This is a genomic window from Amycolatopsis sp. M39 (assembly GCF_001651785.1).
In the GTDB taxonomy this organism is placed as follows: domain Bacteria; phylum Actinomycetota; class Actinomycetes; order Mycobacteriales; family Pseudonocardiaceae; genus Amycolatopsis; species Amycolatopsis rubida.
Map to the genome: position 1 here is coordinate 9973 of NZ_LWSF01000031.1, position 56460 is coordinate 66432.

Annotated in this window: 55 protein-coding genes, 2 tRNA genes and 1 other RNA gene (1 of these 58 only partly in view); 24 read left to right on the forward strand and 34 right to left on the reverse strand. The window is 68.6% G+C overall.

Annotated features, from left to right (window positions below):
- The first annotated feature begins 36 nt into the window (after nt 1-36).
- Entirely contained in the window at nt 37-1176 is a 1140-nt protein-coding gene (locus tag A4R44_RS39380; RefSeq protein ID WP_095213897.1) for an FAD-dependent monooxygenase, read from the forward strand.
- Here A4R44_RS39380 and A4R44_RS39385 read toward each other — a convergent pair.
- Both A4R44_RS39385 and A4R44_RS39390 read right to left on the reverse strand, forming a co-directional pair.
- A complete protein-coding gene (locus A4R44_RS39385; protein WP_067592861.1) occupies nt 1148-1795 on the reverse strand; it encodes a response regulator transcription factor in 648 nt (215 codons plus the stop codon). The two genes, A4R44_RS39380 and A4R44_RS39385, sit on opposite strands and share 29 nt — an antisense overlap.
- A complete protein-coding gene (locus A4R44_RS39390) occupies nt 1792-3336 on the reverse strand; it encodes a sensor histidine kinase (protein WP_067592864.1) in 1545 nt (514 codons plus the stop codon). Before A4R44_RS39390 ends, A4R44_RS39385 begins: the two co-directional genes overlap by 4 nt.
- A gap of 81 nt (nt 3337-3417) precedes the next feature.
- On the opposite strand from A4R44_RS39390, the gene A4R44_RS39395 reads away from it, so the two are divergent.
- Entirely contained in the window at nt 3418-3627 is a 210-nt protein-coding gene (locus A4R44_RS39395; protein WP_067592866.1) for a hypothetical protein, read from the forward strand.
- Nucleotides 3624-4352 (forward strand): hypothetical protein, encoded by a 729-nt coding sequence (locus tag A4R44_RS39400; protein WP_067592868.1) that lies wholly within the window; start codon nt 3624-3626, stop codon nt 4350-4352. Before A4R44_RS39395 ends, A4R44_RS39400 begins: the two co-directional genes overlap by 4 nt.
- On the opposite strand, the gene A4R44_RS39405 is transcribed toward A4R44_RS39400, so the two are convergent.
- The 8 genes from A4R44_RS39405 to hutH form a co-directional block, all read right to left on the reverse strand.
- Nucleotides 4349-4570, reverse strand: coding sequence for a hypothetical protein (locus A4R44_RS39405; protein WP_067592871.1), 222 nt, complete (start codon nt 4568-4570; stop codon nt 4349-4351). The genes A4R44_RS39400 and A4R44_RS39405 overlap by 4 nt on opposite strands.
- Before the next feature lie 11 nt (nt 4571-4581).
- On the reverse strand, nt 4582-5712 hold the full coding sequence (locus A4R44_RS39410; protein ID WP_067592878.1) for an inorganic phosphate transporter: 1131 nt from the start codon (nt 5710-5712) through the stop codon (nt 4582-4584).
- 239 nt (nt 5713-5951) lie between these two features.
- Nucleotides 5952-7157, reverse strand: a complete 1206-nt coding sequence (locus tag A4R44_RS39415) for an NAD(P)/FAD-dependent oxidoreductase (RefSeq protein WP_095213898.1) — start codon at nt 7155-7157, stop codon at nt 5952-5954.
- Between the two features lie 184 nt (nt 7158-7341).
- A complete protein-coding gene (gene hutI / locus A4R44_RS39420; protein ID WP_067592881.1) occupies nt 7342-8487 on the reverse strand; it encodes an imidazolonepropionase in 1146 nt (381 codons plus the stop codon).
- Nucleotides 8475-9779 carry a formimidoylglutamate deiminase gene (locus tag A4R44_RS39425; RefSeq protein ID WP_067592884.1) on the reverse strand — a complete coding sequence of 435 codons (1305 nt, stop codon included), beginning with the start codon at nt 9777-9779 and terminating at the stop codon, nt 8475-8477. The genes hutI and A4R44_RS39425 overlap by 13 nt, the downstream gene beginning before the upstream one ends.
- Complete coding sequence (locus A4R44_RS39430; protein WP_067592887.1) at nt 9776-10972, reverse strand: allantoate amidohydrolase; 1197 nt, start codon at nt 10970-10972, stop codon at nt 9776-9778. The genes A4R44_RS39425 and A4R44_RS39430 overlap by 4 nt, the downstream gene beginning before the upstream one ends.
- Nucleotides 10969-12630, reverse strand: a complete 1662-nt coding sequence (gene hutU / locus A4R44_RS39435) for a urocanate hydratase (protein WP_067592890.1) — start codon at nt 12628-12630, stop codon at nt 10969-10971. Before hutU ends, A4R44_RS39430 begins: the two co-directional genes overlap by 4 nt.
- A gap of 2 nt (nt 12631-12632) precedes the next feature.
- Complete coding sequence (hutH, locus tag A4R44_RS39440; protein WP_067592893.1) at nt 12633-14159, reverse strand: histidine ammonia-lyase; 1527 nt, start codon at nt 14157-14159, stop codon at nt 12633-12635.
- Nucleotides 14160-14339: 180 nt separating this feature from the next.
- On the opposite strand from hutH, the gene A4R44_RS39445 reads away from it, so the two are divergent.
- The 8 genes from A4R44_RS39445 to A4R44_RS39480 all read left to right on the forward strand — a co-directional run bounded on the left by A4R44_RS39445 (nt 14340) and on the right by A4R44_RS39480 (nt 21527).
- Complete coding sequence (locus A4R44_RS39445; RefSeq protein ID WP_067592896.1) at nt 14340-15125, forward strand: IclR family transcriptional regulator; 786 nt, start codon at nt 14340-14342, stop codon at nt 15123-15125.
- A gap of 460 nt (nt 15126-15585) precedes the next feature.
- The gene (locus tag A4R44_RS39450) at nt 15586-17193 is read left to right on the forward strand and encodes a class I adenylate-forming enzyme family protein (protein WP_198545632.1); all 1608 of its coding nucleotides are present in this window, start codon (nt 15586-15588) and stop codon (nt 17191-17193) included.
- Nucleotides 17190-17867, forward strand: a complete 678-nt coding sequence (locus tag A4R44_RS39455; protein ID WP_067592899.1) for a tRNA-dependent cyclodipeptide synthase — start codon at nt 17190-17192, stop codon at nt 17865-17867. The genes A4R44_RS39450 and A4R44_RS39455 overlap by 4 nt, the downstream gene beginning before the upstream one ends.
- A gap of 14 nt (nt 17868-17881) precedes the next feature.
- Entirely contained in the window at nt 17882-18622 is a 741-nt protein-coding gene (locus A4R44_RS39460; RefSeq protein ID WP_067592902.1) for a class I SAM-dependent methyltransferase, read from the forward strand.
- A gap of 270 nt (nt 18623-18892) precedes the next feature.
- On the forward strand, nt 18893-19264 hold the full coding sequence (locus A4R44_RS39465) for a hypothetical protein (protein ID WP_067592905.1): 372 nt from the start codon (nt 18893-18895) through the stop codon (nt 19262-19264).
- Nucleotides 19261-20184: a hypothetical protein gene (locus tag A4R44_RS39470; RefSeq protein ID WP_067592908.1), complete on the forward strand. Its 924-nt coding sequence runs from the start codon at nt 19261-19263 to the stop codon at nt 20182-20184. Before A4R44_RS39465 ends, A4R44_RS39470 begins: the two co-directional genes overlap by 4 nt.
- A gap of 15 nt (nt 20185-20199) precedes the next feature.
- On the forward strand, nt 20200-20688 hold the full coding sequence (locus A4R44_RS39475) for a hypothetical protein (protein ID WP_067592911.1): 489 nt from the start codon (nt 20200-20202) through the stop codon (nt 20686-20688).
- Between the two features lie 11 nt (nt 20689-20699).
- The gene (locus tag A4R44_RS39480) at nt 20700-21527 is read left to right on the forward strand and encodes a hypothetical protein (RefSeq protein ID WP_157905121.1); all 828 of its coding nucleotides are present in this window, start codon (nt 20700-20702) and stop codon (nt 21525-21527) included.
- A gap of 180 nt (nt 21528-21707) precedes the next feature.
- Here A4R44_RS39480 and ssrA read toward each other — a convergent pair.
- Nucleotides 21708-22082: a transfer-messenger RNA gene (gene ssrA, locus A4R44_RS39485) on the reverse strand.
- A gap of 165 nt (nt 22083-22247) precedes the next feature.
- On the opposite strand from ssrA, the gene A4R44_RS39490 reads away from it, so the two are divergent.
- Nucleotides 22248-22940 (forward strand): sensor domain-containing protein, encoded by a 693-nt coding sequence (locus tag A4R44_RS39490; protein WP_067592917.1) that lies wholly within the window; start codon nt 22248-22250, stop codon nt 22938-22940.
- Complete coding sequence (locus A4R44_RS39495) at nt 22937-24070, forward strand: sensor histidine kinase (RefSeq protein WP_067592920.1); 1134 nt, start codon at nt 22937-22939, stop codon at nt 24068-24070. Before A4R44_RS39490 ends, A4R44_RS39495 begins: the two co-directional genes overlap by 4 nt.
- A 1-nt stretch (nt 24071) precedes the next feature.
- Here the strand turns inward: A4R44_RS39495 and A4R44_RS39500 are convergent, their stop codons facing one another.
- The 4 genes from A4R44_RS39500 to A4R44_RS39515 are packed head-to-tail and all read right to left on the reverse strand — an operon-like array spanning nt 24072 to nt 27030.
- Complete coding sequence (locus tag A4R44_RS39500) at nt 24072-24815, reverse strand: ESX secretion-associated protein EspG (RefSeq protein ID WP_067592923.1); 744 nt, start codon at nt 24813-24815, stop codon at nt 24072-24074.
- 27 nt (nt 24816-24842) lie between these two features.
- Nucleotides 24843-26051, reverse strand: coding sequence for a hypothetical protein (locus A4R44_RS39505; RefSeq protein ID WP_067592926.1), 1209 nt, complete (start codon nt 26049-26051; stop codon nt 24843-24845).
- 17 nt (nt 26052-26068) lie between these two features.
- On the reverse strand, nt 26069-26692 hold the full coding sequence (locus tag A4R44_RS39510) for a DUF3558 domain-containing protein (RefSeq protein ID WP_198545633.1): 624 nt from the start codon (nt 26690-26692) through the stop codon (nt 26069-26071).
- Complete coding sequence (locus tag A4R44_RS39515; RefSeq protein WP_095213899.1) at nt 26689-27030, reverse strand: hypothetical protein; 342 nt, start codon at nt 27028-27030, stop codon at nt 26689-26691. Before A4R44_RS39515 ends, A4R44_RS39510 begins: the two co-directional genes overlap by 4 nt.
- Before the next feature lie 237 nt (nt 27031-27267).
- On the opposite strand from A4R44_RS39515, the gene A4R44_RS39520 reads away from it, so the two are divergent.
- The 4 genes from A4R44_RS39520 to A4R44_RS39535 all read left to right on the forward strand — a co-directional run bounded on the left by A4R44_RS39520 (nt 27268) and on the right by A4R44_RS39535 (nt 30013).
- Complete coding sequence (locus A4R44_RS39520; RefSeq protein ID WP_067592929.1) at nt 27268-27525, forward strand: helix-turn-helix domain-containing protein; 258 nt, start codon at nt 27268-27270, stop codon at nt 27523-27525.
- A gap of 96 nt (nt 27526-27621) precedes the next feature.
- The gene (locus A4R44_RS39525) at nt 27622-28263 is read left to right on the forward strand and encodes a response regulator transcription factor (RefSeq protein ID WP_067592932.1); all 642 of its coding nucleotides are present in this window, start codon (nt 27622-27624) and stop codon (nt 28261-28263) included.
- 85 nt (nt 28264-28348) lie between these two features.
- The gene (locus A4R44_RS39530) at nt 28349-28567 is read left to right on the forward strand and encodes a hypothetical protein (RefSeq protein ID WP_067592935.1); all 219 of its coding nucleotides are present in this window, start codon (nt 28349-28351) and stop codon (nt 28565-28567) included.
- A 144-nt stretch (nt 28568-28711) separates the two neighbouring features.
- Nucleotides 28712-30013: an acyltransferase gene (locus tag A4R44_RS39535; RefSeq protein WP_067592937.1), complete on the forward strand. Its 1302-nt coding sequence runs from the start codon at nt 28712-28714 to the stop codon at nt 30011-30013.
- Here A4R44_RS39535 and A4R44_RS39540 read toward each other — a convergent pair.
- The 9 genes from A4R44_RS39540 to A4R44_RS39580 form a co-directional block, all read right to left on the reverse strand.
- Nucleotides 30003-30899: an amidohydrolase family protein gene (locus A4R44_RS39540; RefSeq protein WP_067592940.1), complete on the reverse strand. Its 897-nt coding sequence runs from the start codon at nt 30897-30899 to the stop codon at nt 30003-30005. The two genes, A4R44_RS39535 and A4R44_RS39540, sit on opposite strands and share 11 nt — an antisense overlap.
- Nucleotides 30896-31378 carry an SsrA-binding protein SmpB gene (smpB, locus tag A4R44_RS39545; protein ID WP_067593092.1) on the reverse strand — a complete coding sequence of 161 codons (483 nt, stop codon included), beginning with the start codon at nt 31376-31378 and terminating at the stop codon, nt 30896-30898. Before smpB ends, A4R44_RS39540 begins: the two co-directional genes overlap by 4 nt.
- A gap of 52 nt (nt 31379-31430) precedes the next feature.
- Complete coding sequence (ftsX, locus tag A4R44_RS39550) at nt 31431-32324, reverse strand: permease-like cell division protein FtsX (protein WP_009073294.1); 894 nt, start codon at nt 32322-32324, stop codon at nt 31431-31433.
- Between the two features lie 51 nt (nt 32325-32375).
- The gene (gene ftsE, locus A4R44_RS39555; protein ID WP_009073292.1) at nt 32376-33065 is read right to left on the reverse strand and encodes a cell division ATP-binding protein FtsE; all 690 of its coding nucleotides are present in this window, start codon (nt 33063-33065) and stop codon (nt 32376-32378) included.
- Nucleotides 33066-33163: 98 nt separating this feature from the next.
- The gene (gene prfB, locus A4R44_RS39560) at nt 33164-34267 is read right to left on the reverse strand and encodes a peptide chain release factor 2 (RefSeq protein WP_107309600.1); all 1104 of its coding nucleotides are present in this window, start codon (nt 34265-34267) and stop codon (nt 33164-33166) included.
- Nucleotides 34268-34331: 64 nt separating this feature from the next.
- On the reverse strand, nt 34332-34832 hold the full coding sequence (locus A4R44_RS39565; RefSeq protein ID WP_067592944.1) for a PadR family transcriptional regulator: 501 nt from the start codon (nt 34830-34832) through the stop codon (nt 34332-34334).
- A 240-nt stretch (nt 34833-35072) separates the two neighbouring features.
- Nucleotides 35073-35146 (reverse strand) — tRNA-Met (locus A4R44_RS39570).
- 532 nt (nt 35147-35678) lie between these two features.
- Nucleotides 35679-35752 (reverse strand) — tRNA-Met (locus A4R44_RS39575).
- Between the two features lie 67 nt (nt 35753-35819).
- A complete protein-coding gene (locus A4R44_RS39580; protein WP_198545636.1) occupies nt 35820-38786 on the reverse strand; it encodes a UPF0182 family protein in 2967 nt (988 codons plus the stop codon).
- A gap of 167 nt (nt 38787-38953) precedes the next feature.
- Between A4R44_RS39580 and A4R44_RS39585 the strand changes: the two genes are divergently transcribed.
- The gene (locus tag A4R44_RS39585; RefSeq protein WP_067592950.1) at nt 38954-39508 is read left to right on the forward strand and encodes a PPA1309 family protein; all 555 of its coding nucleotides are present in this window, start codon (nt 38954-38956) and stop codon (nt 39506-39508) included.
- 98 nt (nt 39509-39606) lie between these two features.
- On the opposite strand, the gene A4R44_RS39590 is transcribed toward A4R44_RS39585, so the two are convergent.
- Nucleotides 39607-40626, reverse strand: a complete 1020-nt coding sequence (locus A4R44_RS39590) for a PDZ domain-containing protein (RefSeq protein ID WP_093577295.1) — start codon at nt 40624-40626, stop codon at nt 39607-39609.
- Between the two features lie 191 nt (nt 40627-40817).
- On the opposite strand from A4R44_RS39590, the gene A4R44_RS39595 reads away from it, so the two are divergent.
- On the forward strand, nt 40818-42242 hold the full coding sequence (locus tag A4R44_RS39595; protein WP_067592956.1) for a zinc-dependent metalloprotease: 1425 nt from the start codon (nt 40818-40820) through the stop codon (nt 42240-42242).
- Between the two features lie 692 nt (nt 42243-42934).
- On the opposite strand, the gene A4R44_RS39605 is transcribed toward A4R44_RS39595, so the two are convergent.
- Nucleotides 42935-43444, reverse strand: coding sequence for a M48 family metallopeptidase (locus tag A4R44_RS39605; RefSeq protein ID WP_067592962.1), 510 nt, complete (start codon nt 43442-43444; stop codon nt 42935-42937).
- Nucleotides 43445-43660: 216 nt separating this feature from the next.
- Between A4R44_RS39605 and A4R44_RS39610 the strand changes: the two genes are divergently transcribed.
- The 3 genes from A4R44_RS39610 to A4R44_RS39620 all read left to right on the forward strand — a co-directional run bounded on the left by A4R44_RS39610 (nt 43661) and on the right by A4R44_RS39620 (nt 47180).
- Nucleotides 43661-44746 carry a ThiF family adenylyltransferase gene (locus A4R44_RS39610; RefSeq protein ID WP_067592965.1) on the forward strand — a complete coding sequence of 362 codons (1086 nt, stop codon included), beginning with the start codon at nt 43661-43663 and terminating at the stop codon, nt 44744-44746.
- Between the two features lie 103 nt (nt 44747-44849).
- Entirely contained in the window at nt 44850-46151 is a 1302-nt protein-coding gene (locus tag A4R44_RS39615; protein WP_202506091.1) for an AarF/ABC1/UbiB kinase family protein, read from the forward strand.
- Nucleotides 46152-46547: 396 nt separating this feature from the next.
- The gene (locus tag A4R44_RS39620; RefSeq protein WP_232791978.1) at nt 46548-47180 is read left to right on the forward strand and encodes a hypothetical protein; all 633 of its coding nucleotides are present in this window, start codon (nt 46548-46550) and stop codon (nt 47178-47180) included.
- A 594-nt stretch (nt 47181-47774) separates the two neighbouring features.
- Here the strand turns inward: A4R44_RS39620 and A4R44_RS39625 are convergent.
- The 6 genes from A4R44_RS39625 to A4R44_RS39645 form a co-directional block, all read right to left on the reverse strand.
- Nucleotides 47775-47957: a hypothetical protein gene (locus A4R44_RS39625; protein WP_067592974.1), complete on the reverse strand. Its 183-nt coding sequence runs from the start codon at nt 47955-47957 to the stop codon at nt 47775-47777.
- Entirely contained in the window at nt 47954-49294 is a 1341-nt protein-coding gene (locus A4R44_RS47620; protein WP_157905122.1) for a methyltransferase domain-containing protein, read from the reverse strand. Before A4R44_RS47620 ends, A4R44_RS39625 begins: the two co-directional genes overlap by 4 nt.
- A 387-nt stretch (nt 49295-49681) precedes the next feature.
- Nucleotides 49682-49945, reverse strand: a complete 264-nt coding sequence (locus A4R44_RS46905) for a hypothetical protein (protein ID WP_037818283.1) — start codon at nt 49943-49945, stop codon at nt 49682-49684.
- On the reverse strand, nt 49942-50289 hold the full coding sequence (locus A4R44_RS39635) for a WhiB family transcriptional regulator (RefSeq protein WP_067592977.1): 348 nt from the start codon (nt 50287-50289) through the stop codon (nt 49942-49944). Before A4R44_RS39635 ends, A4R44_RS46905 begins: the two co-directional genes overlap by 4 nt.
- A gap of 153 nt (nt 50290-50442) precedes the next feature.
- Entirely contained in the window at nt 50443-50721 is a 279-nt protein-coding gene (locus A4R44_RS39640; RefSeq protein ID WP_067592980.1) for a hypothetical protein, read from the reverse strand.
- A gap of 210 nt (nt 50722-50931) precedes the next feature.
- Nucleotides 50932-53031: an ATP-dependent DNA helicase UvrD2 gene (locus tag A4R44_RS39645; RefSeq protein ID WP_067592982.1), complete on the reverse strand. Its 2100-nt coding sequence runs from the start codon at nt 53029-53031 to the stop codon at nt 50932-50934.
- A gap of 64 nt (nt 53032-53095) precedes the next feature.
- On the opposite strand from A4R44_RS39645, the gene A4R44_RS39650 reads away from it, so the two are divergent.
- Complete coding sequence (locus A4R44_RS39650) at nt 53096-53824, forward strand: DUF4191 domain-containing protein (protein ID WP_067592985.1); 729 nt, start codon at nt 53096-53098, stop codon at nt 53822-53824.
- 223 nt (nt 53825-54047) lie between these two features.
- On the opposite strand, the gene A4R44_RS39655 is transcribed toward A4R44_RS39650, so the two are convergent.
- Entirely contained in the window at nt 54048-54536 is a 489-nt protein-coding gene (locus tag A4R44_RS39655) for an RDD family protein (protein WP_067592988.1), read from the reverse strand.
- Between the two features lie 172 nt (nt 54537-54708).
- Here A4R44_RS39655 and glnA point away from each other — a divergent pair, with 172 nt between their 5' ends.
- Complete coding sequence (gene glnA, locus A4R44_RS39660; RefSeq protein ID WP_067592991.1) at nt 54709-56133, forward strand: type I glutamate--ammonia ligase; 1425 nt, start codon at nt 54709-54711, stop codon at nt 56131-56133.
- A 104-nt stretch (nt 56134-56237) separates the two neighbouring features.
- On the opposite strand, the gene A4R44_RS39665 is transcribed toward glnA, so the two are convergent.
- Nucleotides 56238-56460, reverse strand: partial view of a methyltransferase domain-containing protein gene (locus A4R44_RS39665; RefSeq protein ID WP_067592992.1) — the 3' end only. 506 nt of this gene lie beyond the right edge of the window; only the last 223 of its 729 coding nucleotides appear in the window; its start codon lies beyond the right edge, outside the window — the gene reads right to left on this strand; its stop codon occupies nt 56238-56240.

Sequence of the window (56460 nt, forward strand, 5' to 3'; positions counted from 1 at the left end):
GGTGTAGAGTCCTCTACAGACGTAGAGGAGGTCGGCATGGCTTCGCGAAGCGCGGTCGTGGTCGGGGGCGGCATCGGCGGACTGGCGGCGGCGATCGGGTTGCGCCGGGTCGGGTGGGAGGTCACGGTGCTCGAACGGGCACCGGAGCTGACCGCCATCGGCGCGGGAATCTCGTTGTGGCCCAACGCGCAGCGGGCGCTGGCCGAACTGCGCGTCGAGCCGCGGATCTCCGCCCAGCGAGGGGGTGGCCTGGTCGACTGGCGCGGGCGTCGGCTGGCCAGTTGGGACGCGGACCTCTTCGTGCGCAGTCACGGGCTGCCGCTCGGCGCGATCCACCGGGCGAGTCTGATCGAAACGCTGCGTTCAGCACTGCCGGACGAATGTCTCAAGACCGGGGTCGAGGTGACGAGCGTCGAGCAGAACGGCGTGGTGCACCACGGTTCCGGCTCGATCGAGGCGGACCTGATCGTGGCGGCCGACGGAATCAGCAGCCCGATCCGGCAGGCGCTCTTCCCGGCCGCGCGCGTGGAGTACAGCGGCGGCGCGGCGTTCCGCGGGATCGCCAAGCTGCCGCTGAAACCCGCCCTGAGCACGACCTGGGCGGCCGGAATCGAAATCGGCGTCCTGCCGTTGCTGGACGACGAGGTGTACTGGTGGGTCTCCGAAGCCCGCCCGGCCGGGATCCGGCACGACGACCACCGCGCCTACCTGAGCGGGAAGTACGGTCGCTGGCACGACCCGATTCCGCAGCTCATCGACGCCACCCCGGAAATCCTGCTGCACGACACGCAGCACCTGGCGACGCCGCTGCGCAGCTACACCCGTGGCCGCATCGCGCTCCTCGGGGACGCCGCGCACGCGATGCCGCCGTTCCTCGGACAAGGCGGCTGCCAGGCACTGGAGGACGCGGTGGTGCTGGCTTCGCACACCCAAGCGTCCACAGTGGACGAAGCACTCCGGCGGCATGACGCGGAACGCCGCCCGCGTACGCAAAAGGTCGCGAAGGCGTCGCTGCAGGCCGGTGCCAGCGGACCACTCCTCCGCAACCCGGCGGCAGTCGCGCTGCGAGCGGGTTTCACCCGGTTGCTCCCCGCGGCGGTCACCACCCGGGTCGGAGCCAGCATCAGCCGCTGGCAACCGCCGAAACTCACACCAGCCCAGCCTCGAAAGCCGTGATCGCGGCCTGCACCCGGTTCCGCACGTCCAACCGGGTCAGGATCGTGCTCACGTGCGCCTTCACCGTTCCCTCCACCACGAACATGCGCGCCGCGATGTCCGCGTTGGACAGTCCTTCGGCCAGCAGCACCAGCACCTCCCGCTCGCGGTTGGTCAAGACACTCACCCGCTCGCGCGCGGTCGCGGCCCGGCTGAACCGGTTGCCGGACAGTCGCGTGATCACCCGGTGCGCGACCTTCGGCGAAAGGAAGGCCGCGCCATCGGCGACCGCGTGCACCCCGGCGAGCAGTTCTCGCGGATCGCCCGCCTTGAGCAGGAATCCGCTCGCGCCAAGGCCGAGCGCACGTTCGATGTACTCGTCCTCGCCGAACGTCGTCAGTATGAGAACGCCGGTGTCCGGCAGCAGCTTCCGAATCTCCTCAGCCGCGGCGAGCCCGTCGAGACCGGGCATGCGGATGTCGAGCAGCGCGACGTCCGGCCGGTTCGCGCGCGCCAGTTCGACTGCCGCACGTCCGTCCCCGGCCTCGGCCACCACCTCGATTTCCTTGTCCGAGGCCAGAATCGCGGCCACGCCGGCGCGGATCATCGCTTCGTCGTCGGCCAGCAGTACGCGGATCACGGTTCGTCCTCACTGTAAAGATCCTTGCTCGCCACTCGATCGTCCACAAAGCACAGTCGATAGACGGCATAGTTGAAGTTGAGCCAGCTCCGGCCGGCTCCGTAGTACTCGCAGGTGCTCCGGTAAGGCTGCGGCGGCACGTTGATCGACGGCAGCGTGGTGCGCTGGCGACCGGGAAGCATCGGTTCGACGGCCGGGTGCGGCATGCCGATCTGGATCCGCGCGTACGAATCCGGCGGCAGCTCCGACGACGACCACTGCACCAGGAAGGCCACGCCCGCCCCGCCGATGACCACCCCGAACAGCGCCAGCGGCACCACGATCGCCTGCACCAGGCTCGACCGGACAGCTCGACGGGCGCGCTCCAGCTCGCGCGCGGCCTGCCCGATCCCGTCGTCCTGCTCCGGCGCGGGCGCCGAGTCGTGCGGCAGGCTGGCCGCCACCTCGAACCCGCCGTCCACCGGGCCCGCCGTCAAGCTCCCGCCGACCAGCCGCACCCGCTCGTGCAGGCCGATCAACCCCTGTTGCCCGGACCGGTTGGGCAACGGTCCGGCAGGCGGCGGCGCGTTCCGGACCCGGACGTCGGTCGACTCGTTGGTGCTGGTCACAACCACCGTCACGGCCGCGCCAGGCGCGTGCTTCGCCGCGTTCGTGAGCCCTTCCTGCACCACGCGGTAGACCGCCCGCGCGACCATCGGCGGCGCGCCGTCCAGATTGTCCAGTCGCGCGCCGATCTCGATCCCGGACGCCCGCGCACGGTCGATCAGTTCCCCCAGATCGCCCTGCACCGGCTCGACCGGCGCGGCGTCCTCGCGCAGCACGCCGATGATCTCGCGCAGCCGTTCCGTCGCCGTCGCCGCGCCCGCCCGGAGCTGTCCGGCAGCCTCCCGTTGCTCGTCGCCAAGCTCCCTGTCGACCTCCAAGGCCGCCGCGCGCACTGCGATCAGGCTCAGTTCGTGGCCGAGCGAATCGTGCATGTCGCTGGCGATCCGGGCCCGCTCGCGCAGCCGGGCTTCCTGCGCGACCAGCCGGTGCCTGCTCTCCATCTCCTCCGCGCGCCGCCACCCGTCCTGCGCGAGTTCGCGCCGCAGCCGCACGTGCCTGCCGAGCAGGCACGGCGCGACCCCGGCGAACGCGAGTGTGCCGAGCACCGCGCCCCACGCGTCGAATCCCGACTTCAGCAGGAAAGACAGCGGGATCCCGGCCACCGCGATGACGAAGAAGCAGATCATCGCCACCCGTGCCCTGGCCAGCCGCAGCCCGGCCAGGTACGAGATCACGACGATCAGGAAGAACTCCCACACCGCCACCCGGCCGCCCCAGCCGAACGCGATGACCAGCGCCGTCGTCATCGCCACTGCCAGCGCGAACGCCGGGTAGACGCGGGCGGTGGCCATCGCCAGGGTGACCGACACCAGGCCGTAGCCGAGTTCCCAGACATTCGGGGCGAGTGGTCCGTCGAACACGACGAACCCGCACAACGCGGCCCAGAGCAGCAGGTCGAACGCCACGCGCCACCGGACTCGCGTTGCCTCCTTCATTCCGGAGACGCTACAAGGACCGCCCGATTCGTCACCACTGCCGAAAGTCAAGGTCGAGATCGTGCGGCATGATGGGTCACCATGGCTGAACGCACACTGGCGCAGCAGCTCGGCGCTCCGCTACCGGACGGCATCGAATCCCTGCCTGAGCAGCACAAACAGGATTTGTCCTCGGCGTTGCGGGACGCCCGGCACCGGCAAGCGCAGGCACTCGCCCGTGCGGGTGAGGAAAGCCTGAAGTACGTGCCCGCGCTGCTGCGCGGCGCGGTGCGGAAAGCGGTCGGCCTGTGAACCCGGAAATCCTGAAGCTCGCCCGGGTGCTCGACGTCGACCCCGCCCGGCTCGACTACCTCGCCGACGTCGAGCAGGGCGAGGTGCGGCTGCTGCGCGAGCAGATGACGACCACGCTGTTCGACGCGAACCTCGTCGTACTGGAGCGGATGGCGCTGGCGAGCAAGCTGCTGCCGGCCGGAGTGACCGCGAAGATCGCGGAGAAGGTGTTCGGCCCGCTGCTGTGCGCGCGGATCGCCGGACTGGTCGACGTGTCGCGCGGCGTCGACGTCGCGAAACGGCTGTCGCCGAAGTTCCTCGCCTCGGTCGCGGCGGAGCTGGATCCGCGACGCGCGACGTCGATCATCACACGGATCCCAATGCAGACAGTCGCGGCGGTCGCCGAGGAACTGACCCGCCGCGAGGACTGGATCACGCTGGGCCGTTTTGTCGGCCATCTGCCGGACGAAACAGTCCGCCGCTGCATCGGCCTGCTGGACGACGCCGGTCTCCTGCACACCGCGTACGTGCTGGACGACCGGAGCCGGATCGACCACGTACTCGGCCTGCTCGGAGACGACCGCCTGCCCTCGCTGGTGCGCACCGCCGCCGCGGACGAGACGCTGTGGGCACCGGCGCTGGACGTGCTGGCCCAGGTGAACGAAGCCCGCCGAGCGACGGTGCGGCCGCTGCTCGACGAGCTTCCGGAAGAACTGCGAACCCGCGCGGAGGCGGCGCTCGCCTAGGCCACGATCAGGTAGATCCCGTATCCGATCACCGCGGTGCAGATCGCGAAGCACACCACCGCACCTGTCAGCTGAACCGTACCGCTGCCGCCATTCGCCCGCGCCGTCACCCGCTCCGACAGCCCGCGCACCCCGTACGCGAACAGCCCGGTCAGCACGACGACCGCCGCCAGCGCCACCACGAAAACGATGCCGAGAGCACCCCAGTTGATCGCCATGTCGTGCTCCCTCAGACCGCGACCGGGGCGGCCTCGGCGGCCTCCGGCTCGTTGTTGACGGTGGCCGGTGTGACCGGGTTGCGCCGCGACGCGAGCCAGATGCCCAGCGCGAGCAGCACTCCGACGCCGCCGACGAGGACGGTTCCCCAGCTGCCGCGGGTGGAGACCGCGGCCGCGATGGCCCCGACGATCGCGGCGGCGGGCAGCGTGAGCGCCCAGGCGAGCACCATCTTGCCCGCCACGCCCCAGCGGACCTCGGCGAGTTTCCGGCCGAGCCCGGAGCCGATGATGCCGCCCGAGGTGACATGCGTGGTCGACAGCGCGAAGCCGAGGTGCGAGGAGGCCAGGATGACCGCCGCGGAACTCGTCTCGGCGGCGAACCCTTGCGGCGTCTGGATTTCGGTGAGCTTCTTGCCCATCGTCTGGATGATCCGCCAGCCGCCGAGGTAGGTGCCGAGCGCGATCGCCGCGCCGGAGGCGAGGATGACCCACACCGGCGGGTTCGACCCCGGCGCGAGCGAACCGCCCGCGATCAGCGCGAGCGTGATGACACCCATCGTCTTCTGCGCGTCGTTGGTGCCGTGCGCGAGCGAGACCAGGCTCGCCGAAAGCACCTGGCCGGTCTTGAAACCCTTGCCGACCACGTCTTGGCGCGCCTTGGCCGTGATCCGGTAGACGAGGAAGGTGCCGGCGATCGCGACGACGCCCGCCACCACCGGCGACGCGAGCGCCGGGATCAGCACCTTTTCGACGACCTTCGCGAAGTGCACGGCGTCCGCGCCGGAGGCGATCCAGGTCGCCCCGATCAGCCCGCCGAACAAGGCGTGCGACGAACTCGAGGGCAGCCCGACCAGCCACGTCACGAGATTCCAGACGATGGCCCCGACCAGTCCGGCGAAAATCACTACCGGCGTAACCTTGGTGTCGTCGACGATGCCGCCGGAAATGGTTTTCGCGACCTCGATCGAAAGGAACGCGCCGACGAGATTCAGCACCGCCGAGATCGCGACCGCGACCCGGGGTTTCAGCGCACCGGTGGCGATAGAGGTGGCCATCGCGTTGGCCGTGTCGTGGAACCCGTTGGTGAAGTCGAAGGCCAGCGCCGCGACGATCACCACCAGGACGATGAGAGAAAAGTCCATGCCCGCTCTCCAGTCCGGAGTGTCCTGCGGGAGTGACGGTACCTACGTCGGCGGGGTCTCCAGATCCCTCAGCGAGTGGCCAGTAGTTGAACTCTGCGTGAACGCGACCTTGCCGCTGCCGCTGGTTTTCCGCCGTTCACCCGCTGGTCCTTTTTCCTCGTCGCCCTGATGGTTCGAGACCGCGCGCGGAGCCGGGCGCGGGGGCAGCAAATCCGCCCTCGCACCCTTCTGCCGGCCGCTCAGAAAGCAGACACTGGTGACATCTCCGGCAATGGGTTCTGCCCCAGATGCAGCGCCCCGTTCGCGGCGGATTCCCGGACCGCGGCGAAGCCATACCGGCGCATTTCCGCCTCGTATTCCCCGATCGCGTCCGGCGCGCCGCTGCTCAACGCGGCGGCGAGTGCGGCCCCGTCCCGCATCGCGGTGTTGGCGCCGGCCCCGGCGGCCGGGCTCATCGCGTGGATCGCGTCGCCGACCAGGCACACCCGCGATGGCGCCCAGGGCCCGATCGGCACGCTGGTCCGGATCGAAACGAGGAAGGGCGAGTCCGGAAGCCAGCTTTCGACCATCCGGCGCACGCGCGGGTTCCAGCCGGCGACCCGGTCGAGCACGAGCTTGCGCATCTCTTCCCCGGACAGCGCGCGGAGTTCGTCGTCCGTCCGCCCGAAGATTTCCTGGCGCGCACCGAAAGCGCAGGTCATGTACGGCGCGTCGGGGCTGAGCCGAACCTGCGGCGCGAGCCGCGCGCAGGCGTCGGCGATCGGCTCCGGGTAGTCGACCGGCGCGAAGCCGATCATCTGCTTGTGCGGCCCGGAAACGATGCTGAACACGGCGAACATCTCCGGGTCGAACAGTTCCCGGGTCGCCTCGGTGAGCGGGATTTTCGCATACAGCTGACGCAATCCGGTGTCCACGATCCGCGCGTGCGGGAGATATTGCCGCCGCACCGGCGAATTCACCCCGTCCGCGCCGACGAGAACCGCGCCGCGCGCCTCGGTCCCGTCGGCGAAGTGCGCGACCACGCCGTTCTCGTGCTTTTCGTACCGGACGAACTCCTTGCCGAAGCGGACGTTGCCGAGGCCCTCGAACAGAATCTGCCGCAGCGTGAACCGGTTGACGTTGCGCTGGGTCTCGCCGTCGTCGAGCACGAACTCGGTCCGTGGCGTCAGCTGGCTGTCGTAGATCGTGGTGGCGTTGCGCGGCTGGCCCGAGGTGGCCAGGAACAGCTCGTGCAGGTGCGGCGGCAGGACTTGCCGCAGCGCCTGGTCGCCGCGGGAATCGATGTGCAGCCGATAACCCTGCCGGCGCGCGTCCAGCGCGGAATCGCGTTCGTAGACCTCGCACGGGACCCCGGCTTTGCGCAGCCCTTGGGCGAGACACAGCCCGCCGAGCCCGGCCCCGATCACGAGCACAGTGTTATCCGCGTTGTTCACGTCATTCGCCATCAGCGAAGTCCCTTCCGTACCAACATTCTGGTTCGAGAGGGACGCACTGGGCTCGGCCCGCGTAAGCCGGGCGTCGGAAACAGAGCGAATGTGTCGTCCGGCCTAACCCATACCGGACAATGGTCTTTCGCGCGTCCTGTTCCCTTTCACATTAGCGCAGCCGCGGACGCCGTCGCCACCCTGGTTAACGCAGCTTTGCCCCTTTCCGCCACACCGAGTGGGTCAACGGGACCCCGGGCCGATAAGCGAGATGCGTGGTGGACGGCGCGTCGAGTACGTGCACATCGGCCCGCGCACCCGGCCGCAGATACCCGACGTCCTCGCGACGAAGTGCCCGCGCGCCACCGGCGGTCGCCGACCACACGGCCTCGTCGACGGTCATCCGCAGCTGAAGCACCGCCGTCGTCACGCAGAACGCGACCGACGTGCTGTACGAACTGCCCGGATTAGCATTGCTCGCCAACGCGACCGTCGCGCCAGCGTCGAGCAGCCGCCGCGCCGGAGCCAGCGCTTGCCTGGTGGACAAATCGCACGCGGGCAGGATCGTCGCGACCGTGTTGGACGACGCGAGCGCCTCGACATCAGCATCGCTCAGGTACGTGCAGTGGTCCACGCTCGCCGCGTCCAACTCCACCGCCAGCCGCACGCCCGGGCCCTCGCCGAGCTGATTGCCGTGCACCCGCAGCCCAAGCCCGCGCTCCGCCGCCGCTTTGAGCACGCGCGCCGACTGCGCCTCGTCGAACGCACCGGTCTCGCAGAACACATCGGCCCACCGCACGTACGGCGCGACCGCGTCCAGCATTTCGCCGCAAACCAAGTCCACATAGGACTCCGCGTCCGCACCCGGCGGCACGAGGTGCGCCCCCAGGAAGGTCACCTCGTCCGCGGCCGCGCCAGCGATCCGCGCCGACCGCGCCTCGTCAGCGACGGTGAGACCGTATCCGGTCTTCGTCTCCAGGCAGGTCGTGCCCTGCGCGGCCGCTTCCTCGACATGTCGACGAAGGTTCGCCGCCAGCTGCTCGTCCGAAGCCGCTCGCGTCGCATCGACGGTGACCGCGATGCCGCCTGCCGCGTAAGCCTGTCCAGCCATCCGCGCCTCGAACTCGGCGGTGCGGTCGCCCGCGAACACGAGGTGAGTGTGGCTGTCGACCCACCCAGGCAGCACAGCACGGCCCTCGACGTCGACGCGCTCGTCGGCGTCCGGTGCCCGCGCTGCCGGACCCGCCCACCCGACGGTCTCGCCGTCGAGCACCAGCGCGGCGTCGCGGAGCTTGCCCAGCTCCGGGTCGTTCGTGGTGAGCTCGCCGATTCCGGTGATCAGAACTGCCACAACGCCTCGATCTCCTTGGCCAGCAGGGTTTCCGGTCGTTCGATCAGCACGTGCGCGCCGTCGCGCACCACTTCCCGCCCGGCCACCACTACGGTACGGACGTCCGCGGCCGCGGCGGCGAACAGCACGCCGGACGGTTCGATCCCGGCCGTGCGCACCGTGTCCGTCGCGACCGCGACCAGGTCCGCCCCGGCACCCGCCGCCAGGGTGCCGGTCTCCGGCCAGCCCGCGGAGAGGTGCTCGGTCCCAGCGGCGAGCAGTTCCTCAGCGGTGAACCGGCCGCGTTCCTCGCTGGCGAGCCGATCGTCCAGCTCCAGCGCCCGGGTCTCCTCGAACGCGTCGACCACCGCGTTGCTGTCGCTCCCGATGCCGAGCCGCGCGCCCGCGTCAAGCAGGCTCCGGGCCGGGCCGATGCCGTCGCCGAGGTCCCGTTCGGTGGTCGGGCAGAAACACGCGCCGCTCCGGGAATCACCCAGCCACTTGATGTCCTGCTCGGTCAAGTGGGTCGCGTGCACCGCGGTGAGCCGCTCGCCGAGCACGCCGTAATCCCAGAGCAGCCCGGTCGGCGTCCAGCGGTACGCGGCCTCGCACTGCTCGTTCTCCGCGCGCTGCTCGGACAGGTGGATATGCAGTGGCCGGTCCTTCGGCACCGCGTTGTCCACCTTCGGCAGTTCGTACTCCGGCACCGCGCGCACCGAGTGGATCGCCCCGCCAACGCGGAACAGGTCGTCTTCCTTCAGCAGCGCAACGCGTTCCGCCCAGTTTTCGGCGGAACCGTCCGAAAACCGCTGCTGCACCTCGTCCGGCGGCACGCCGATGCCGCCCGCGAGGTAACAGGTGTCGAGCAGGGTCATCCGGATCCCGGCGTCCCGCGCGGCCTGCCGCAACGCGTCGCCCATCGCGTTCGGCGACGCGTACGGCTTGCCGCCCGGACCGTGGTGCAGGTAGTGGAACTCGGCGACGCTCGTGTACCCCGCCAGCACCATCTCCGCGTAGACGCCCCGGGCGAGCCGGTAGTACGAATCCGGATCGAGCCGGGCGGCGAGCGAGTACATCCGCTCCCGCCAGGTCCAGAACGTGCCCCGCTCGTGGTGCGTCCGGCCCCGCAGCGCGCGGTGGAACGCGTGCGAGTGCCCGTTGGCGAACCCGGGGAGCGTCAGTCCATTAAGGATAGTCCCGGTCTTCTCCGCACAAGCAGTCACCGACACTATCCGGCCGTCGGCGATTTCGATCCGGACCGCTTCCGCGATCCCGTCGGGCAGCCAGGCCCGTTCGCACCAGTAGGTGGTCATCTCGCGAGCCGCTCCAGCACCTCGGCCAGCGCCCGGGCACCGGCCTCGACGTCGTCCGCCTCAGCGAATTCCTCCGGCGCGTGGCTGATCCCGGTCGGATTGCGAACGTAGAGCATCCCGGACGGCACGAATCCCGACAGGATCGCCGCGTCATGCCCGGCACCGGTGGGCAGCTCGGGCGGATTGCCCAGCCACTCCCCCAGCGACCGCCGCAGCGCCTCGTCGAACACCACGTCGTCGGAGTACGACTCGCGCGTGACCGCCAGCTCGCACCCTTCCGCCTCGGCAGCGGCCCGCGCCGCCTGAGTGATCTCCTCGACCAGCGCCGGCGTCGAGGTGCCCGGAACACGCGCGTCCAGCCACATGTCCACAGTGGACGCGATCACGTTCGTCCCGCCCGGTGTGGGCACCAGCCGTCCCACCGTCGCCCGCGCGTCCGGCATCTTCCGCGCCAGCCGCCGCACCGCGACCACCGTCTCGGCGGCGGGCAGCATCGGGTCGACCCGATCCGCGAGCAAGGTCGCACCCGCGTGGTTTCCCTGTCCGGCAAAGGAAAACCGCCACCGTCCGTGCGCGATCACCGTGTTGCCGACCGCCACCGGCGACCCGAGGTCGATCAGCCCCCTGCCCTGTTCGACGTGCAGCTCCAGGAACTGCCCGATCATCCCGAGCCGGTCCGGATCCGCGCCGACCCGGTCCGCCTCCAGCCCGGACTTCGCCGCGGCCTCGGCGAACGTGACGCCGGACGGATCCCGCAGCGCCCGCGCCCGGTCCGCGTCGATCGTCCCGGTGAGCAGCCGCGAACCGAGACACGGCACGCCGAAGCGCCCGCCCTCCTCCTCGGCGAAGACCACCACCGCGAACGGTGTCGCCGGACGGAACCCTTTGACCTGCAACGCTTCCACCGCAGCCAGCGCACTCACGACGCCGAGCGGCCCGTCGAACGCGCCGCCGCCCGGCACCGAGTCCAGGTGGCTGCCAGTGACGACCGCGTCCGCGCCGGGAGCGCCCCACCACGCCCACAGGTTGCCGTTGCGATCAGTCTCGACGTCGAGGCCCAGCCGCTGCGCCCGTTCGACGAACCACGTGCGCAGATCGTGTTCCGGCGAATCGAACGCGTGCCGCGAGTAGCCGCCGCGCCGGGCGTCGCGGCCGACGTCGGCGATCTCGCCGAGCAGCCCGGACGCGGTCACGCCTGCTCCCGCATCGGCACCCGCACACCGCGCTCGTCGGCGACCTCGGCCGCGCGGTCGTATCCGGCGTCGACGTGCCGGATGACGCCCATGCCCGGGTCGTTCGTGAGCACCCGCTCCAGCTTCTGCGCCGCCAGCGGCGTGCCGTCCGCGACGCTCACCTGCCCGGCGTGGATCGACCGGCCCATGCCGACCCCGCCGCCGTGGTGGATGGACACCCAGCTCGCCCCGGACGAGGTGTTGACCAGCGCGTTGAGCAGCGGCCAGTCGGCGATCGCGTCCGAGCCGTCGGCCATGCCCTCGGTCTCGCGGTACGGCGAGGCGACGCTGCCCGAGTCGAGGTGGTCGCGGCCGATCACTACCGGGGCCTTCAGCTCGCCGCTGGCCACCATCTCGTTGAAGCGCAGGCCGGCCAGGTGCCGTTCGCCGTAGCCGAGCCAGCAGATCCGCGCGGGCAGGCCCTGGAAGGCGACGCGCTCGCCGGCCATCGTGATCCAGCGGGCCAGCGATTCGTTCTCCGGGAACAGTTCGAGCATCGCGCGGTCGGTCGCGGCGATGTCCTCCGGGTCGCCGGACAGCGCGGCCCAGCGGAACGGGCCGTTGCCCTCGCAGAACAGCGGCCGGATGTAGGCGGGCACGAAGCCGGGGAAGTCGAACGCGCGCTCGCAACCGCCGAGTTTCGCCTCGCCGCGCAGGGAGTTGCCGTAGTCGAAGACCTCGGCACCGCGGTCGAGGAACCCGAGCATCGCGTCGACGTGCTCAGCCATCGACTCGCGCGCCCGGTCGGTGAACTCGTCCGGCTTCTTGGCCGCGTAGTCCTGCCAGTCGTCCACGCCGATGCCCTTGGGCAGGTAGGACAGCGGATCGTGCGCCGACGTCTGGTCAGTGACGATGTCCACCTCGACGTCGCGGCGCAGCAGCTCCGGCAGCACCTCGGCGGCGTTTCCGACCACGCCGACCGAAAGCGGACGCCGCTCCTTCTTCGCCGCGGTGACCCGCCGGATCGCGTCGTCCAGGTCGTCGGCCACCTCGTCGAGGTAGCGGTGCTCGACACGGCGGTGCGCGCGCTGGGCGTCGACCTCGATGCACAACGCCACGCCGTCGTTCATCGTGACCGCGAGCGGCTGCGCGCCGCCCATGCCGCCGAGCCCGGCGGTGACGGTGAGCGTGCCGCGCAGCGTGCCGCCGAACCGCTTCTTCGCGACCGCGGCGAACGTCTCGTAGGTGCCCTGCAGAATGCCTTGCGTGCCGATGTAAATCCACGAACCGGCGGTCATCTGCCCGTACATGGTGAGACCCTGCTGCTCCAGCCGGCGGAACTCCGGCCAGGTCGCCCAGTCGCCCACCAGGTTCGAGTTCGCGATCAGCACCCGCGGCGCCCATTCGTGCGTGCGGAACACGCCGACCGGCTTGCCGGACTGGACCAGCAGCGTCTCGTCCTGCTCCAGCGCGGTCAGCTCGCGGGTGATCGCGTCGAAGCTCGCCCAGTTGCGGGCGGCGCGGCCGGTGCCGCCGTAGACGACCAGGTCGTCGGGCCGCTCGGCGACCTCCGGGTCGAGGTTGTTGTGGAACATCCGCAGCGCGGCCTCGGTCTGCCAGTTCTTCGCGGTGAGCGAGGTGCCGCGGGCGGCGCGGACGGTACGGGCGGTGCTAGTCATGCTCAGGCCTCCAGTTCGGCCGCGGCCAGGACAGCGCCCGACCGCACGAGTTCTTCGGCAGCCGCGATCTCCGGCGCCAGGTGACGGTCGGGGCCAGGACCCTCGACCTTGGTGCGCAGCAGGTCCCGGACGCGTCCGGTGACCGGCGAGGGCCGCAGCGGCGCGCGGAAATCGAGCGCGCGGGCAGCGGTGAGCAGTTCGACGGCGAGCACGGTGGTCAGGCCCTCGACCGCCTTGCGCAGCTTGCGCGCGGCGGACCAGCCCATGGACACGTGGTCCTCCTGCATCGCGCTGCTCGGGATCGAATCGACCGAGGCGGGCACCGCGAGCCGCTTCAGCTCGCTGACCACGGCGGCCTGCGTGTACTGCGCGATCATGTGCCCGGAGTCGACGCCGGGATCGTGCGCGAGGAACGGCGGCAGGCCGTGCGAGCGCGCCTGGTCGAGCATCCGATCGGTGCGGCGTTCGGCGATGCTCGCCACGTCCGCCACCGGCACCGCGAGGAAGTCGAGCACGTACGCGACCGGCGCGCCGTGGAAGTTGCCGTTCGACTCCACCCGGCCGTCGGCCAGCACCACCGGGTTGTCCACCGCGGACCAGAGTTCTCGCTCCGCGACCAGTTCCGCGTGCGTCAGCGTGTCCCGCGCGGCGCCGTGCACCTGCGGCGCGCACCGCAGGGAGTACGCGTCCTGTACGCGGTTGCAGTCCGGACCCCGGTGGCTTTCCACGATCTTCGACCCCTGCAACGCCGCGAACATCCGCGCCGCGCTGGTCGCCTGTCCGGGATGCGGGCGCAGCGTCTGCAGATCGGCGGCGAACGCGCGGTCAGTGCCCAGCAGCGCCTCGACGCTCATCGCCGCGGTGAGGTCCGCGACATCCAGCAGCCGGTGCAGGTCGGCGGCGGCGAGCAGCAGCATGCCGAGCATGCCGTCGGTGCCGTTGGTGAGCGCGAGGCCCTCCTTCTCGGCCAGCACGAGCGGTGTGATCCCCGCCGCCCGCAAAGCGTCCGCGGCGGGCTTCCGCTCGCCCGCGTGGAACACCTCGCCCTCGCCCATCAACGCGAGCGCGACCGCGGCCAGCGGCGCGAGATCGCCGGAACAGCCGAGCGAGCCGTACTCGTGCACGACCGGCGTGATGTCCGCGTTGAGCAGGGCCGCAAGCGTTTGCGCCGTCTGCGGGCGGACGCCGGTGTAACCGCTGGCCAGCGTCCGCAGGCGCAGCAGCATCAAGGCGCGCACCACCTCCGGCTCCACCGCCGGTCCGGCGCCTGCGGCGTGCGAGCGGATCAGGCTGCGCTGCAGCTCGGTGCGGCTCTCGATGGGGATGTGGCGCGTGGCGAGCGCGCCGAACCCGGTCGAGACCCCATAGGTCGGCGACGTGGCGTCGGCGAGGTCTTCGATGTGCTGGCGGGTGGCGGCGAGGTTCTTCTCGACCGACTCGGCGAGCCCGACGTGCGCGTGCCCACGGACGATGTCGACAACCTGCGCCGCGGTCATCGGCTTCGAGCTCAGGAGGACTGGTTCCGGCATGCCGCCATTGCACCTCCCGGCGGGCCGCGGCGACAGGGCGGAGTTCGCGGTAGTGTCTGGTATCCAAGACAACACGTGGCGAGAGCCTCGACCACCGGCGCGAAGGGACCCCTCATACTCCGTTCGGGCAGTGCGAGGGGTCCCCTCGCGCCATTTCCGGAGGAGGCTGAAGAGTCACCCGTGAGCAGTTCCGACGTTCCCGCCCTGCGCAACGGCCTCTCCGTGCTGCGCCTGCTCGCCGGCCACGCGGGCCCGGTCTCGGCCGCGGCCATCGCCCGCGACCTGGAGCTGCCTCGGTCGACGACGTATCACCTGCTCAACGAGCTGACCGCGGCCGGTTTCGTCACGCATCTGCCCGCCGAACGCCGCTACGGCCTCGGCATCGCCGCCTTCGAGCTAGGCTCGGCCTACCTGCGCCATGACCCGCTGGAGCGGCTGGCCGGACCGCTGCTGCGCAAACTGGTCGACCGCATCGGCCACACCGCGCACCTCGGCGTCCTGCACGGCAACGAATCGCTGTACCTGATCAAGGAACGCCCAGCCCGCCCGGAAACCCTGGTCACCGATGTCGGCGTGCGACTGCCCGCGCACCTGACCGCGTCCGGCCGCGCCATGCTGCAACACCTCCCAGCCGCACATGTCCGCGCCCTGTTCCCGGCCGCCGCGTCGTTCGTCCTGCGGACTCCGCGCGGACCCAATTCGCTGGCGGCGCTACGCCGCACCTTGGCGACTGAGCGCCGCCTCGGCTGGTCAGTGGAAGACGGTCACGTGACGGCGGGCTTCGCCTCGGTCGCCGCCCCCGTGTTCGACCACGGTTCCAGGCCGATGGCCGCGATCAGCGTGACACTGCGCCACCTCTGCCCAGACGACGTTCCCTGCGAAGAAACCTTCCCCGACCTGGCCGAAGCCGTCGCCGCGACAGCCGCGACGCTCACCACGCACATCGGCGGCACCCGCCCAGCGTGACCCTCCGTCAATTCCCCCAGAAATAAAACGCGAACGAGCACACCTTAACCGAAATGCTCAACCGCGCAAACCGGCACAACGGCGCTCCCGGGCCACCGCAGGACGTCCCCCACTTGTCGCAATATCCGCATTGACTGCCGCCAACGGCCGATTGACAGTCGCTATCCGCTCAGGTATAGCTCTAATGGGGTTAAAGCGAAACTCAAAACATCAGGGGGCCTTGAGTGGATTCGCTTCAGTACGTTCCTGCTTGTTTGCTTACCGGCAACCGGTAGCTCGTCTTCACCGATCCGGGCATCGCGGGGGCGACGCTCGGATCAGCATTGCTCTGCCTTCCGAACATTCCCGCACAGCGATTCGCGTGCAATTCGACTCGCTGCGATCGCCCTTGCCCGCATTCGGGCGAGGGCGGCAACCGGCCTTGTGCTGTCGGACAGCACCGCATAGGAGCACTTCAGCCATGAAACCGAACTGGGCCTTCAGCCTGGGCGAACTGTTCGATCACCGAAGCAGTTCCGGCAAGCCCATGACGTTCCACCTGTCCCGGCCGCTGGACATCGACCGGGAAGACCGCTCAAGCCTCGACCTCCCCGCACTGGCGGCGCTGGTCCGGGACTCCGCGGGCGTCCTGAGCAAAGCGGGCGTGAAACCCGGCGACCGGGTGGTCGTCTACAAAGCCAATCATTTCGACTGCATTCTGCTGGCCGCCGCGATCTCCCGGATCGGAGCGGTCGCCGTGATGCTGTCCGGCTTGCTGGGAAAACAAGCCGTACAAAGCCTGATCCGCCGGGTGGAACCGTCGGCGATCGTCACCGACGCCGAACGTATCGAACGCGCGGAAATCACGTCCGAGGATTTTCCCGACCTCGCCGGAAAGATCTTCAGCGTCAACGGCGACTCGCCGCACGCGCAGACCTACGCGAACCTCGAAGCAGAACCGCACCCGCGCCCCGTCCTCCGCCGGGACGACGAACTCCTCATGCTCACCCACACCTCCGGCACCACCGGCATCCCCAAATTGATCATCTTCCCGCCGGCCACCATCCAAAAACAAATGGCCAGGCTGGAATGCCGCCATTTCCCGCCCCTGACGTTCCGCCGCAACGACGTCGTGGCCATGTTCACGCCCTACGTGCACGCCCGGGCTTTCACCTGGATCTATTCGGTGCTGACCCTGTCCCCGGCCACCGTGCTGGCCATGGACGACAGCTCCCCGGACGTCGTCGACCGGGTTTTCCGCCAGTACCGGCCGACTTTCATGGAAGCCCTGCCCATCGACTACTCGGCCATGGCTCCGCTGATCCGCACCGGCGCGAACAACCCGTTCGCCCGCATCCGCCTGTTCGCCGGAAACTTCGACGCGATCCGCTGGCCGGTCATCCGCCGGTTCCTGAACGCGTCCCGGCACCCGTTCCCGCTCTGGCGCGACGGCTACGGCCAGTCGGAAACCGGCGGCATGGGCATGACCGTGCTCTCGCGCCGCTCCGCGAACCGCCCGCGCGACTACAAACCCGGCCCGCGCGTCGTAGGCCGCCCGATGCCCGGTTTCGTCACCCTCAAGATCGTCGATCCCGACACTTTCGAGCCCGTCGGCCGCGGCCGCCCCGGCCTGGTTCTGGCCAAAACAAAGGCCCGCTGCGCCGGCTACTACGGCGAACCCGAACGCTGGAAGGAAAAGCTGGTGGGCGACTGGTGGAACACCGGCGACATCGGCATCCTCACCCCGACCGGAGCGCTGAAGATCGTCGACCGCGAGGTCAACTTCGGATCCGGCATCGGCTACCTGGAATTCGAAGACACCTTGGCAGACCGCCTGCCGGAAGGCTCCGACGTCGCCATCCTCCCGCGCGGCGACGACCTGCCGCTGCCCGTTGTCGCCACCCGGGACGGCCGCCTGGACGACACCGACTGGTCCCGGGCCCGCACCGGCCTCCCCGCCCTGGCCGAGCCGGTGGTCATCGCCGCGACGGACATGCCGCGGACCGCGACCGGCAAAATCGTCCGGGAAGAACTGCGCCGCACCCACCTGGACACCGTGGCCACTCCCGGCACCGGACGCTGGACATGATCAGCAACGGCTTCAGTGTGGAACCCTTGACCCCGTCCTGCCGCGAAGTCTGGGAATCCCGCCGCCACGCGGTTTTCGGCGTGAGCCCAGGCAACAGCTATTTCAACGTCGACCGTCTGCGCTCCACTTTGGACTGGCTGCATACGGAGTTCAAGCAAATCGACGTCATCATCCCCGACAGCGCGCTGAAACACACCTTCACCGCCCTAGGCTACGACCAGGCCAAGGCAGCGAAGAAGGCTCGGTCGGAAACCAACGTCCTGCGCAACCGAGTCCTCCGAGCCTGGACAGACCTAGGCGGCCCAAGACCAACCGACGGCGTACACCGCATGTCCGAACTCTCGGCGAACCCCACCTATACCGAGGTTCTGGCACACTGCGCCCACCTGACCGCCATGGATCCCACCCTGGCTTCCGCCAGCACCGAAATGACCGTAGAGGTCCTAGCCGGCAAAGGCCTGACCGGCGATGCCACGCCGCCCCAAATCGCCGAAGCAAAGAACTATCTCATCGCCGAACTTCCTTTCTTCGTATCATCCGGCAGAATCTTTGACGTAGACGCCTCCCTGAACTTCTATCACCAACCCCTTCCCTTGGCGAAGGTGATCTTCTCGGACTCCGCAGCCCTGAAACCAGACCCCGGCCAGGGCTACGCCACAATCCGCCCCGCCTGAAACCGGAGAGTCTTATGACGAAATCCGCCGACCAGTACGACCAGGTAGCCGCCGCCTTCGCCGACGTAGAAGCGATAATCAGCTTCGTCCGGGAAAACCTGGAATGGCCCTCGTTCAAGAATTTGCTAGGCGACCTGCGCGGCCTGCGAGTACTGGACGTCGGCTGCGGCGAAGGGAGCTTCACCCGCCGCATCAAGCAATTGGGCGCCGCGCGGGTAGTAGGCACTGACCTCTCACCCGGCATGATCGCCCTGGCCCAGCAGGCGGAAGCGCGAAACCCGCAAGGCATCGCCTACGAAGTCCAAGACCTGGCGGCAATGCCGCCCCAAGGCGAGTTCGACGTAGTGACGGCTATCCATGTCCTGCACTACGCGGACACCCGGGAAACCCTGCAAACCATGGCAAACACCATGCACGCCAACCTGAAACCGGGCGGCAAGCTGGCAATCCTGAGCGCAAACGCCAACTCCGGCGAAGAATCCGAGACCGCGGCGGGCTTCCGCACCTACCGCCCGGCGAACCCGAAGGAAGGCGACAAGTTCAAGGTGGCTGTCCTGACCACGCCGCCTACGGAGATCGAGGTACATCACTGGCCTGCTGAGACGATCAGTGACGTCCTGCAGACCGCAGGCTTCACGAACGTCTCTTGGGACCTGGTAAAGCCCTCGACGGCTGTCGCCCCAGCCGACCAGGACCGAGCTGCACGCTGCGCAAAAAACCCGACAAGTTTGACGCTTGCCGCGATAAAGCAGTAGCAGCTACCTGCCCCAAACGCAGCCGGCTCGCGCATCCAGCGTGGGCCGGCTACGCGTGCCTACCCAATCCCGCTCCTGCTTGAGCGGCTCGCTTACAAGCCGATTAGCGCTTTATTAGGACATACGGTGACCGAGTCGCTACCATTAGTCGGTGTTGGTGAGCTACCGACTGAGTCCGCGCGCGGGGAGGACGCACATGGCTGAGCAGGCAGGACCACCAATCGACACCGGTTTCCGCCGAGGCGAGCGCCGACGTCGATAGGGGGAAACGTGGATCATCAAGGCAAAGAGTTCGGCGTTGACCTTTACCAGCTTGAGAAAGTCGCCAAGGTTGACTTTCCCGCGATCTCAGCTGAATACGGAGAGGCGATCGGCGGCTGCGAACGCGTCCTTGCCGGAGTAGCCCAGTCGATGCGGCGTCCAGACCGCTTCGGCGGCGACGCGCTCGGGCCGGTGTACCGGGCCTATCTCGGCCTGCACGATGCCGTCGAGACCCTCCTCAAGGAAACGAAGAGCAACCTGGACGACACCGCGACGGCGCTGGGCAAGGTCGCGCAGCTGTACGCGGGGACCGACCAAGCAGCGAGGGACGAGCTGAACCGCCGCGCGCGCACCGACCCCGAACTGGACGGCAGCCGATGACTTTCGACCAGCTGATGCAGCATGCGAAAGACATCAAGGAGAAGGCCGTCGAGCTGGCAATCAGGGAACACGATCAGAAGTACGCGACGCAATCCGGCGTGGTCGGCGATCCCGAGTCGTTCAGGAAGCATTACGCCTTCATCGAAGCGCTGTTCGAGCCGTTCTCCGGGATGCCCGATCCAGCTGGCTACGATCCGCTGATCGCTGACCTCAATGCGGCCATGGCGAAGCTGAACACCAGCCCCAGCCACGCCACCCAGCTCACCAGCGACGTGGGTCTGGCAAACCCTCTCCTCGACAAGATGACCACCGACGGCGGTTATCTGCAGGAGTGGACCGGCGAAGCCGCGATGGAGTTCAAGGCCCGCTTCATCGACACCTTCATAACGATCTCCGGAAATCAGTTCACCATGTTGTCCACGCTTAAAGGCGCGCTCCAAGCGCACCAGGAGATGTGGCGCAAGGCGCGCGACGACATTGACAAGATCGCGGAAAGCACGAAGAACGCGCTCGACAACGCTGGCGGCTGCGGCAAGAACCAGTGGAGTTTCGGGTTCTCGGTGCTCTCCGCGGTTGTTGCCGTCGGCGGAGTGGCAGTCACTGTCGCGACCGGCGGCACCGGCCTGGCAGTGACCCTTCCGGCGATCGGAGCCGCGGCGTCGACAGGCAGTGCGGGCGTGGCCGCGATAACAGCGTCCGGCGACTCGGCGGAGACCATCGTCAACTCGATGAAGCAGGCGGTTGACGACCTCGCCCGGCATATTCACGAGGTCGAGACGCAGCAGATCGCGAGCAAGGTGCAGGCGCTGACCGACGCCGTGCACGGGAACAAAGACAAGCTGGTCAGCGCACGGCCGAACCTGGCCGGGATGAGCGACCGCGAGCTCGCCAGTGACCATGGCATGGGCAAGTCGGACTAGCGGCGGGAGAACACCATGGTGGACCTGGCCGAGACACTGGACGACATCCGGGTGCGAGTGCGCGCGCCCGGATCGGATATCGAAGCCGAACTGCGTCGAAGAACCGACATCACGCTGTCGTTCGGGGAAAGCGTCTACGAATTCATCGACGAACCCGCGCTGGAAAGGGTACTTGCCGGTATCGCACGGTTGTTATGGGCTGGCTGGCAACGGCAGTACCGGGCCGCGATCGACGAGACAGACCTGAACATCGACGCTGACGATGCCCGTGACTCGAATTTCTTCGCCGACCGAGCCCAGGTCGAGGCGATCGGCGGGTCGGCCGACGAGCGGATCACGATCTCGGCGGCGGGCATGGCGGACTTCTCCGTGCGGGTCAAGCCCGGAACCGTCCGCGAGATACCCGAAGACCAGTTCAGCGCGAGTGTTTCCGAAGCGGCGGCGAAGTTGATCCAGGACTTCCAGCTCAAGGTGGATGACCTGAAGAAGCGGTACTACGAATGACAAAACCGAAGTTGCTGGTGCTGGCCGCCGCAGTAGTCGTCGCGGCCGCCGGGATCACCGCGGTGGTGCTGTCCTCGCCTGCGGCCGGGCCCGCGGCGAAGCCGTGCGACATCCCTGGTTCGGTTCCGGAGCGACCGGTGCCGGCAACGACCGCACCCGGTGGCGGCGGGATCGAAGTCGCGGAAAAAGGCGTCTCCTCAACGGGCTTGGCAAGTATGGGCGCAGTGCTGCGCAACACCAGCAACCACATCGCGTACCGAACCAAGGCGAAGCTCAACGTATCGCTCATCCTCGACGGCATTCGGCAGAGACTCGACGGTTCTCAACTGACGATGGAGATCCCCATTGTCCTGCCCGGCCAACAAGTAGGCCTGGGCAGACCGCTGATCAACCTCAACGCGAACGACAAGGTGGCTTCAGCCGACGTAGATGTCCAGACCACAACCTGGCTGCCGAGCGGAGCCCTAGGCGCCTTCACCCCACCGGCAGACACCTACGAGTCCACGAGCCGAGCCACCGCCTCACCGCCAGCGGACGCTATTCGCTACCGGGAAACGTCAACCAACTGCCGAGCGCTCGCCACCCGCCGCACCGCCGTGATCTTCCGCGACGCGACCGGCGCCATCGTGGGCGGCGACCTAGTCCCGCCAGACGGAAAAGGCAACCCGGCCGGCACGACCCAGCAACCGCCGGCAAGCCCTTCCTGCTCCCCCGGGGAACGCAGCACCTGGATCGTCCCACTGCAAAACATCCCGCGCAGAACAGACGACCACCGCACAGTTCTCTACTCCTACTGCGACCTGAACACCCCCCCAACAGACATCAACAACACCTTCTAACTCCCCCCACTCCACCCACCCACCACCCACCAACGAAACCCACCAACGAAACCCACCCACCACGACGGGGGTCCAGGGGGCGCAGCCCCCCTGGCGGGGGTTTGGGGGTCCGACCCCCAAGGCAAAAACGAAGAAGAGCCCTGGCCAACGCGCTAGCGTGGCAGGGCTCTCCCGCGAATCGAGTGGAGGTGCCGGGAATTGAACCCGGGTCCTCTAGCGCCTCCTCAAGGCTTCTCCGTGCGCAGTCCGCTGTGTCTCTGCTTGGCCCCTTCAGTCACGCGAACAAGCTGAAGTGACGAGCCCAGCCACTGTTTGCTTCCCTACCGGGCCCCGTGGCCGGGACCGGCGGTAAGCCTCCTAGCTGATGCCGGCGACCGGGTCGGAGGCGACCCCGGGCCGACAGACTTGCTCTACTGCGATCAGGCAGCGAGAGCGAAGTCGCGCTGGCTATTGGCCTTGGCGCTTATTAGGTTGCGATGACGCTTGCGGTGGTCTCTCGCCTGCACCGGCACGCTTCCCTTGATTCAACGTCCAGAGTCGAAACCGTTCACCCCCTTGTAGGTGCTTGTAACCTCACCATCATAACCCGCGCGGCAACCCGGTAATTCCGGCCTGGGGTAGGGCTGCCCCCACCTCGAAGATGCCCGCTCGCCCCCTGGTTGCCCGGTGCCGCTCCGGCCATGCTGAGCAGGTCAGTTTCCGCAGTGAGGGAGCCCCGCCATGGTCACCGTGCCCGCCGGTCGCAGTTTTGGGCGCCGCACTCCGCCGTTGGGCGGGGCGTTGGCGTATCTCCTGCTCAACCTGCCCATCGGGATCCTCTCGTTCACGCTCATCGTGACGCTGGGTTCGGCGGGGCTGGGGACGCTTGTCGTGTGGCTCGGCGTTCCGCTGCTCGCGCTGCTCATCCTGTTCGCGCGGACCGCGGGACGGGTCGAGCGGGGGCGGGTGTTCGCGCTGCTCGACGTGTACATCGACGATCCGTATCTGCCGTTGCCGCCGTCGGGAGCCAAGCAGCGCTGGCTGACCCGGCTGAAGGACCCGGCGACCTGGCGCGACCTGTCCTACCTTTTCCTGCTCTTCCCGCTCGGCCTGGTGGAGTTCGTGCTGGTCGTGACGGTGTGGGCGGTCAGCCTCGGCCTGGTCGGGCTGCCCATCTACTACCGCTTCCTTCCCGACGGCGTCTACGCCTTCCCGAGCTACGATGTGCAGTGGTTCGTCGTCGACTCGACGGTGACCGCGCTGCCTTGGGCGGCGCTGGGGGTGTTGTTCGCCGCGATCGCCGTGGCCCTGACCAAGGGGCTGGCGGCGCTGCACGCGGCGTTCGCGGCCGGGTTCCTGCGGCCCACGGTCGCCCAGCGGCGGCGCATGGAGCGCTCGTGGAACGAGATCGACGGGATCACGGTGGCTGGATGACTGCGCAAGACCCGCCTCCGGAGCACCCTCGTCCGCATCCGGCTCGCACGATCGGGTACATGATCCCGTCATTCGTGCTGCGCCTGGTGCAGTTCATCCTCATCGTGGTCGGCGCGACCGTCGGCACGGCGACGCTGATCATCTGGATCGGCTTCCCGATCCTGCTGGCCGTGACCGGCTTCATCCGCTGGTCAGGCGACCTGGAACGGCGCTGGGCCCGCCGGATGCTCGGCACCCCGCTGGGCCCGGTCGAGCGGCTGTCGCTGGACGGGCAGCCGATGACCCGCCGCTGGCTGACCCGGCTGTCCGACCCGACGACCTGGCGCGACCTGTCCTACCTGCTGGTCGCGTTCCCGCTGTCCATCGTCGAGCTGCCGATCGCGCTCGCGTCGATCGTGCTGCTGCCGATGGCGATCTGGGTGACGCCGTGGCTGGGCTGGCTGCACGGGAACCTGGCGCTGTCGATGCTGGGCCCGAACCGTACGAAGAAGCTTGAAAAGAAGGCCGAGCACCTCCAGGCGTCGCGGGCTCGTGGCGTGGACGCCGCGGAGGCCGAACGCCGCCGGATCGAGCGCGACCTGCACGACGGCGCTCAGCAGCGGCTCGTGGCGGTCGCGATGAGCCTCGGCCGGGCGAAGTCGAAGTTCGACAACGACCCGAACGCGGTGCGCGACCTGATCGACGAGGCCCATTCGGACGCCAAGCTCGCCGTTTCCGAACTGCGCGACCTCGCCCGCGGCATCTACCCCGCCGTACTCGGCGACCGCGGTCTCGACGCGGCCCTGTCCGCGCAGGCCGCGAAGTCGCCGATCCCGGTGGACGTGCACGTCGACGTCGAACCGAGGCCGCCGGCCGCGGTCGAGACCACGGCGTACTTCATCGTCGGCGAGACCCTCACCAACATCGCCAAGCACTCCGGCGCGACCGAGGCGGCGGTGAAGGTGTGGCGCTCGGACACGCACGTCATCACCGAAATCACCGACAACGGCCACGGCGGCGCCGAGGTGCGCCCTGGCGGCGGGCTCGCCGGGCTGGCCGACCGAGCGGCGACCATCGACGGCGTGATCACCGTCGTGAGCCCGGTCGGCGGGCCGACGGTCATCAGAGCGGACCTGCCGTGTCAGTGGTAGGTCACCCGTCGAGGCTGGCGCGTAGCGCGGCCACTCGCTGAACGAGCATCTGGTCGTCCCCGGCCATGACCGTGATGTACCGGTTCCGCTCGGCCCCGGACACCTCGAACGCGACCCGGCCGGCACTGAGGTCGCGGTAGGTCAGAACGCCATCGGCGACCCGTCTGCCCCGCCCCGCCCCGCGAAGCGACACATTGATCTCGCCACGCCCAAAAGCAGGCCGGTTCAGCAGTTCGTCGACCGCCCGCGCGGAGCGGCCACGTTCGTCGGGGAAGTCGCTGTCCTCGCCGCGGAATTCGTGTTGCGACAGCGAAATCAACGCGAGTTTCGCCGGGCGGAACCTCGGGAGACGCGCCACGAGAGCAGCGGCTGGCGTCTCTCGGCTGTCCGAGGCCTTCACCAGCACCCGCGCCCCGTCATGGACCGCAGTGACCACGCCTTGTCCACGAGTCCCCACGAACACGCTGTACTGCTCGCCCTGGTTGTCGACGCGGGCCACATACTCCGTTTCGGGCCGCGCGAGCGTGTACAGCGCGTCCTCGAACGCGTCGGACACGCGGCCGCGTTCGAGAAGTCCCAGCCGGAGCAGCTCGTCGCGAGCCTCATCGGCCAGCTCGCCCGCCAGCGACTCCGGCACGTACCTCGTGCCGAAGCCGAACATCGGGTGCGGATCATTCAGCTTGACTTCACGGAATGCGCTCAGTAACGTACTCAGCGTAATTTCAGTCGTGCGCGCGAACAGCACCGTCGTCCCCTCCCCCTGAACTGTGCGCTATCTCTGTGGGCGATCGCCGATGACCGGCGGGACCGGCTTCACCTCATTGCCGCCGAACACCTCGTCCGGGTCGGCTTCGCGCAGGTAGGGCGCGGCCTTCTTTTCCTTGTCCGCTTCGCCTTTCCCGCCTTTGCCGCCCAGGGGGCCGGCCATCGAGGCCGCGTTCTTCCCGGCCGACCCCGCAGCCCCAGCCGCGCCGCCGCGCGCGGATGCCGACTCGCCCGGCACCCTGGCACCGGAGCGACCTCCCGGTTCGCTGTCGGCACCCGCACCGCCGCGCAGGTTCACCGGACCCGAACCCGTGCCGCCCGGCGAACAGCCCAGCGGGCCGAACGCACTGCCGTGGCCACCGGTTCCGTCGCCTTGCCCGAGGCTGATCGGACTCGGCGACGGAACCGGCTGAAAGCGCGGCGGGACCGGCGGCCACGACTGCTTCTCGACGCGCTCGTCCGCACGTTCGGGCGGGACCTGCCAACCGGGCGGCTGCCGGACTGGCGGCTGGTCGCCCGGATGACGAACCGGACCTGGCTCCGGGGTCGGGGGCGGACCAGGAGCCGGGCTGGGCGTCGGGCTCGGATCTGGACCGCGCTCGACCGGCCTCGGCCCGGACGACGGCGGACGGTGCAACCCGCCGCCCCGACCGCCGCTGCGCGGCTGGCCGGGCTTGGCCGGATCTTCGGCACTGGCCAGGGTGATCTGTGCCCCGGCGTCCCGCAATTCCGCGTATTTCGCGGGGACTCGGCCGTTATTCGATCCGCTGGTCGCACTGTATCCGCTGAAAACCTGCACATTATGCTGCGAATCCGCTTGCCATTGCGTCACCCGGTCGGTGTACTTCTGCCCGTCCCCGTGCAGAAGGGCGACGACCTCCTCGTCGGTGAATCCCGGTTCCTGTGCGGCCACCGGTTTCACGCTGTTCTTGGCGTTCTGGAACGCCGACATCTGCTCGTGGGCGATGGCCTGGACCGCACCCAGCCGCGCCGAGTCTTCCGCGGACGTCTCGATCAGCGGAGTGCACGAATTCGCCGAAGCCTCGTTCGCGACCTCGCCCTGCCACGCCTCGCTCTGGTAGGCGGCCAGCGTCCCGACCCGCGTGGCCAGACCGAGGAGCTGATCGCTCAACTGGGAGGCGGCGTGCTGGGTATCGCCCAGCGAACCCGCTCCCGAGCCAGTGGTCAGCTCCCGGTAGATCTCGGCAGCGCCCATGCACCGTTCCGGTTCCATCATCGCCCCCCGCGAAGATTGCCGATGATCGCAACGGCGACGTCATGTACGGAATCGCACGGATTCTTTTTCTCCTTGCGCGAATCCGGCTGCCGGATGACGACTTCGATCACTTGGTCGTCCCGCACGCCCAGTGAAGCCGCGCACTCGCCGAAGGTGCGCGACGCGGTGGTGTCGACGGCGACCAACGGGTACCCGTCCGCGGGCGCGAGCGGCTGGAAGAACTTGTAAAGCTTCCCCTTGGCCGCGTAGACCGAGGTCAGTCCGCGTTTGTCCACACCGTTGACAATGACGTTGATGCTGGCGTGCTCATACTCGTAGCCGCCGAACCAGCCGCAGGAAGGGCCCGCCGCCTCGTTCTCGGCCTTCGGCGGAACCGGCCCGCCCAGAAAACCCTTGCTCTCGTCCGAAGTGAGGACCATGCACGGATCCTGCGCGGCCTTGGTGGTGTCGATCGGTTCCCGCACCTTCGGCACGCCCGGGCCCGGCAGGCGAGCATCGGCCGGAACCGACGAGGGCGGCTCGCTGGTCGACGGGGCAGGATTGGCCTGTCCCCCGGTCGTACCAGAGCAACCGGCCAGTGCGAACAAGGCGACCGCGGGCAGCAGCACAACACGCCTCACAGAGTGCCCCCGGCCTTCTTCACTTCCTGCGATTGCGTGTCTTCGGCGGCTTGATACTTGCCCGTGGCCGCCCTGAACCTGGCAGCCTGTCCTTCGCAGTACTCCACCCGGCTTCGCAGTGAAGCGACCAGTGCGCTCCCGGAGTTGCGGAAGGTCTCCGCGTTGTTGCCGCTCGCGAAGTCCGAAGCCGGCGACTGGGTCACCGCGATGACCCGCGCGTTGTCGACAGCCTTCGTGAACTCGAGGGCCAGCTCCTCGAACTGGCTCGCGACATGCTCCATCCCCGCCGCGTCGAACGAATACCGCCCTGAACCCACCGCAGTGTGATCGTCAGTCACCCTTACGCCCTCCCTGCGCAGAACAACTCCGGCCGACCGGCCGCTCACCCGTCCGGACCACCGAAACCGCCGGGCGAATCCCGGCTCGTCTTTGTGGTCGACCGCGCCGGATGCTGACTGGATTGCCGGGCGCCGATATCCGTCTCCTGAGCGACCTCTGTCGGCACTTGCAGACAATTTATAGCAGGTCTTTTCGATAGGGTGTCACTTATCGGACCTTGCTTAGAACATGATCCAGTGCACTGGGACGAGGCGACGGCGAAGAAGTTCGGTCGCGCGTTGCGTCGCTTGCGCGAGGAGCGCCAAATGTCCCAGGAAGCGCTCGCCTTCCAGGCCGGAGTCACGAAAAACCAGGTCCAGCTGATCGAGTCGGGCCGGGCCTCCGGGCGCAAGGACGCGGCCGGTCCGTCGAATCCGCGCATGTCGACGCTCGCCGGTCTCGCCGCGGTGCTCAGCATGTCGGTCTCGGACCTGCTCGAATCCGCCGACCTCTGACCCGGTCAGCGGCAAAGCCGACCTGCTGCGCCGGAGATTGCCCACTCGTGAGTGAATAAGCCTGCGAGCCGTGCACTCACCGACCTGGGGGCCTTGATGCGAGTAGTGATCGCCGAAGACGCCGTGTTGCTCCGGGCCGGGGTCACCCGGTTGCTGGCCGACGAGGGCATCGAGACCGTCGCCGCGGTCGACAACGGCGACGATCTGCTCGGCGCGATCACCGAACACCGTCCTGACCTGGCGATTGTCGACGTCCGGATGCCGCCGACGTTCACCGACGAAGGCTTGCGCGCGGCGCTGGCGGCCCGCAAGGAGATCTCCGGCCTGCCGGTGCTCGTGCTGTCCCAGTACGTCGAGGAAAGCTACGCGGTCGAGCTGCTGTCCGGCGGTGCCGGAGGCGTCGGCTACCTGCTGAAGGAGCGGGTCGCCGACGTGGACGAGTTCCTGGACGCCGTCCGGCGCGTCGCGGACGGCGGCACCGCCATCGACCCGGACGTCATCGCCCAGCTGATGGCCCGCGGCCGCCGCAACCCCCTGGATTCGCTCACCGCGCGCGAGTCCGAGGTGCTCGGCCTGATGGCACAGGGACTCTCCAACAACGCCATCGCGAACTCGCTGGTGGTGTCGCACGGAGCGGTCGAAAAGCACATCGGCAACATCTTCTCGAAGCTCGGTCTCGAGGCCAGCTCCGAAGAACATCGCCGGGTGCGCGCGGTGCTGACCTACCTTGGCCGCTGAAACCCCTCACTCGAACTGACGGCAGCCCCGACGGCGGTCTCTCGCCTACCATGGACTGATGTCCGAGCCGAGCGAGGAGAGTCCGATGTCCGACCGCAGCGTCCGCTTCTTCGGCGGCCCGCTCGACGGACGGGTGCAGGAACTCGCCGACGAGGAACCGGTTCCGGGCACCGTCGTGCGCCACATCCACCTGCACCGCGGCCCGAAAATCGAGACGCGGTACGAACTCGGCCTCACCGAGGACGGCTGGGCCTACCGGGTGCAGGCGCACGAGTCCGAGCCGGAGCCGGACACCCTCCCGTGAATGTTGGTGCCGGTTCTCACCAGCACCAACACTCACGAGAACCGTGGTAGGGCAAACCCCACCTCGCTCCCCCTGCTGCCCCGACCCCCTTTTCGGTGGTCTCCCCCGCTGTTTCCGAGCCGGGGAACCGACAGGCTCTTCAGCATGACGACGAGCCAGCTGCCGACCCGCGGCACCAGGGCGACCCGAGACAGATTTCTCGACGTGGTACGCGCCGGAGCGATCCTCGCGGTGGTCGCGCAGCACTGGACGATGCCGGTGCTTTCCTTCTCCGGCAACACTCTCGTCACCGGCAACGCCCTCGCGACACCTGGCTGGTGGATCATCACCTGGGCGTCGCAAGTCATGCCCCTCGTCTTCTTCGCCGGCGGTGCGGCGAACCTGATCTCGTTGCGCCGCGCGGAATCCACTCGCGCCTGGTTCGCCGGACGCGTTCGACGGCTGCTCGTTCCGGTGCTGCCGCTGATGGCGGTGTGGCTCGTCGTGCCGGATCTGTTGCACGGCATGGGAGTTCCGCCGCAACCGGTCCAGGTGGCCAGCGCGATCGCCGCGCAACTGCTCTGGTTCCTCTCGGTCTACCTGCTCACCGTGCTGCTCACGCCGTTGATGGTCGCCGCACACCGCCGCTGGGGTCTCGCGGTTCCGGCGGTACTGGCCGGACTGGGCGTTCTCGTTGACGTGGCACGGTTCTCCGACCTCGGAATGATCGGATACGCCAACGCCGTCATCGTCTGGGTCGCCGTGCACCAGCTCGGTTTCCACTACGTCGAAGGCCGCCTCGGCTCGCTCAGCCGCCGCGCCGCGCTCGCCGTGTCCGCCGCCGGTTTCGGGATGACGGCGCTGCTGGTCGCGTTCGGTCCGTATCCGGCGAGCATGATCGGCATGCCCGGCGCGCCGGTGTCCAACATGAGCCCGCCCACCGTCCTGCTGCTGTTCCTCGCGCTCGGCCAGATCGGGTTCCTGCTGGCGTTCCGCGAGAAGCTCGTCTCGCTCCCCCGCGTCACCGCGGCGCTCAGCTGGCTCAGTCCGCGGTTCATGTCGGTCTATCTCTGGCACATGCCGGCGCTGGTCGTCGTTTCCGGAGTGACCGTGTTCGGCCTCGGCTACTCGACGCCGGCCCCCGGTACGTCGATGTGGTTGCTCATGGCACCCGCCTGGTTCGCCGTGTGCGGCGCGGTGCTGCTGGGCCTGCTGCGCCTGTTCGAGCGCTTCGAGACGCAGCCGGACGGCCTGGTGGTGACCGCGCGGACGCCGCAGCTGGTGCTGGCGGGCCTGCTCGCCTCCGGCGGTCTCCTGGGACTGGCCGCGCACGGGTTCGCCCCGCTGAGCGACAGCCTGCTGACCGGTCCGCTGCCGTGGGTGGCGCTGGTCGCGGCCGGGTACACGCTGGCCGGACGTCAGGTGTCGATGCCGCGGCGCCGGGCTCTCGCGGCGGTCAAACGCTGAGGAGCTTCGCGGGGGTGTCGTGCAGCACCGCCCGCAGGAACGGCTCGCCAAGGCGATCGTCGGCCGCCCAGCCCGCGATCGCCCGCAGCTGGGTGGCGTAGGAGTACGGGATGTTCGGGAAGTCGGTGCCGAGGACGACGCGGTCGCCCACCTCCGCCAACCGGGCCGTCCAGTCCGGCGGCAGCGGCGACATCGCCTCCGCGAACGGCACGCCGACCATGGTGGTGTCGAGATGCACTCGCGGGTAGCGCGCCATCAGCTCGAACGCGGTGGTGAACTGCGGCATCGCCGCGTGCGCGAGGACGGCGGTGAGCCGCGGATGCCGTCGCAGGACTTCCTCGAACACCTCAAGCCCGGTGAAGTCGCCGCGCAACGGTCCGTGTCCACAGTGGATCACCACCGGCACGCCCGCTTCGGAGAGCGAGCCCCACACCGGGTCAAGCAGCTCGTCCCGCGGGTCGTACGCCCCGACCTGCACGTGCGCCTTGAAACATCGGGCTCCCGCGCGCACCGCACTGTCCACATAGGAAGCAGCGCCCGGCTCCGGGTAGAACGTGCCGGTGGGCACCGCTTCCGGCACCTGTTCGGCGAAATCCAGCACCCACGAGGTAAGCCACTCGGCCATGCCCGGCTTGTGCGGATACACCAGCGGCGCGAAGGCTTTCACGCCCAGCGCGCGCAGCGTGTCGATCCGCTCCGGCTCGGGCGTGCGGTAGTGGATCGGCCACGGCCTGCCGTAGTGCTGCTCGGCGCGGTCGAAATAGGCCCACACCTTGTCCAGCACGGGCTTCGGCAGGAAGTGGACGTGCAGGTCGACGATCCCGTCGAGGCCGAGCCCGGCGATCCAGCCCGGGACGTCGGCGTCGGTGGCCGGACCCGCGCTCACTCCGTGAACCGGCCCTTCAACGCCCGCCCCATCGCGCGGCTGATGTCCTTCTGCGCGTCGCGTTTGGCGAGCGACTGCCGCTTGTCGTAGGCCTTCTTGCCTCGGGCCAGCGCGATCTCGACCTTGACCTTGCCGTCCTTGAAGTACATCGACAGCGGCACGAGCGACAGACCGCTTTCCTTGGTCTTGCCGATGAGCCGTTCGATCTCGCGCCGGTGCAGCAGCAGTTTCCGCGTGCGCCGCGGCATGTGGTTGGTCCAGGTGCCCTGGGTGTACTCGGGGATGTGGACGTTGCGCAGCCACACCTCGCCGTCGTCCACCGTCGCGAACGCGTCCACAAGGGAGGCTTTGCCCGCCCGCAGGCTCTTCACCTCGGTGCCCTGCAGCACCATCCCGGCCTCGTAGGTGTCCAGGATGGAGTAATCGTGCCGGGCCTTGCGGTTCGACGCGATGACCTTCTGTCCACGTTCCTTGGGCATACCGACCACTTTACGTGATGTGTCCGACGGCGAGCAGCCGATTTCTTCTCCGCTAGTGCCGCACGTACAGGCGCAGCGTGACGTACCCGGTGATCGCCGAGATCACGATCGACACCGCCAGCAGGATCGGCGCCACCGGGAACAGCACCTCAAGCGTGGTGATCTGCGGGAACACTTCGCCGGTGAAGACCGTGTCGAGGAAGGACAGCTTCGTCAGAAGCAGGAACACCACCCCGAGCACGGCGCCGACCGTGCCGGCGACCACCGCCTCCAGGAGGAACGGCAGCTGGGTATACCACCGCGTCGCGCCCACCAGGCGCATGATGCCGACTTCCGTCCGCCTCGTGAACGCCGAAACCTGAATGGTGTTCGCGATCAGCAGCAGGGCGGCGACGGCCATGATGAGCGCCATCACGAACGCGATGTTCCGGACGCCGTTGAAGACGTTGAACACGCGGTCGAGGAACTTCTTCTGGTCGTCGACCTTCTTGACGCCGGGCTGGCCGGTGTACTGCTTGATGATCGCGTCGGACCGGTCCGGGTCCTTCAGCTTCACCTGCAGCGACGCGGGCAGTGCCTCCGGGCCGGTCAGTTCGAGCAGCTCGGGCTGGCTCGCGAAGATCTTCTTGAACCGGTCGTAGGCCTGGTCGCGGTTCTCGTACACGACCGATTCGACGCCGGGGTTGTTCTGCAGCGACTGGCGGAGCCCGTTGCAGAGCGCCTGCGTGCAGTTCTTGTCGTTCGCGCTCACGTCGTCGACCAGCGCGACCGAAACCTCGACTTCGGCGAGGAAGTTCGCCTTCATCTTGTCGATCGTGCGCACGGCGAGCAGACCGCCGCCGAGCATGGCGAGCGAGACCGCGGTGGTGAGGATCATCGCGATGGTCATCGTGACGTTCCGGCGCAAACCGGTGACGACCTCGCTGAAGACGAAACTGGCACGCATCGCTCTCGTGATTCCTTGGTTCGGGGCGGGAAAGGGCGGGGGCGGAGGGCGTCAGCGGCCGATGCCGTAGACGCCCCTGGCGTCGTCGCGGATCACGCGACCGAGCTGCAGCTCGACGACGCGGCGCCGCATCGAGTCCACGATGGAATGGTCGTGCGTGGCCATCAGCACGGTGGTGCCGGTGCGGTTGATCCGCTCCAGCAGCAGCATGATGTCCTGGCTGGTGTCCGGGTCGAGGTTCCCGGTGGGCTCGTCGGCGAGCAGCACGAGCGGGCGGTTCACGAACGCGCGGGCGATCGCGACGCGCTGCTGCTCGCCGCCGGAGAGCTCGTTGGGCAGCCGGTCGGCTTTGCCGTCGAGGCCGACGAGTTCGAGCACCTCGGGCACGACCTTGCGGATCGTGGGCCGCGGTTTCCCGATGACCTCAAGGGCGAACGCGACGTTTTCCGCGACGGTTTTGTTGGCCAGCAGCCGGAAGTCCTGGAACACGCAGCCGATGGTCTGGCGCAGGCGGGGGACCCTGCGCCGGGCGAGTTTGGCGACGTCGAAGTTCGACACCATGACCCGGCCCTTGGAGGGCACCTCTTCGCGCAGCAGCAGCCGCAGGAACGTCGACTTCCCGGAACCGGACGGGCCGATGAGGAAGACGAACTCACCCTTGTCGATCTCGACCGACACCCGTTCGAGGGCGGGACGGGTCGAGGTCTTGTAGACCTTGGAAACCTCTTCGAGCCGGATCACGATTCGGCATCCTACCCATGGGCCCCGTTAAGCCCGGGTTGCCGGTGCCTTGGGTGACCCGCGCCTCGTCCCGGCCCGGGTCGGGGCCGTCGTGCGGATCAGGCCGCGTTCGCCTGCTTGCGCCAGCGGATCCCGGCTTCCAGGAAGCCGTCGATGTCGCCGTCGAGGACCGCGGTGGGGTTGCCGACCTCGAATTCGGTGCGCAGGTCCTTGACCATCTGGTACGGGTGCAGCACGTAGGAGCGCATCTGGTTGCCCCAGCTGGAGCCGCCGTCCTTGAGTGCGTCCATTTCGGCCCGTTCCTCCTCCTTTTTGCGCTGCAGCAGGCGCGCCTGGAGGACCTTCATCGCGGCCGCCTTGTTCTGCAGCTGCGATTTCTCGTTCTGGCAGGAGACGACGATGCCGGTCGGGATGTGGGTGAGACGGACCGCGGAGTCGGTCGTGTTGACGCTCTGCCCGCCGGGGCCGGACGAGCGGTACACGTCGACGCGGATGTCCTTTTCCGGGATGTCGACGTGGTCGACTTCCTCGACCTCGGGCAGGACCTCGACGTGCGCGAAGGACGTCTGGCGGCGGCTCTGGTTGTCGAACGGCGAGATCCGCACGAGGCGGTGGGTGCCCTGTTCGACCGAGAGGGTGCCGTAGACGTACGGGGCGCTCACCTTGAAGGTGGCGGACTTGATGCCCGCTTCTTCGGCGTAGGAGATGTCGAAGACGTCCGTGGGGTAGCCGTGCCGTTCCGCCCAGCGCAGGTACATCCGGAGCAGCATTTCGGCGAAGTCGGCCGCGTCGACGCCGCCCGCTTCGGAACGGATGTTGACCACGGCGTTGCGGGCGTCGTATTCGCCGGACAGCAGGGTGCGGACCTCGAGCGCGTCGATGTCCTTGGCGAGGTCGGCGAGGTCGCCCTCGGCCTCGGTCATGCTGCCGGCGTCGCCTTCGTCGGCGGCGAGCTCGTAGAGGACGCCGAGATCGTCGAGGCGCTGGCGCAGTTCGGAGACGCGGCGCAGCTCTGCCTGCCGGTGGGACAGCTGGCTGGTGACCTGCTGGGCTTCCTCCACGTTGTCCCAGAGGGTCGGGCTGGACGCCTGCTCCTCGAGCTCGGCGACCTGCGCGCGCAGCGCTTCGAGGTCCATCACCGACTCGATCTGCGTCAGCTTGCCGGTCAGGTCCTTCAGTGCCGCATCGAACTCATCGCTCACGTCGGACAAGGTTACGGCAAAACCCACGACCGGTCGCGAACCGGTCGTGGGGCCGGGGCGGCGCTCAGGCCTGCGGGATCGAGTCGAGCAGCTTCAGGGCGGCCTTGGCCTGCGCCTGGGCGAACTCGGCGACTGCCTTGGCGTAGGGGCCGTCGGCGGTCTTGGTGGCGTTCTTGGCCTCTTCGAGCTGGGCCTGGTAGGTGGTGCGGGCGCTGTCGAGCAGGGCGCCGCGCTGCTTGGCCGTCAGGGAGCCGGCGTGCACGAGCCGCAGGATGAGCGGGCTGCGCAGGTGGTCGGGTCCGGCCTCGGACGTGAGCCACGTCTTGAAGGCCTTCTTGCCTGCCGCGGTGAGCACGTACTGCTGGCTCGAACGGGGTCCCTGCTTGCCGAGCCGGACGAGACCCTCTTTCGAGAGCGCCGGGAGCTCGCGGTAGACCTGGCTGCGGGTGACACTGAAGAAGGCGCCGAAGCGCTCGTCGGCGCCCGAGACGAGCTGCCCGCCGGTGGCGGGGCCGTCGTGGAGCAGACCGAGCAGAGCGGCGGCGGTTGCATTCAATTCGGACACCCCTCTACGGTCCCACTTATCCGCCGCTGTGTCCACAGTGGTCACGAATCAGTCCATTGTGGCCAGCGGCAACCCCTCTAACAGCCCAGTCCGCAGGTATGTCCACAATAGACTCTGCCACTCTGAGCAACCACCGCCGAAACGATCACCGCGCCGCAACCACCACCCGAGCGACGGCCAAATGGCGCACAAAAAAAGCCGGGGCCCGTGCATCCGCACGGGCCCCGGCTGGTTTTCCAGTAGCGGGGACAGGATTTGAACCTGCGACCTCTGGGTTATGAGCCCAGCGAGCTACCGAGCTGCTCCACCCCGCGTCGTTGTGAAAACAACACTACACCCCCCAATTTCCGCACTGACACCACCCCCTCAAACCCTCCTTCACCAGCAAAAACACCCTCCCCGCCCGTCCAGCCCGCACGCCCCCCGCCCAAAAGCCCACACCCACCGAAAAACACCACACCCCCACACCGGAATATTCCAACGCCCCCAACGCTTCCCGGCCCTCTACCCAAGACAACAACAAAGGTCTAAACCTGTCCCCCCAGAAGCCACCAACCCAAACCCCCAAGACAAGCAACACCGTTGCCCGCCGGGCAACCCCACACCCCAGCACAAGAGACCGCCTTCCAGCCTCCCGAGGCAAACCCACCCAGAGACATCGGCACACACTCAGCAAGAGCCAAACCCAACGAACCAAAAACCAAAAACGAGCCCGCCCACCCAACCGGACCCCACACGGGGGTCCAGGGGGCAAGCCCCCTGGCGGGGGTCTGGGGGTTCGACCCCCAGGACACAACGAAAGAGACCCGCCTCGCGCTTTACGCGAGGACGGGTCTCCCATCTCTGTAGCGGGGACAGGATTTGAACCTGCGACCTCTGGGTTATGAGCCCAGCGAGCTACCGAGCTGCTCCACCCCGCGTCGTAGGACCTACCTTACGCCCTGGTTTCGAGCGGGCGCAAAGCAGGTGCCTATTACGTAACCGAGGTCACCCGCCGGGCTGGGACGTCGACCCGGTGGAGGGCGGCGTCGTGGGTTTGGCGGAGTTGTATTCCTTGGTGGCCGCGTCGAGCGCGGAGAGTGCCGCGCCTTGGTCGGCGAAGTTGCCGGATTGCTGTGCTGCCTTGAGTTTGGCGAGCGCGGCCTGGATGTCGGACACCGCCTTGTCCAGCGCCGGGTTGCTGCCGCCGGTGCTGGGCGGCGGTGTGGCGGTGCTGGAGGTCGGCGGGGTCGGCGTGGTGCCTGAGTCGCCTTCCTTCGGTGTGGTCGCCGCCGCGCCGGTGCCCTTGCCGAAGACTTGGTCGAGTGCCTCGTTGAGGGTGGACGCGAAGCCGATCTTGGCTCCGTAGGAGACGAGCACGCGCGCCAGCTGCGGGTAGCTCAGCTGGTTTCGCTGGCGGATGTAGACGGGTTCGACGTAGAGGAATCCGTCCGCGACCGGCAGCGTGATCAGGTTGCCGTAAATGGGAATGACGTTGGGGTTGTTCAGCAAGGTCCGGTCCTGGGCGACGCGGGGGTCGCTCTGGAACCGGTTTTGCACCTGGACGGGCCCGTCGACCTGGTTGGCCCCGCTGGCCGGGGGTAGTCGCAGGACGCGGATGGTGCCGTAGTCCTCCGGATCGGACGAGATGGACATCCAGGCGGAAAGGTATTGCCGTTGCAGACCGGTGAGCGCGCTGGTCAGCTGGAACGTCGGCCTGCCCTCGCCCGCGGCGTTGGCGAGGACGTAGTACCCGGGCTGGTTGGCGACGTTCGCGCCCGCCGTGGTGGAGCTGCCGTCCTCGGTCGGGTCCTGCGGGACGCTCCAGAACGCCTGCTGCGCGTAGAACTCCTGCGGGCTGTCCACGTGGTAGCGGGCGAGCAGTTCACGCTGGATCTTGAACAGGTCCTCGGGGTAGCGGAAGTGCGAGCGCAGTTCCGGCGAGATCTCCGAGCTGGGCTTGACGATGCCCGGGAACACCTTCTCCCATGCTTTGAGCACGGGTTCGTTGTCGTCGATCGAATACAGGGTGACGGTGCCGTCGAACGCGTCGACGGTCGCCTTCACCGAGTTGCGGATGTAGTTGATCGAGTTGTTCGCCTGTTTGGTGACGCCGTTGAGCGAGTCGTTGGTCGCTTCGCCGAGCTGCGTCTGCTGGGCGTACGGGTAGTTGTCGAGTGTGGTGTAGCCGTCGACGATCCACTGGATGCGGCCGTTGACCACCGCGGGGTACGGGTCGCCGTCGAGGGTGAGCCACGGGGCGACCTTCGCGACGCGGTCGCGCGGTTCGCGGTTGTACATGATCTTCGAGCCGTCGCCGATGGCGTCGGAGAAGAGGATCTTCGGTTCGCGGTATTCGGCGGCGAACATCAGCCGGTTGAACCAGTTGTCGAGCGAAACGCCGCCCTTGCCCTGGTAGAGGTAGCCGCGCTGACTGTCGGTGTCGTACTCGCCGGGGGCCTTGCCCGGCGTGCCGCCGACGATCGAGTAGTCGGACTGGTTGGTCAGCTCGCCGTAGTAGATCCGCGGCTGGTCGACCTTGATGCCCGGCTGGCCGTTCACCGAGCCCGCGCCGGTGGGGTTGCTCGTGTCGCTCGTGGTGGCGATCGGGTAGCCGCCGTCGGAGTTCGAATCCTTCACCGCACGGTCGATCGTGTTCGCGGGCGCGGCCACGAAGCCGTTGCCGTGCGTGTAGACCATGTGCTTGTTGATCCAGTTGTTCTGGTTCCCGGTGAGCCCGTCGGTCTTCATTTCCTTGGCGGCCACGATGTAGTCCTGCGTGGTGCCGCCGATGGTGTACCGGTCGATGTCCAGCTTGGACGGGAAGCCGTAGAAGTTCTCGCGGCCGACGCGCTGGGTGAAGGTGTCGCTGAGGATGTTCGGGTCGAGCAGCCGGATGTTGGACACCGTGCCGGTGTCGGCCTTCACCGCGTCCGCGGTGGTTTCGGTCTTGCCCGGGTACTGCTCGTACTTCACGTTGGTGAGGCCGTACGCCGCGCGCGTCGCGTCCATGTTGCGCTGGATCGACGGCGCTTCCTTCTCGTTCGCGTTCGGCTTGACCGAGAACTGGTCGAGAATCGCCGGCCAGGCGACGCCGACCAGTACGCCGGAGAGGATCAGCAGGACCAGCGAAATCGCCGGCAACTGCAGATTCCGCAGGAACGCGCCCGCGAAGAAGGCGATCGCGCAGATCACCGAAATGCACAGCAGGATCAGCTTCGCCGGGAGCACCGCGTTGAGGTCGGTGTAGGTGGCGCCGTTGAACAGCGGCATGTTCCGGTCGGACAGCAGCAGGTTGTAGCGGTCGAAGAAGTACTCGACCGCCTTCAGCAGCACGAAAAGCCCGACGGTGATGGCGAGCTGCGCGCGCGTCGGCCCGGCCAGCTGGCCGCCGCGGCCGGCGAGCCGGATGCCGCCGAAGATGTAGTGCGCGATCAGCGCGCCGAAGAAGGAGACGACGACGGTGACGAACAGCCAGCCGAGCAGCCAGTTCACGAACGGCAGGGAGAAGGCGTAGAAGCCGAGGTCGATGCCGAACTCGGGATCTTTCTGCCCGAACGAGGTGCCGTTGAGGAACAGCTGGATCGTCTGCCAGTCCCCGCTCGCCGAGGCTCCGGAGATGACGCCGGTGAGCACCGGGATGCCGATGCCGAACAGCCGGATCCGGCTGACGATCACCGAGCGGTAGCGCGACAGCGGGTCGTCGCGGCCGGATACCGGCACGAACACCGGGCGCGTGCGGTAGGCGATCAGCAGGCTGACCGCCAGCGCCCCGCCGACCAGCAACCCGACCGCGAGGAAGAGCACGACGCGGGTGACCAGCTGCGTGGTGAACACCGAACGCGCCTGCAGTTCGCCGAACCACAGCCAGTCCACGTAGGTGTCGAGCAACCGGACGCCGGCCAGCAGGGCCAGCACGATCACCGCGGCGATGATGAGAAGGATCCGGCTGCGCCGGGACAGCTTCAGGCTCACCGGGGGCCGAGTCGCCACGGCAATGCTCCTGTCTTCGTGAACACGTTCTCCGGGGACAGCGGTGTCCCCCGTGACCTCTAACTCTACGGATGGTGCCGCGAGTTCCCGGGACCGCCCAAACCGGGCACGCGCGGCGCGTCGCGGGGACGCCTGACACGATGGTCGCCATGCCACCGAGTGAGCCGTCTGCCGCCCACCCTGTCGCCGGGCTGGCCCGGGAAGTCGAAGAGTTCGTCGCGGCCGCGGGCTGGAACCAGCCGCCGCAGCTGTTCGCGCTGGTGCCGACCGCTGCGCTGCTGGACGAACAGCCCGAACTGGCCGGTCAGCTCGACCGGGCGAACCCGCTGACGCCGGTGGCCCAGGAGGCGCTGCCGGACGGCGACCTCGCCGAATCGCTCGGCCGGATCGCGTGGCCGGACATCGTGGTCGGCTGCGCGCTGGCGCAGGAGATCATCGTGCTGCCTCCGGACGTGGAGGCGGAACTCGAAGGAATCGCCGAGGCGGACGCCGAAAGCCTCCGTCGTGCCGCCGCGGACCACCCGCGCCGCACCGAGGCCCGTCTGGTGGCCGCCGTCCTGCGCGAAGGCGACGCGGCTTGCGTGATGCGGCTGCGCGGCGTCCAGCCGGGCGACGAGGACGAGAACGCGGTCGACGAACTGGTGGAAAGCCCGGACCTCGCGCCGAACCTGGTCGAAGCGCTGAAGACGACCCTGCAGCCCTGATCCACCGGCTGCGCCCTGTTCCGTTAAGTCCGTGATGGGCCCCTTGAGGAAATCTGATTCTCTCCCGGGGCCCATCACGGACTTTTCTCGGCCGCTGGTCAGCAGTGCGCGGTCGGGCGACCGGCCTTCAGGTTGTCCAGCTGCTTGAGCGCGTCGTCCAGCGTGGACACCTTGATCAGGTTGAGCCCTTCCGGCGCGGCCGAAGCGGCTTCGGCGCAGTTGTGCTCGGGGACGAGGAAGTCGGTCGCGCCCGCTTCCTTCGCGCCGACGACCTTGAACGAGATCCCGCCGATCGGCCCGACCTGGCCGGTCTCGCTGATCTCGCCGGTGCCCGCGATGTGCCTTCCGCCCGCGAGGTCGCTGCCCGGTTTCCCGGGCGGAGTGAGCCGGTCGATGATCGCGAGGGTGAACATCAGCCCCGCCGACGGACCGCCGACGTCCTGCAGCGAGATGTCGACGGAGAAGGGCGCGACCGCGCGGTCGACGGCAGTCAGGCCGAGGAAGCCCTGGGTGCGGTCGTCGCGCTGGGCGAGCGTGACCGGCACGGTGCGTTCCGGCTGGCCGAGGTGCTGGAAGGTGACCTGGACGGTGTCGCCCGGCTTGGTGTTGACGATCGAGGCGGCGACCTCGCCCGCTTCCCGCACCTGCTTGCCGTTGACCGCGACGAGCTTGTCGCCGGGGGCGAGGATGTGGTCGGCCGGGCTGCCGGACACGATCTGCTTCGCGACGACCTGCACCGGGTAGCCGAGGTGGCGCAGCGCGGCGACCTGGGCGTTGCTTTGGGAGTTCTGCAGCTGCTGGATGTTCTCCTGCTTGACCTGCTCGTTCGTCTCGCCGGGCTTGTAGTACTCCTCGCGCGGCGCGAGCGCGTAGCGGCCGCTGGCCCAGAGCCCGAGCGCGGTGAAGAGGTTGATGCCGTCGTTGAGCGAAACGGTGGTCATCCGCAGTTCGCCGCTGGTGTCGTAGGTCTGCTGCCCCTTGACCTGGATCACCGGGTTGCCCGCGACGTCGCGGCCGAGGGTGTCGTAGGTGGGCCCGGGGCTGATCGCGACATACGGCACCTGGACCAGGAACCCGGCCACGACGAACACCAGGAACAGCACGCCGCTGACCAGCATCGTCCATCCGCGGCGGGTCATCCGCCGGTCGCTGCGGCCCGGCGCGCGCGACGGCTCGGCGCGGCGGGACTGGTTCGCGGTGTCCTCGTCCGGTTTTGTCACGAGCGACAGCGTACGGTGACTGTGTTCGCTTCCCGGTGAAGGCCACGGTTGACGCGCTGAGCCGGGTCGTACCCGCGTACGGTGGAGCTATGAGCAATCCCCCGTTCGGCTTCGGACCGCCCGATCCCGACAAGCGAGGCGACAACGACCCCTCGAACCCGGGCCAGCCCGGCGGAGCCGAGGCGTTCAACCAGCTCGGGCAGATGCTGAGCCAGCTGGGCCAGATGCTGAGCCAGGCGGGCTCGTCGAGCGGGCCGGTCAACTACGACCTGGCGAAGCAGATCGCACTCCAGAACCTGAGCGGGCGGGACGACGCCAAGATCGGCTTCGCGGCCGAGGGCGGCGACTCCGCCACTGCCGTGCGCGACGCCGCGCACCTGGCGGAACTGTGGCTCGACGCGGCGACGATCCTCCCCGCGGGCGCGACGTCCACGGTGTCGTGGTCGGCGCGGACCTGGGTCGAGAAGACGCTGCCGACCTGGCAGCGGCTGTGCGATCCGGTGGCGCAGCAGGTGTCCGGCGCGTGGATGCAGGCGCTGCCCGAGGAGGCCAAGCAGGCGGCGGGCCCGCTGCTGTCGATGATGGGGCAGATGGGCGGGATGGCGTTCGGCTCCCAGCTCGGCAACGCCCTGGCGCAGCTCGCGCAGGAAGTGCTCACCTCGACCGAGGTCGGCCTGCCGCTCGGCGAGGCCACCACGTCGGCGTTGCTCCCGGCGAACATCGAGAAGTTCACTGAGGGCCTGGAGCTGCCCGCCAGCGAGGTGCTGGTGTTCCTGGCCGCGCGCGAGGCCGCGCACCAGCGGCTGTTCGCGCACGTCCCGTGGCTGCGGCAGCGCCTGCTGGCGACGGTCGAGGAGTTCGCCCGCGGGATCACCGTCGACACCTCCGCGCTCGAGTCACTGGCCGGAAGCATCGACCCGGCGAACCCGGCGAGCATCGAGGAAGCGATGTCCTCCGGTCTGCTGGAACCGCAAACCACGCCGGAGCAGCAGGCGGCCCTGAAGCGCCTGGAAACCCTGCTGGCCCTGGTGGAAGGCTGGGTGGACGTAGTGGTGGCCGAGGCCATCGGCGACCGTCTTCCCGGAGCCGAGGCCCTGCGCGAAACGCTGCGCCGCCGCCGCGCGACCGGCGGCCCCGCCGAGCAGACCTTCGCGACCCTGGTGGGCCTTGAGCTGCGCCCGCGCCGGATGCGCGCCGCGTCGTCCCTGTGGAAGCTCGTCGGAGACCGCCACGGCCTCGAAAAACGCGACGGTCTCTGGTCCCACCCCGACCTCATGCCGACCGCCGACGATCTGGACGAGCCCCTGGACTTCGCCGACCGGATGTCCGAACCGGCAGCTCTCGCGGCTGATCTGGACCCGATCGCGGAGCTGGAGCGCACGGAGAAGGCTGAGCGGGAGGCCCGCGAGGCCGGCGAGGCCAAGGACTCCGGTTCCGACGCCGACGCCGCCGACAAGGGTGGCGAGACTCCGAGGGACGAGGGGAAGAAGGACGAGGGGAACTCGCCTTCCTGAGGCTTCCTGGCCGCTTTACCTGGCTGCACTGCCGTCCAGCGCGGACCGTCTCACTTGGTCGAGGCGGTCCGCGCGGCTTTTGTACCGCCGTGCTCCGCTCTGGCCACGACCTCCGCCTCTCTTCGCAGATGCCGCCGCGCCGCCCAGTCAAGGACTCCGCCACGCCACCGGTTCCGCCGCACCGCCGCGCCACCGGTTCCGCCGCACCGCCGCGCCACCGGTTCCGCCGGTTCCGCCACGCCATCGCGCTACCGATCCGCCACGCCACCGGTTCCGCCGGTTCCACCACACCAACGCGCCACCGATTCCGCCGCGCCACCACACCAACGCGCCACCGATTCCGCCGCGCCACCACACCATCGCACCACGAGCTCCGCCGCGCCATCGCACCACGAGTTCCGCCGCCCCGTCTGGTCACGCGTTCTGCCGCACCGTCAAGCACGCCAACCTCAGCTGCGGCGAACCACTCACGCAGCCGCCCCCACCCCACCGCACCTAGCTGCCAAGCCCATCCGGCCGATGCCCTCGGCCAAGAACCTCCGGCCCCGCGTCGACCCTCCCGACCTCCCTTAGCCAGTCACGCCCGGCCAGCCGTGCACGCCGCCAGCCCTCCCCATTTCTCTCCTCAGCCGCATCAGCCGCAGCCCAGCCGCCCACCGCCCGCCAAGGCCCAGCCGCGCCCGGCCACCGACTCAGTCCTCCTCCGAAATCCCCCACCCAGCCGCCGCCGAAAGCCCCTCCAGGTACCCGATCGCCCGTTCCGTCCTCGGATACCGGTTGACCAGCGCCCAGAACGCCGGGTCATGCCCCGGCTCTCGCAGGTGCGCCAGCTCGTGGACCAGCACGTAGTCCAGCACCCATTGCGGCACCCGCTGGAGCCGGTTGCTGACCCGGATGGTGGCGTCCACCGGCGTGCACGACGCCCACCTGGTGCGCATCGGCGGCACCCACCGGACGCTGGCCGGCAACGCCTTCCCGTCCAGGTACTTGGCCCCGAGCACCGCGCAGCGCGCCAGCAGCGCCGCATCCGACGTCCTGGGCGGTGCCGCCTTCCGTCCTCCCGAGCGCAGCAGCCTGCGCTCCATCTCCGCGACCCAGTGTTTCTCTTCCTCGCGCGTCATCCGTGCCGGGATGAGGACGACCAGGGTGTCGTCATTCCAGTACGCGGTGACCGTCCGGTGCCTGCGCTGGCTGCGCCGCACCTCGACCTTGTGTTGAGAAGTGTCCGACGGGGCCTTCTCGCCCCTGCCTCTCAGTGAGGGCATCCGTGCTTCGACCACTCGACAACGGTAAGGCTCAGCACCGACAACTTGGAGCGCCGAAAGGTCACAGCCCTGACTTGTCCACAACTAGATTTCCCTGTGGACAACTCAGCTTCTCACCCACGAGTGGCGTTCCGGAGCTGCCAAGCTGACCGCATGACCCTGTCCAGTGTTCCGCCGCCGGACGTGCTCCTTCCGGCGTATCCGACGTTGCTTCCGGGCATCCACGTGCTCGAACGCGACGACAACGAGATCCAGTTCGGCCTCGACCGCCGCTACGGCATCATCGCCAACGGCCTGCCCCCGGCGATCGTCGACAGCGTCCGCAGGCTCGACGGACGGCGTCTGCTCGAGGACGTCCTGCTCGCTGTAGGCGAACACCGGGACCAGTTCCATCTGCTGCTGAAACAGCTGACCGCGCTCGGTCTGGTCACCGAAGCGGCGAAGAAGAACGTGAAACGGGTCGAGACCGGCGTGTGGTCGCTGCGTGCCCGGCACTATCAGCCGGCGCTCACGGATCGTCGCTGGCAGAGCCTCATCGCGGTCCACGGCAGCGGACGGATCGCCGTGGCAGTCGCCGCGCTGCTCGCGACGTCCGGAGTCGGGCATCTCGACATCCGTGCGTCCGGCACGGTCACCGAAGCCGATCTCGGTTCCGGGTTCACGCCCGCTGAGCTGGGCCAACCCCGGCAACGCGCGATCCGGAACGTCGTCGCCCGGGTCGCGCCCGACGTCACCACCGCCCGCAACCAGCGCCGCCTCCCCGATCTCGTGCTGCTCACCGACACCCTCGTCCCGCCGCCGGAGGAGGTGGCCGAACTGGTCGACTCGGCCACCACGCACCTGCCAGTCCGGGTTTGCGAGGGCACGGGCATCGTCGGACCGCTCGTAGTGCCTGGCCGCAGTGCCTGCCTCCGCTGCTGTGACCTGCATCGGACGGACGCGGATCTGTCGTGGCCGAGGATCGCGACGCAGCTGGTAGGCCGGATACCCAGGGCTGATCTCGGTGCCGTGCACGCGTGCGCCTCGCTCGCCGTTGCGCAAGCGATGCGACTGCTCTCGCCGAGCGAAACCCGGCCGCCGGCCTGGAACGCCACGCTTGAGATCGACAGCTTCGACGGAAACCTCCACCGCCGGATCTGGGAGCCGCACCCAGACTGCGGCTGCGGAGCGCCCGTTCCCGTCGAAGACGCTCCCGAAGCGGCGGAGGCGGCTTCCGAGGAGGCGCTGCAAGAGACGTAAGCCACACCTGGGTGGCGTCTGCGGGCTGCGAGCGTCGTGCTCGCCAAGGCAGAATCGCAGAGTGACCGACTTTCGCGACCGCACCGGAGACCGCGATTCCGCCATGCCGCGCCGCGGCGCTGCCCGCACCGCGAAGCTGGCGAGCCTTCCGCTCGGCATCGCCGGACGAGCGGTGGGCGGCTGGGGCAAGCGGCTGGCCGGGCAGAGCGCTGAGCAGGTGAGCGCGACGCTCTCGGCCAAGGCCGCTGAGCAGCTGTTCGAGGTGCTGGGCACGCTCAAGGGCGGCGCGATGAAGTTCGGGCAGGCGCTGAGCGTCTTCGAGGCCGCGGTGCCGGACGACATGGCGCAGCCGTACCGGGAAGCGCTCACGAAGCTGCAGTCAGCCGCTCCGCCGATGCCAGCCAGGCAGACCCACCGCGTGCTCGCCGAGCAACTGGGCCGGTCGTGGGTCGGACGGTTCGCACACTTCGACGACGAGCCCGCCGCCGCGGCGAGCATCGGCCAGGTGCACCGCGCGACCTGGCACGACGGTCGCGAGGTCGCGGTCAAGGTCCAGTACCCGGGCGCGGACGAGGCGCTGCGCAGCGACCTGCGCCAGTTGCAGCGCTTCAGCAGGCTGTTCCAGGCGTTCGTCCCGGGCACCGACGTGAAACCGCTGCTCACGGAGCTGGCCGAGCGGATGGACGAGGAACTCGACTACCTTGCCGAAGCCGACAACCAGCGCGCGTTCGCGAAGGCGTTCGAAGGCGACCCCGAGTTCCTGATCCCGCGCGTCGTGGCGAGCGCGCCGAAGGTCGTGGTCAGCGAGTGGGCCACCGGCACCCCGCTGGCCAAGATCATCGCGGACGGCGACCCGGCCACCCGCAACCTGGCCGGGCGGTTGCTCGCGGAGTTCCACTACTCGTCGCCGGCACGGGCGCATCTGCTGCACTCCGACCCGCACCCTGGCAACTTCATGCTCACCAGCGACGGCAGGCTGTGCGTGATCGACTTCGGCGGCGTCGCGAAGCTGCCGCACGGAATTCCGCGCCACCTGGGCGAAATCACGCGGCTCGCCTTGGACGGCCATTCCGACGAGCTGATGCGGCTGCTGCGCGAGAACCGTTTCGTGCGAGCAGATTCGCCGCTGGAAGCGGACGAGGTCCTGGCCTATCTCGCGCCGTTCACCGAGCCGCTGGCCGAGCCGACGTTCCACTTCACGCGCCGCTGGATGCAACGACAGGCGGGCCGCGTCGGCGACTCGCGCGGCAACGACTTCCACGTCGGCCGCTCGCTGAACCTGCCTCCGGAGTACCTGATGATCCACCGGGTCACCGCGGGTTCGACGGGCATCCTCTGCCAGCTCGACGCCGAGATCCCCGCTCGCGGCATCGTGGAACGGTGGCAGCCCGGATTCGCCGCCTGAGTTATCCACAAGGCGTGGCGACAACACCGAGTTGTCCACAGATTGCGCAGGGTGGTTTCGCGCAGTTGATCAAGGCGTCATTCTCGAAGTATGACGACTACGACAAGCACTGACTCCCTCGCTTTCGGTGATCTCGTTTCCCACGGCGTACTCCATAGACGGCATCTGCGCGTCGCAGGAATTTCCGACCGAAGAGCCGCACAGCTCTCCGGCCCGGGCGGGCCGTGGCGACAGGTGTATTCCGGCGTGTACCTCGTGCACGACAAACCTCCGAGCCGAGAAGAACTCCTGCACGCGGCCGTTGCCAGGTACGGACGCGGAGCCGTCATCACCGGCACGGATGCGTTATGCGCACACGGAATCAGCCATCCGCGAACTCCGGAGATCCACCTTTTGGTGCCACACAACCGAAGGCCGGCCAACGAACCGAGCGTCATCACCTACCGCACCGCCCGGATGCCCAAAGCAATCCTGATCGACGGCCTGCCCTACGCGAGCGCCGCCCGCGCCGCCCTCGACCTGGCCCGCCGGGAGAACGATCCGGACGAGATCGCAAGACTGGTGTCGCTGCCGCTGTATTGGGGCCTGACCGACCGCGCCGAGCTGACGACCGAACTGAACATCGGAAACCAGCGCGGTTCAGCCGCCGTACGCACTGTCCTGCGCAACCTCGACGACCAAGAAACCTTCGCGCACGGGCAAGCACTCCGGGTCCTCCAACGAACCCCGCTGCCCACCCCGCAATGGAACGTCGCGGTCTGCGACCGCCGCGGCCGCCGGCTCGGTACCGCGGACGCTTGGTGGGACGAGATCGGCCTGGCATGGCGCTACCGCACCGCGGCAGGCCCAGAAGACTTCAGCCACCTGGCTTTGGCCGCGACCGGCACCGTGCTGTTTCGGTGCACCCCACGGCAACTCCGGGAATCGCCTGAGGAGATGGGCACAGAACTCCTCAACGCCTACCGCCACGCGACGCGCACACCCCGCCCCAAAGTGCGCGCCGTCTACAAGACAGGAAATGCCGCATGATCCGAACCTGACGCCTGGACCGACCTGAGATCGGGCCGGTACCGCCACTGGCGCTCGGCAGGGCGCCCACGACACCGCGGGCCGCGCATTCACCGGTACTCAGTTGGCGACTTGCTCGGCACCGAAACGCACGTGGACGCGAGACGGGAACGCACGTGCGCGCGAGACGGGTAACCGGTGTTCGAGAGGCATCCAGCCCCTCGGCGTACCAGCCCAAGTCGCGCACCCGACTGATCACCGGTCCTCGCCTGGCAGATCGCCGTCGATTGTGGCGGATCCGACTGCGCAGGCCGATCACCGGCAGTCGTCAGACAGCCTGATCTCGGTGCTCCGGACATGGTTGCGCGACCGATCCACTCACCATTGCTCGTCGGGCAGCCTGCCCGCGACGGCTGCGAACGTGGCTGCGCGCAACCCGCTCACGAACACTTCCCCAGGCAGCCTGCCTTCCGGATCTGGTTGCCCACTCAGCCCAGTCACCAGTCCTTGCTGGGCAGCCTGCCCGCGACGGCTGCGAACGTGGCTGCGCGCAACCCGGTCACAAACACTCCCCAGGCAGCCAGCCTTCCGGATCTAGTTGCCCACTAAGCCCAGTCACCAGTACTCGTCGGGCAGCTTGCCTTCGATGTCCCGGACGTGGTTGCGCGCGCAGTCCGGGCAGAGCCAGCGCTGGTGGCCGTTTTCCTTGGTGCTCACCCAGGCCAAGGTCGCGAGCGGGTCGGTTTCGGCGGCGCGTGCTCGGCCGCAGCGAGAGCACGTGGGGTCGGGCGCGGTCACGGTCGGCGTCCGTGGTGCACGGTGCGGGCGCCGAGCAGGAAGAGGTCGCGGCGGTTACCGAGGTAGTGAGTGCTGTCCGGGTCGAGCAGGGAAGCCAGCGTCGCGCGGTCTTCGTCGGAGAGATGTTCGGCACCGTGCGTCGCGAGACGGGAAAGGTGGTGGTGCACATAGTCGGCGAGACCGTCCGGGCCAGGTGCGGGGTGGTCCGCCAGCGCGCTGAACGAGCTGACGTCAGCGAGTCCGGCGCGTTCGAGCGCGAGTGGCCAGCCGTAGGGCATCGGCACGGCACCGTCGATGCCCTCGCGCATTCCGACGAACCATTCAGCCTGCGCGGCCTTCAACCGGTCTTCCAGACCAGGCCGTCCGAGTCCCAGATCCCAAGGGAGGCAAGAAAAAGATAACCCGCCCTCAGCGAGCGCGACCACGCCGCCAGTCCGCGCGACCGCGGTAAGCGTGCCGATCGCGGCCTGTTGGTCCGGAAGGTGGTGCACGACGCGTGATGCCCATACGAGATCCGCGGGGGGTAGCAAATCGGGCAGGGAACCGTCGGCTAGATCGGCGACTACCGCGCGAATCTCGACTGTCTGCGCGGTTTCCTCGGCTGTCGGTGTGATACCCCCGGCTGCCCGGGCCGCGCCTTCGACTGTCGGGGCGGTGTCCGCGGCTGCCTGCGCGGTGCCCTCGATTGCCGAGGCCGTATCAGTGACTGTCTGCGCGGCACCCTCGGCTGCCGGGGCAGTGTCCGCGACCGTCTGCGCGGCACCCTCGATTGTCGAGGCGGTATCCGCGACCGTCGGCGCGGCACCCTCGGATGCCGGGGCGGTATCTGCGACCGTCGGCGCGGCACCCTCGGCTGTCGAGGCGGTGTCCGCGGCTGTCTGCGCGGCACCCTCGACCGTCTGCGCGATACCTTCGACTGCCCGGGTGCTGTCTGCGGCTGTCGAGGCAGTGTGCTCGGCCGCTGCTCGATGGCCGCCCGATGGCTCCGCGCTGCCGTCGGGTACGCGACCGTTGCTCGTATGCGTTGAGCCGTCCGCGCGGTTGGCCTGCGCAGCATCGGCGGCGGCGCGTACGGCGCGCTCTGCCTCGTGGAGTAGTTCGGGTGTCGCGTCGACCAGGATGATCGTGCCGCCGGTTTGGGTGGCCAGGGCTTCGGCGAAGTGGATGCTCATCCCACCGGCTCCGCAGCCAAGGTCGATCACCGTCGGGGTGGCGGGGAGTTTCGCCGCCAACCGTGCGGCGATGGCGGCGTGGGCGGGAGCGTCGAGGGTATCGGCTGCGCGGAGGAGAACCAGCCGGTCAGCCCAGTCGATGTGATCGTGCGTATGTCCGGACACGGGCTCATTGAACACCCGTCCGCGGTCCCGGACGAGAACGAGCCTGGACTGTCCCCCGACGGACCTTCCAGGCTCGTTTCAGCGAAGCGATCACGGTGGAATCGGTCGCGCGACGGTCGCCTGATCGCAGCTGGGTGCTCAGGCGACGAGAACCCGCGCAGCCCGACCGGGGGCAGGGCAGCCGGAAGGCCGGATCCACGTCCGGGCGACCGGTGCCCGCCAGGACTGGAGGCAGGGCAGCCGGAAGGCCGGATCCACGTCCGGGCGACCGATGCCCGCCAGGACTGGAGGCAGTCCTGGCGGCGGGCACCGGGCTTCCGGACAAAGCGGCCGGTCAGGCAAGGAACCGGGTCGAAACCCGGGCCTGCCTGACCGGGCCGTACCGCATTAATTGGGTGGTTGGTAACGCTCCGCTCGGCTGGCCGCCCAGCGGGCTACCCGTGACCAGCGGCGCGCGGCTCGCGCCTGGCGCCACGGGCGTTGGGCTTCGTGTTCGGTTATCAGGTCGCGTATTCGCGCTCGGGACAGTTCTTCGTGAAGCAACATCTTCGTGGTCTCCTGAGACTTGTTCTGCTTGGGTTTCGGCTGAACGCGGACCGGTTTTCCGGTGCGGGCCTCGAAATCGCGCGTGGTGATGAGGTCGACGGTCATGCGGCTGCGCTCCGGGCTGCGGCGGCGGGTTCGAGGGCGGCGTTCTTGCGCGGACGGCCACGGGGCCGCTTGCGCGCGATCACCGCACCGCGCTCGAAGATCTCCCCTCCCCAGACACCCCACGGCTCACGCCGGGCGAGTGCACCCGCGAGGCAGGCCTCGCGGACCGGGCAGCCGGCGCAGAACGCCTTGGCCCGCTCGAGTTCCGCGGGCGATTCGGCGAACCAGAGGTCCGCGTCGCGCGAGCGGCAGGGGAGTTCCGGCTCGGCGACCCCGTCGAGCAGGTCGCCGATGTCGAACCCTTCGGCTAAGGGGCCCTCGGCGAGGGCGATGGCGGATGACATTTCCGTGCTCCTTTGCGGTGCGGTGGTGGAGTGGCGGTGGGCGATCGAACTGGACAACTTGTTCCTTCTTGTTGTGCAGCCAAAAAAACACGAAGGCCGCGGATCCGGTTACCGGTTCCGCGGCCTTCGTGAGCCTTGAGTCCTGACGTCAGGTCAGGAACTTCGCTCCCGTATCGACAACGGAACACGGAACTGCTTGATGGTCGGCAGATCGACATCAACCTGCGGGTACGCGGCAACAACGGCGGCGCTCGCGAGAGTGATGCCGGCCGGGGCCCCGTTGCGCTCGATGCGACGCGATCCGTCAATGTGACGACGCGTTCCGTCGATGTGCGCGAACGTGGACACACCGGTGCCCTGGCGCGGGGCGTCAACGGTCATGCAGAGAGACAGACCGGCGCCAGGGAACGCGAGTTTCAGATTGCTGATCATTTCACCGGCACCGCCTTTCTCTGTCGGACTGCGCCGCTCAAGGCGGCAACTGTCGTGTGTTCTTCCCCAGACCGGGCTCTCGCCCGGGTGCCTACGCAGGTTATGCGCCCCGGCGCAACCGGGGCAACTTATTTTCCCAAATCTCTGCCGAAAAGCTGAAGATCGCTTCCGAGCTGCAGGTTCGCCGCATCGATCACCGCGAAGACGCGGTCAAGATCGCATCGACGACCGGACCACGTCGAGCACTTCGGCACCGAACCGCTCCAGCTTCGTCGCGCCGATCCCGGAGATCGACACCAGCGCGCCGTCGTCGGTCGGCCGTTGTTCGGCGATCGCCATCAGCGTCGCGTCAGTGAACACGACGAACGCCGGAACCTTCAACTCCCGCGAGCGCTCCCCGCGCCACGTCTTCAGCTTCTCCAGCAGATCCTCATCCACAGTGGACGGGCACTTCCCGCACCGCCCCAGCTTGACCTCCATGGTCTGCACCAGCGGACCGCCGCACAGCCGGCAGCGGGCGACGTTCGACCCCGGCTTCGCCACCTGCTGCGAACGGGCGATGCGCGCCGCCGGGTGGTCCTCCGGGATCAGCCCGTACAGGAACCGCGAGCGGCGCCGGTTGCGTCCCCTGCCCTGCCCGCGCGACAACGACCACGACAGCGACAGGTGCTCCCTGGCCCGCGTGACGCCGACATAGAACAGCCGCCGTTCCTCTTCGATCGCGGCATCGTCGCCGTCCGCGTGCAAGATCGGCATCGTGCCCTCGGACAGCCCGACGAGGAACACCGCGTCCCATTCGAGCCCCTTCGCCGCGTGCAGCGACGCGAGCGTGACTCCTTCGACGGTCGGCGGGTGCTGCGCCGCCGCGCGCTGTTCGAGTTCGGCGACGAAGCGCGGCAAATCCGCGTCCTCGACCGCCGCCGCCAGCTCCTCGGCCAGCTCCACCAGCGCGAGCAGCGCGTCCCACCGCTCCTTCGCCGCTCCGCCGGACGGCGGCTGCTCGGTGAGCCCGACCCGCGCGAGCACCGAGCGCACCGCGGTGACCAGCTCCAACGAGGTCGGTTCCATCGACGCCGTGCGCAGCGCCGCCATCGCCTGCCGCACCTCGGTGCGCTGGAAAAACCGCTCGCCGCCGCGGACCAGGTACGGGATCCCGGCTTCGGTGAGCGCCTGCTCGTACGCCTCGGACTGCGCGTTCACCCGGAACAGGACCGCGATCTCGCTCGCCGGCACGTCCGCGTCGAGCAGTTCGCGGACCCGCCGCGCGACCGCGCTGGCCTCGGCGGCCTCGTCCTCGTACTCGGCGAACCGCGGCTCCGGGCCCTCCGGACGCTGCCCGATGAGCTTCAGCCGCGATCCGGCCGGACGTCCGCGAGCGGCACCGATCACGCGGTTCGCGAGCGCGACGACCTGCGGTGTCGACCGGTAGTCGCGTTCGAGGCGCACGACAGTCGCCTCCGGGAACCGCCGCGTGAACTCCAGCAGAGACTTCGGCGAGGCACCGCCGAAGGAGTAGATGGTCTGGTTGGCGTCGCCGACGACGGTGAGGTCGTCACGGCCGCCGAGCCACGCGTCGAGCAGCCGCTGCTGCAACGGCGTGACGTCCTGGTACTCGTCGACCACGAAGCAGCGGTACCGGTCGCGGAACTCGGCCGCGACCGCCTCGTGCCTTTCCAGCACGGCGGTGGTCTGCAGAAGCAGGTCGTCGAAGTCGAGGACCTGCGCGTTCGTCTTCAGCTCCTCGTACCAGCGGTAGACCTCGGCGACCTGGGCGACCGGCGCGGGCGTGTCGCGCTGCATCCGCGCGGCGACCGACGGGTAGTCGTCCGGCGAGACGAGCGACGCCTTGCTCCACTCGATCTCGCTCGCCAGGTCGCGCAGCACCTCGGTCTCGGTGCTCAGCCGGACGCGCTGGGCGGCCTGGGCGACGAGCCGGAACTTGTTGTCGATCAGGTCCCAGGGCCGGTCGCCGACGACCCGCGGCCAGAAGTAGCGGAGCTGACGGCGGGCAGCGGCGTGGAAGGTCAGCGCCTGTGCCGCGTCGACCCCGAGGCCGCGCAGCCGGGTGCGCATCTCCCCCGCGGCGCGCGTGGTGAAGGTGACGGCCAGTACCTGCCCGGCCGCGACGTGGCCCGACCGGACCAGGTGGGCGATGCGGTGCGTGATCGTCCGGGTCTTTCCGGTGCCCGCGCCCGCGAGGACGCACACCGGGCCGCGGGGGGCCGCCGCGGCGGCGCGCTGCTCGGGATCAAGCCCGTCGAGCAGGCTCGCGCGGCTCTGCCGGCTCTGGGGAGACGATGCGATGGCCACCCTGCGATCCTCGCAGAGGGGGCCGACAGATTCCCGGCCGGGGACGCGGCCGTATCCTGGTCATATGGCGGGCAAGCAGGACAAGGAAGCGGCCAAGCAGGCCAAGCGGGAAAAGCGCGCTGCGAGCAAGGCCCGGCGCGGCCAGCTGTTCGAGGCGTTCAAGATGCAGCGCCGCGAAGACCCGATGCTCATCCCCTGGATGGTCGGTTCGATCGTGGTGGTCGCCGGTGTGCTGTTCGGCATCGGGTTCATCTTCGGCATCCAGTGGACGCTGCTGCCGCTGGGCATCGTGCTCGGCATCCTGCTCGCCGTGATCATTTTCGGCAGGCGCGTGCAGCGCACGGTCTACGGGAAGGCCGACGGCCAGCCCGGCGCGGGAGCCTGGGCGCTGGAGAACATGCGCGGCAAGTGGAAGGTCACACCGACCGTCGCCGCGACGACCCAGCTCGACGCCGTCCACCGCGTGCTCGGCCACCCCGGCGTGATCCTCGTGGCCGAAGGCGCGCCGCACCGGGTGAAGAGCCTGCTCGCGCAGGAGAAGAAGCGCGTGTCGCGGCTGGTCGGCGACACCCCGATCTACGACGTGACGATCGGGCACGAGGACAAGCAGGTACCGCTCAAGAAGCTGCAGTCGCACCTGACGAAGCTGCCGCGCAACCTCAAGCCTGCCCAGATCGACGCCCTCGAAGCGAAGCTGGCCGCGCTCGGCTCGCGCGGCGCGGCGATGCCGAAGGGCCCGATGCCCGCGGGCGCGAAGATGCGGAACGTGCAGCGCACCATCCGCCGTCGCTGACGCTGCTTGCGGGGAACCCCCGGTCGGTTGCCGACCGGGGGTTCCTCGCATTCGGATCAGCTGGGACACGACCGGACGACCGGCGGCGACCGACCCGCCGATCGCTTGCCTCGGCAGACCTCGACGGCACGGGCCTGCGCGCGAGGTTGTCGTCTGTGAAGGACTTAACGTTCCTGGCGTCGGGCCGGCTCCGCCGGAGATCCAGCGGCCCCTTGGAGCAGCCTCAGCGCATCCGGATGACGACGGTGTTGGTGGCGCGGTCGAGCCAGTTGCGGCCGTCGGCATTGCGCACCAGCGGCGGGAGCAGCAGCACCGTCAGCACCATCCGGACCAGTGCGCGCCACGCGCCGACCATCGTCGCCCCGTCCAGGCGCGCCACCCGGATGCCGAGGGCCGCCATGCCGGGGGTGAAGCCGAAGAACGTGACCGGGATGACCGTCATGACCGCCCAGACCGCGCCCGCCCAGAGGTTGAACGTCTGCATCGCGGCGGCGTTCTGCAGGTCGTAGCGCACGAACAGGGTCGTGATCAGCGAGGCGAGCGCCAGATCGAGCACCAGCGCGAGGAAGCGCGGGCCACCGCCGGCCACCGCGCCCACGCCCGATTCGGGCAGGCCCATCGACTCGCCACGCCACTTCGGGGCCTCGCGCGGGCCCGCCGCGGTGGAGCCGTCGCCCGCGCCCGGCAGCCATTCACCCGTCCATCTCGCCACCCGTCCAGGGTATGCCGGTGGCGCGGACCACATCCGGCCTGGTCGACTGGGTTGTGACGGCGGCCCGTTAACACCGGCGAAACATTCGGGTGACGGTCGGGCAACACCGCCCTCTTAGCGTGAGCCGAAGAGAGTACAGCCGCCGGTAACGAACGAGAAGGAGTCACCGAGGGTGCCCACTACTCCAGACGACATTCAGCGCCTCATCGCCGACGAGAAGGTCGAGTCGATCGACGTCAGGTTCTGCGACCTGCCGGGCGTCATGCAGCACTTCACGGTGCCCGCCAAGGCGTTCGACCTGGAGGCGTACGAAGAGGGTCTCGCCTTCGACGGCTCCTCGGTGCGCGGCTTCCAGTCGATCCACGAGTCCGACATGCTGCTGCTGCCGGACCCCGAGACGGCGCGGATCGACCCGTTCCGCAAGGCGAAGACGCTCTCGCTGAACTTCTTCGTGCACGACCCGTTCACCCGTGAGGCCTACAGCCGCGACCCGCGCAACATCGCGCGCAAGGCCGAGCAGTACATCGCGGAGTACGGCGTCGCCGACAACGTCTTCTTCGGCCCCGAGGCGGAGTTCTACATCTTCGACTCGGTCCGTTTCGAGGACGCCGAGCACCTGTCGTTCCACGAGATCGACTCGGTCGAGGGCTGGTGGAACACCGGCGCCGACACCGAGGGCGGGAACCAGGGCTACAAGACGAAGTTCAAGGGCGGCTACTTCCCCGTCCCGCCAGTCGACCACTTCGCCGACCTGCGCGACGACATCGTCCGCGAGCTGACGAACTCCGGCTTCGAGATCGAGCGCGCGCACCACGAGGTGGGCACCGCCGGCCAGACGGAGATCAACTACAAGTTCAACACGCTGCTGCACGCTGCCGACGACCTGCAGCTGTTCAAGTACATCGTGAAGAACACCGTGTTCGCCGCGGGCAAGACCGCGACGTTCATGCCGAAGCCGCTCGCCGGCGACAACGGTTCGGGCATGCACTGCCACCAGTCGCTGTGGAAGGACGGCCAGCCGCTGTTCCACGACGAGTCCGGCTACGCGGGCCTGTCCGACACGGCGCGGCACTACATCGGCGGCCTGCTCAAGCACGCGCCGAGCCTGCTGGCCTTCACCAACCCGACGGTGAACTCCTACCACCGCCTGGTGCCGGGCTTCGAGGCGCCGGTCAGCCTGGTGTACTCGCAGCGCAACCGCTCCGCGTGCGTCCGCATCCCGATCACCGGCAACAACGCGAAGGCCAAGCGCGCCGAGTTCCGCTGCCCGGACTCCTCGGGCAACCCCTACCTCGCGTTCTCCGCGATGATGATGGCCGGGCTCGACGGCATCAAGAACAAGATCGAGCCGCCGGAGCCGATCGACAAGGACCTCTACGAGCTGCCGCCCGAGGAGGCCAAGAACGTCAAGCTGGTCCCGGGCGACCTGGGCACCGTGCTGGACACCCTGGAAGCCGACCACGATTACCTGCTCGAGGGCGGCGTCTTCACGCCCGACGTGATCGAGACGTGGGTCCAGTACAAGCGCGAAAACGAAATCGACCCGCTGCGGCTTCGCCCGCACCCGTATGAGTTCTCGCTGTACTACGACGTGTGATCGGTGCCGGGAGGCACGATCCCCGTCAGACACGGGACGGCGGCCGAGGGAATTCCTCGGCCGCCGTCCCGTTTTCTGCGTACCCGAGCCTCCGCTGCCGGCAATCAGTGGGACGGCTTGCCGGCGCGGATGATCGCCGAGTACAGCTTGGGTCCGGCTTCATGGGTACGCCGGACCTCAACGCTCACGAGTCCCGCGGCGTGCAGCAAGCTGCGGTAATCGTCCGCCGTCAATGCCCCGCCGAGACATTCGACAGTCCCGTCGGCGGCCGTGCGCTCCGCGTCGGTCAGAGTTTCGTCGGCGAGGATGTCCGTCACGCCCAGTCGG

Excerpts from the sequence above, each read along its gene's own strand:
- A4R44_RS39470 (WP_067592908.1), top strand. The coding sequence starts at position 19,261 with ATGACTTTCGACCAGCTGATGCAGCATGCGAAAGACATCAAGGAGAAG.
- A4R44_RS39425 (WP_067592884.1), bottom strand. The coding sequence starts at position 9,779 with ATGACCACCTACTGGTGCGAACGGGCCTGGCTGCCCGACGGGATCGCG.
- A4R44_RS39650 (WP_067592985.1), top strand. The coding sequence starts at position 53,096 with ATGGCGGGCAAGCAGGACAAGGAAGCGGCCAAGCAGGCCAAGCGGGAA.
- A4R44_RS39495 (WP_067592920.1), top strand. The coding sequence starts at position 22,937 with ATGACTGCGCAAGACCCGCCTCCGGAGCACCCTCGTCCGCATCCGGCT.
- hutH (WP_067592893.1), bottom strand. The coding sequence starts at position 14,159 with ATGCCGGAACCAGTCCTCCTGAGCTCGAAGCCGATGACCGCGGCGCAG.
- A4R44_RS39380 (WP_095213897.1), top strand. The coding sequence starts at position 37 with ATGGCTTCGCGAAGCGCGGTCGTGGTCGGGGGCGGCATCGGCGGACTG.
- A4R44_RS39450 (WP_198545632.1), top strand. The coding sequence starts at position 15,586 with ATGAAACCGAACTGGGCCTTCAGCCTGGGCGAACTGTTCGATCACCGA.
- A4R44_RS39505 (WP_067592926.1), bottom strand. The coding sequence starts at position 26,051 with ATGGGCGCTGCCGAGATCTACCGGGAGCTGACCACTGGCTCGGGAGCG.
- A4R44_RS39525 (WP_067592932.1), top strand. The coding sequence starts at position 27,622 with ATGCGAGTAGTGATCGCCGAAGACGCCGTGTTGCTCCGGGCCGGGGTC.
- A4R44_RS39390 (WP_067592864.1), bottom strand. The coding sequence starts at position 3,336 with ATGAAGGAGGCAACGCGAGTCCGGTGGCGCGTGGCGTTCGACCTGCTG.
- A4R44_RS39585 (WP_067592950.1), top strand. The coding sequence starts at position 38,954 with ATGCCACCGAGTGAGCCGTCTGCCGCCCACCCTGTCGCCGGGCTGGCC.
- smpB (WP_067593092.1), bottom strand. The coding sequence starts at position 31,378 with ATGCCCAAGGAACGTGGACAGAAGGTCATCGCGTCGAACCGCAAGGCC.
- hutU (WP_067592890.1), bottom strand. The coding sequence starts at position 12,630 with ATGACTAGCACCGCCCGTACCGTCCGCGCCGCCCGCGGCACCTCGCTC.
- A4R44_RS39640 (WP_067592980.1), bottom strand. The coding sequence starts at position 50,721 with ATGATCAGCAATCTGAAACTCGCGTTCCCTGGCGCCGGTCTGTCTCTC.
- A4R44_RS39475 (WP_067592911.1), top strand. The coding sequence starts at position 20,200 with ATGGTGGACCTGGCCGAGACACTGGACGACATCCGGGTGCGAGTGCGC.
- A4R44_RS39615 (WP_202506091.1), top strand. The coding sequence starts at position 44,850 with ATGCCGCGCCGCGGCGCTGCCCGCACCGCGAAGCTGGCGAGCCTTCCG.
- A4R44_RS39590 (WP_093577295.1), bottom strand. The coding sequence starts at position 40,626 with ATGCTGGTCAGCGGCGTGCTGTTCCTGGTGTTCGTCGTGGCCGGGTTC.
- A4R44_RS39595 (WP_067592956.1), top strand. The coding sequence starts at position 40,818 with ATGAGCAATCCCCCGTTCGGCTTCGGACCGCCCGATCCCGACAAGCGA.
- ftsX (WP_009073294.1), bottom strand. The coding sequence starts at position 32,324 with ATGCGTGCCAGTTTCGTCTTCAGCGAGGTCGTCACCGGTTTGCGCCGG.
- A4R44_RS39610 (WP_067592965.1), top strand. The coding sequence starts at position 43,661 with ATGACCCTGTCCAGTGTTCCGCCGCCGGACGTGCTCCTTCCGGCGTAT.
- A4R44_RS39415 (WP_095213898.1), bottom strand. The coding sequence starts at position 7,157 with ATGGCGAATGACGTGAACAACGCGGATAACACTGTGCTCGTGATCGGG.
- A4R44_RS39490 (WP_067592917.1), top strand. The coding sequence starts at position 22,248 with ATGGTCACCGTGCCCGCCGGTCGCAGTTTTGGGCGCCGCACTCCGCCG.
- A4R44_RS39395 (WP_067592866.1), top strand. The coding sequence starts at position 3,418 with ATGGCTGAACGCACACTGGCGCAGCAGCTCGGCGCTCCGCTACCGGAC.
- A4R44_RS39405 (WP_067592871.1), bottom strand. The coding sequence starts at position 4,570 with ATGGCGATCAACTGGGGTGCTCTCGGCATCGTTTTCGTGGTGGCGCTG.
- A4R44_RS39410 (WP_067592878.1), bottom strand. The coding sequence starts at position 5,712 with ATGGACTTTTCTCTCATCGTCCTGGTGGTGATCGTCGCGGCGCTGGCC.
- A4R44_RS39530 (WP_067592935.1), top strand. The coding sequence starts at position 28,349 with ATGTCCGACCGCAGCGTCCGCTTCTTCGGCGGCCCGCTCGACGGACGG.
- A4R44_RS39460 (WP_067592902.1), top strand. The coding sequence starts at position 17,882 with ATGACGAAATCCGCCGACCAGTACGACCAGGTAGCCGCCGCCTTCGCC.
- A4R44_RS46905 (WP_037818283.1), bottom strand. The coding sequence starts at position 49,945 with ATGACCGTCGACCTCATCACCACGCGCGATTTCGAGGCCCGCACCGGA.
- A4R44_RS39635 (WP_067592977.1), bottom strand. The coding sequence starts at position 50,289 with ATGTCATCCGCCATCGCCCTCGCCGAGGGCCCCTTAGCCGAAGGGTTC.
- A4R44_RS39455 (WP_067592899.1), top strand. The coding sequence starts at position 17,190 with ATGATCAGCAACGGCTTCAGTGTGGAACCCTTGACCCCGTCCTGCCGC.
- A4R44_RS39535 (WP_067592937.1), top strand. The coding sequence starts at position 28,712 with ATGACGACGAGCCAGCTGCCGACCCGCGGCACCAGGGCGACCCGAGAC.